33 protein-coding genes and 1 pseudogene are annotated in these 45,285 nt (G+C 43.2%); 24 read left to right on the top strand and 10 right to left on the bottom strand.

Annotated features, from left to right (window positions below; genetic code table 11):
• Window positions 1–303, bottom strand: a 303-nt coding sequence (locus AC1DSE_RS04365; protein ID WP_477527434.1) for a TetR/AcrR family transcriptional regulator, incomplete at its 3' end; no start/stop codon positions are given.
• A 229-nt stretch (window positions 304–532) separates the two neighbouring features.
• Between AC1DSE_RS04365 and AC1DSE_RS04360 the strand changes: the two genes are divergently transcribed.
• Window positions 533–2,032: a DHA2 family efflux MFS transporter permease subunit gene (locus AC1DSE_RS04360; protein ID WP_477509585.1), complete on the top strand. Its 1,500-nt coding sequence runs from the start codon at window positions 533–535 to the stop codon at window positions 2,030–2,032.
• Between the two features lie 99 nt (window positions 2,033–2,131).
• On the opposite strand, the gene AC1DSE_RS04355 is transcribed toward AC1DSE_RS04360, so the two are convergent.
• The gene (locus AC1DSE_RS04355) at window positions 2,132–2,734 is read right to left on the bottom strand and encodes a TetR/AcrR family transcriptional regulator (RefSeq protein ID WP_441878217.1); all 603 of its coding nucleotides are present in this window, start codon (window positions 2,732–2,734) and stop codon (window positions 2,132–2,134) included.
• Window positions 2,735–2,871: 137 nt separating this feature from the next.
• Between AC1DSE_RS04355 and AC1DSE_RS04350 the strand changes: the two genes are divergently transcribed.
• Complete coding sequence (locus AC1DSE_RS04350; protein ID WP_477527433.1) at window positions 2,872–4,134, top strand: MFS transporter; 1,263 nt, start codon at window positions 2,872–2,874, stop codon at window positions 4,132–4,134.
• A gap of 86 nt (window positions 4,135–4,220) precedes the next feature.
• A complete protein-coding gene (locus tag AC1DSE_RS04345; RefSeq protein ID WP_441878222.1) occupies window positions 4,221–4,805 on the top strand; it encodes a Crp/Fnr family transcriptional regulator in 585 nt (194 codons plus the stop codon).
• Window positions 4,806–4,810: 5 nt separating this feature from the next.
• Here the strand turns inward: AC1DSE_RS04345 and AC1DSE_RS04340 are convergent, their stop codons facing one another.
• Complete coding sequence (locus AC1DSE_RS04340; RefSeq protein WP_477509583.1) at window positions 4,811–5,533, bottom strand: DUF4386 domain-containing protein; 723 nt, start codon at window positions 5,531–5,533, stop codon at window positions 4,811–4,813.
• 97 nt (window positions 5,534–5,630) lie between these two features.
• Here AC1DSE_RS04340 and AC1DSE_RS04335 point away from each other — a divergent pair, with 97 nt between their 5' ends.
• Window positions 5,631–6,581: an alpha/beta hydrolase gene (locus AC1DSE_RS04335; RefSeq protein ID WP_477509582.1), complete on the top strand. Its 951-nt coding sequence runs from the start codon at window positions 5,631–5,633 to the stop codon at window positions 6,579–6,581.
• A 69-nt stretch (window positions 6,582–6,650) separates the two neighbouring features.
• Here AC1DSE_RS04335 and AC1DSE_RS04330 read toward each other — a convergent pair whose 3' ends face one another.
• Window positions 6,651–7,541 (bottom strand): diguanylate cyclase domain-containing protein, encoded by an 891-nt coding sequence (locus tag AC1DSE_RS04330; protein WP_441878228.1) that lies wholly within the window; start codon window positions 7,539–7,541, stop codon window positions 6,651–6,653.
• Window positions 7,542–7,821: 280 nt separating this feature from the next.
• On the opposite strand from AC1DSE_RS04330, the gene AC1DSE_RS04325 reads away from it, so the two are divergent.
• The 3 genes from AC1DSE_RS04325 (at window position 7,822) to AC1DSE_RS04315 (ending at window position 9,979) form a co-directional block, all read left to right on the top strand.
• Complete coding sequence (locus AC1DSE_RS04325) at window positions 7,822–8,631, top strand: SDR family NAD(P)-dependent oxidoreductase (RefSeq protein ID WP_477509581.1); 810 nt, start codon at window positions 7,822–7,824, stop codon at window positions 8,629–8,631.
• Between the two features lie 125 nt (window positions 8,632–8,756).
• On the top strand, window positions 8,757–9,491 hold the full coding sequence (locus tag AC1DSE_RS04320; RefSeq protein WP_477509580.1) for an SDR family NAD(P)-dependent oxidoreductase: 735 nt from the start codon (window positions 8,757–8,759) through the stop codon (window positions 9,489–9,491).
• Between the two features lie 68 nt (window positions 9,492–9,559).
• Entirely contained in the window at window positions 9,560–9,979 is a 420-nt protein-coding gene (locus AC1DSE_RS04315; RefSeq protein WP_339205714.1) for a MarR family winged helix-turn-helix transcriptional regulator, read from the top strand.
• Window positions 9,980–10,125: 146 nt separating this feature from the next.
• Here AC1DSE_RS04315 and AC1DSE_RS04310 read toward each other — a convergent pair whose 3' ends face one another.
• Window positions 10,126–12,744, bottom strand: a complete 2,619-nt coding sequence (locus AC1DSE_RS04310) for an S-layer homology domain-containing protein (protein ID WP_477509579.1) — start codon at window positions 12,742–12,744, stop codon at window positions 10,126–10,128.
• 400 nt (window positions 12,745–13,144) lie between these two features.
• Here AC1DSE_RS04310 and AC1DSE_RS04305 point away from each other — a divergent pair, with 400 nt between their 5' ends.
• The 6 genes and pseudogenes from AC1DSE_RS04305 (at window position 13,145) to AC1DSE_RS04280 (ending at window position 23,700) form a co-directional block, all read left to right on the top strand.
• Window positions 13,145–14,044, top strand: coding sequence for a 3-hydroxyacyl-CoA dehydrogenase (locus AC1DSE_RS04305; RefSeq protein WP_477509578.1), 900 nt, complete (start codon window positions 13,145–13,147; stop codon window positions 14,042–14,044).
• A gap of 555 nt (window positions 14,045–14,599) precedes the next feature.
• Window positions 14,600–17,014: an RNA polymerase recycling motor HelD gene (helD, locus tag AC1DSE_RS04300; RefSeq protein ID WP_477509603.1), complete on the top strand. Its 2,415-nt coding sequence runs from the start codon at window positions 14,600–14,602 to the stop codon at window positions 17,012–17,014.
• A gap of 168 nt (window positions 17,015–17,182) precedes the next feature.
• Window positions 17,183–20,254, top strand: a complete 3,072-nt coding sequence (locus AC1DSE_RS04295) for an ATP-binding protein (RefSeq protein WP_477509577.1) — start codon at window positions 17,183–17,185, stop codon at window positions 20,252–20,254.
• A gap of 196 nt (window positions 20,255–20,450) precedes the next feature.
• Window positions 20,451–20,924: pseudogene (locus tag AC1DSE_RS04290) on the top strand (TetR/AcrR family transcriptional regulator); the annotation flags it as partial.
• Between the two features lie 211 nt (window positions 20,925–21,135).
• The gene (locus AC1DSE_RS04285; protein ID WP_441878243.1) at window positions 21,136–22,710 is read left to right on the top strand and encodes a sigma-70 family RNA polymerase sigma factor; all 1,575 of its coding nucleotides are present in this window, start codon (window positions 21,136–21,138) and stop codon (window positions 22,708–22,710) included.
• 45 nt (window positions 22,711–22,755) lie between these two features.
• Window positions 22,756–23,700 (top strand): hypothetical protein, encoded by a 945-nt coding sequence (locus tag AC1DSE_RS04280; RefSeq protein ID WP_477509576.1) that lies wholly within the window; start codon window positions 22,756–22,758, stop codon window positions 23,698–23,700.
• Between the two features lie 316 nt (window positions 23,701–24,016).
• Here AC1DSE_RS04280 and AC1DSE_RS04275 read toward each other — a convergent pair whose 3' ends face one another.
• Window positions 24,017–24,418 (bottom strand): RidA family protein, encoded by a 402-nt coding sequence (locus tag AC1DSE_RS04275; protein WP_441878249.1) that lies wholly within the window; start codon window positions 24,416–24,418, stop codon window positions 24,017–24,019.
• A gap of 465 nt (window positions 24,419–24,883) precedes the next feature.
• Here AC1DSE_RS04275 and AC1DSE_RS04270 point away from each other — a divergent pair, with 465 nt between their 5' ends.
• Window positions 24,884–27,670: a glycoside hydrolase family 3 C-terminal domain-containing protein gene (locus AC1DSE_RS04270; protein WP_477527432.1), complete on the top strand. Its 2,787-nt coding sequence runs from the start codon at window positions 24,884–24,886 to the stop codon at window positions 27,668–27,670.
• 117 nt (window positions 27,671–27,787) lie between these two features.
• Here the strand turns inward: AC1DSE_RS04270 and AC1DSE_RS04265 are convergent, their stop codons facing one another.
• A complete protein-coding gene (locus AC1DSE_RS04265) occupies window positions 27,788–28,849 on the bottom strand; it encodes a phosphatidylglycerol lysyltransferase domain-containing protein (protein ID WP_477509574.1) in 1,062 nt (353 codons plus the stop codon).
• A 150-nt stretch (window positions 28,850–28,999) separates the two neighbouring features.
• On the opposite strand from AC1DSE_RS04265, the gene AC1DSE_RS04260 reads away from it, so the two are divergent.
• Window positions 29,000–29,533 (top strand): isochorismatase family protein, encoded by a 534-nt coding sequence (locus tag AC1DSE_RS04260; protein WP_477509573.1) that lies wholly within the window; start codon window positions 29,000–29,002, stop codon window positions 29,531–29,533.
• Between the two features lie 68 nt (window positions 29,534–29,601).
• Here the strand turns inward: AC1DSE_RS04260 and AC1DSE_RS04255 are convergent, their stop codons facing one another.
• The 3 genes from AC1DSE_RS04255 to AC1DSE_RS04245 are packed head-to-tail and all read right to left on the bottom strand — an operon-like array spanning window position 29,602 to window position 31,110.
• A complete protein-coding gene (locus AC1DSE_RS04255) occupies window positions 29,602–29,844 on the bottom strand; it encodes a hypothetical protein (protein ID WP_441878257.1) in 243 nt (80 codons plus the stop codon).
• Window positions 29,841–30,392 (bottom strand): RNA polymerase sigma factor, encoded by a 552-nt coding sequence (locus AC1DSE_RS04250; protein WP_477509572.1) that lies wholly within the window; start codon window positions 30,390–30,392, stop codon window positions 29,841–29,843. The genes AC1DSE_RS04255 and AC1DSE_RS04250 overlap by 4 nt, the downstream gene beginning before the upstream one ends.
• Before the next feature lie 10 nt (window positions 30,393–30,402).
• A complete protein-coding gene (locus AC1DSE_RS04245; protein ID WP_441878261.1) occupies window positions 30,403–31,110 on the bottom strand; it encodes a hypothetical protein in 708 nt (235 codons plus the stop codon).
• Window positions 31,111–31,275: 165 nt separating this feature from the next.
• Here AC1DSE_RS04245 and AC1DSE_RS04240 point away from each other — a divergent pair, with 165 nt between their 5' ends.
• From AC1DSE_RS04240 to AC1DSE_RS04200, 9 genes are all read left to right on the top strand, one after another.
• Entirely contained in the window at window positions 31,276–31,932 is a 657-nt protein-coding gene (locus tag AC1DSE_RS04240) for a response regulator transcription factor (protein ID WP_477509571.1), read from the top strand.
• Between the two features lie 4 nt (window positions 31,933–31,936).
• Entirely contained in the window at window positions 31,937–33,376 is a 1,440-nt protein-coding gene (locus AC1DSE_RS04235; RefSeq protein ID WP_477509570.1) for a sensor histidine kinase, read from the top strand.
• Entirely contained in the window at window positions 33,373–34,140 is a 768-nt protein-coding gene (locus AC1DSE_RS04230; RefSeq protein WP_477509569.1) for a hypothetical protein, read from the top strand. Before AC1DSE_RS04235 ends, AC1DSE_RS04230 begins: the two co-directional genes overlap by 4 nt.
• Before the next feature lie 284 nt (window positions 34,141–34,424).
• The gene (locus AC1DSE_RS04225; protein ID WP_477509568.1) at window positions 34,425–35,825 is read left to right on the top strand and encodes an ABC transporter substrate-binding protein; all 1,401 of its coding nucleotides are present in this window, start codon (window positions 34,425–34,427) and stop codon (window positions 35,823–35,825) included.
• Window positions 35,818–36,714, top strand: coding sequence for a carbohydrate ABC transporter permease (locus tag AC1DSE_RS04220; RefSeq protein WP_441878269.1), 897 nt, complete (start codon window positions 35,818–35,820; stop codon window positions 36,712–36,714). The genes AC1DSE_RS04225 and AC1DSE_RS04220 overlap by 8 nt, the downstream gene beginning before the upstream one ends.
• A gap of 52 nt (window positions 36,715–36,766) precedes the next feature.
• Window positions 36,767–37,600: a carbohydrate ABC transporter permease gene (locus AC1DSE_RS04215; RefSeq protein ID WP_441878486.1), complete on the top strand. Its 834-nt coding sequence runs from the start codon at window positions 36,767–36,769 to the stop codon at window positions 37,598–37,600.
• 21 nt (window positions 37,601–37,621) lie between these two features.
• Window positions 37,622–38,761: an efflux RND transporter periplasmic adaptor subunit gene (locus AC1DSE_RS04210; RefSeq protein WP_477509566.1), complete on the top strand. Its 1,140-nt coding sequence runs from the start codon at window positions 37,622–37,624 to the stop codon at window positions 38,759–38,761.
• A gap of 341 nt (window positions 38,762–39,102) precedes the next feature.
• Window positions 39,103–41,661, top strand: a complete 2,559-nt coding sequence (locus tag AC1DSE_RS04205; RefSeq protein WP_477509565.1) for a winged helix-turn-helix domain-containing protein — start codon at window positions 39,103–39,105, stop codon at window positions 41,659–41,661.
• Between the two features lie 214 nt (window positions 41,662–41,875).
• Window positions 41,876–45,285, top strand: a 3,410-nt coding sequence (locus AC1DSE_RS04200) for a cadherin-like beta sandwich domain-containing protein (protein WP_477527431.1), incomplete at its 3' end; no start/stop codon positions are given.

Raw genomic sequence — 45,285 nt, 5'->3', positions numbered from 1 at the left:
AATATGCTCGAGCACTTTAAGCAAAATGGACCAATCCAAATCAGTAGAACGAGGCTGATTTCTAATATCATGAAGAATAGTATGTATTTCATTAATCATGTCGTCTGATAATCTCTCAAGCATTTCCGGAATATCTCGGTAATGAAGATAGAAAGTAACACGATTGATGGTCGCGCGTTCCGCAATACGATTCACCGTTATTTTTTCTAGATCCGTCTCCTGCAGCAAATCTACAAAGGCATCTCGAATTAATTGACGCGTGCGAAGTACACGTGGATCCATTCGCGGTGATGTTGTTGACATAGGTACTCATTTCCTTTCCCTACAAATGATTTAAACGACAAGAATAGTTATTTATGTAGTTTATTCTCGGTATAGACGACAGAATCTGATGATCTGTAAACTAATAAACATTTTCAAAAAATCTGTAGTTTGTAAATTAGGCGCGATGTAATTATAATCTTTTACATTGAGTTTATTATACTACAAAGTGTTTATTAAATTCACGAACAATTTGAAGGGATTGAACATCATGAGTACAAGTTTAGCTTTTGACAGTAATTCAATTAAGAAAGGTCCCTTATTGTTTGTCATGATACTGGGTGCGTTCATCGCAGTTCTGAATCAGACGATAATGAGCGTGGCGCTGCCAGAGTTGATGATTGACTTTAGCATTGAGGCTTCTACAGCGCAGTGGCTGACAACCGGATACATGCTGGTTAACGGGGTACTTATTCCAATCACTGCATTCCTCATGCAGCGTTTTACGACCCGTGAGCTGTTTCAGTCTTCCATGATCATTTTTCTCGTCGGTACGATTGTTTCGGCAGTTGCGCCTAACTTCGACATTTTGCTAACTGGCCGCCTTATTCAAGCCGCTGGAGCGGGGATTATTATGCCGCTGTTAATGAATGTTATTCTGACCGTATTTCCTCCAGATAAGCGCGGAGCTGCCATGGGAATGGTTGGATTGTCTATTATTTTTGCTCCTGCAATTGGACCTGCAGTCGCTGGTTATATCATGGAGCATTATTCATGGCGTACGATGTTTTATGGAATGCTTCCAATTGTCGTCCTCATTATTGTAGTTGCTTATATTTTCCTGAAAAATGTAGCTGAACGAACCTATCCTAAAATTGATATTTTCAGCGTCATTCTGTCAACAGTCGGATTTGGTACCGTTCTTTATGGCTTCAGCAGTGCTGGAAGCAAAGGCTGGTCAAGCGCGGAAGTGATTGCATCGATTGTTATTGGTGTGGTTTCCTTGATTTTGTTTACATGGAGACAGCTGATTTCGAAGGATCCGCTTCTTGATCTAAGAGCGTTTAAATACAGCATGTTTTCTCTTACCACCATTATTAATATTGCTGTAACCATGGTCATGTATGCAGATATGATGCTGCTTCCGCTCTATTTGCAGAGTGCACGTGGATACACCGCTTTGGAGTCAGGGCTGCTTATGCTCCCTGGTGCGCTTCTAATGGGACTTATGATGCCGGTAACAGGAAAGCTATTCGACCGGTTTGGGGCAAAATGGCTGTCCATCATCGGTATGGCTATTACGATCATCACAACCATCGGCTTCGTTAATCTGACCGATTCGACTAGCTATACGTATTTAGTGCTGATGTCCACAGGACGACGCTTCGGTATGGCAATGTTCCTGATGCCAATCACTACGGCGGGTCTGAACCAACTGCCAGCAAGACTAAATGCGCACGGTACTGCAATATCTAACACCATCAAGCAGGTAGCTGGCGCAATAGGTACTTCTCTGCTTGTTACGGTTATGGCTAGCCGGACAAAGGCACATCTTCTAGATATGTCTGCAGCAGGCGACGCGGCTAATTTTTCGAAGGAGCATATTATGATGGAGGCTTCTATTCAAGGTATTAACGATGCGTATCTTGTCATCATTGGAATCGGAGTAGTAGGTCTGGTGCTTTCCTTCTTCATTAAGCGTGTAGGGCAAGCCGAGGAAGTAGAAGAAACTAAAATAGCTCTGAACCGAAAAACAGCTGTTGAGGCGTAAGGAATAACGGTAGTCAAGTTTCCTAAATGTTTGCTCATTACAAATTATTAAGAAGAGCCTCGTGACTACTCACGAGGCTCTTTTTTGGCTTGAAATCATCTAACTGGATTCGCGTAAGCATGCTGTTTTTAAATAAGCAGCAAAGCTCTTAATATTCATCCGGATATGCCGATTATTGCCTTCAAGCTTGCTCATCATAATGCCGCCCTGCATGATGGAAAGGGAGAAGGTAGCCAGCGCCTCTATATCAAGGTCTTCTTTGAACTCACCGCTTTGCACACCTTCGGATATAATTTTTCTTTTGGCTTCCAGCGTACCTTGCAATGCTTGCTGGGCTTTCTCGCGTAGGCCTGGATGACTGTCGTCGCTTTCGATAGCAGTGTTGAGGAGGGGGCAGCCCCCGATGAAGGGAGGCGCTTCAACGACTTTCTCGTATATATTTAAATATGCCAGCAGCTTGCCAGAGGCCGTTTCCTGCTGACTGATTGCATGAGCAAGCTGAGCCCCAACAATACGCCCGGCATAACTAAAGGCTTCATATGCAATCTCATCTTTACTGGAAAAATGACGATAAATGCCGCCTTTCTTAATGCCTGTCAACTCTGTTATATCAGATAAGGATGAGCCCGAATATCCCTTTTGGTTAAAAAGTTCAGCGGCTTTCGTTATGATGTAATGGCGTGTCTTTTCACCTTTCTCCATCGTCATCCCCCTCGTACGTAACTGTATTTGTACACGTAGTATATCAAACGAATTTGCACTCTTGCAAAACATAACATCTATGTTATCATAAAAGATACCGAACGGTATCTTTTATGAGCGGCAGGGGTGAAACGATAATGGGCACAACATGGTTTAAGGAATCCAGCTATGCATGGATTGGATTAGGGTCTCTTTGGATTATTGGATTTATTGGTGCATTGACCAGGTTCAGCATGTCTTTTTTTCAGGTGCAAATAGCAATGGATTTACAGATTAGCAGGGGATTTATTTCGATGGCATGGTCGACTAATTTATTAATTACAGCGATATGCGCTCCTTTGGGTGGCTGGCTTGTAGATCGTTACGGTGCAAAAAGGATATTGTTTATAAGTGCAGTCTTGAGTACCTTGGGTACTGGCGTTGTCGTGTTAGGGAACCAGCCTATCTTGTTTTTCATTGGATATGGTGTAATCTCTGGTTTAGCTGGTATTGGGCTGACGACAAGTTATATATTGATGTTTGAATGGTTTAGGCATCATCGTGCTAAAGCAATGGCACTGCTTGGGAGTGCTTCCTCTGTAGGATTAGCGATTATTACGCCAATTTTCGTATCCGCGGGATGGCTGACTTGGAAGGATGCCTTTATGGCTTCTTTTGCCCTAGGAATAGTTGTGACATTACCTGTTATTTGGCTTGGAATTAAGAGCTCTCAACAGCAAAATATAAATAAAGCTCAAACGGATCATCCAGTAGAGGGCGTAGAGCATGATATACCGCTTAAAGTAACAACATCACCTAAGAAATTTGTCTATCTTCCTATCTTTGTCGTTGTCGCTATTGCGCTGTTTACCTGCGGTATTAATATGGGTTCCGTCGAAATGAACTTGGTAGCTATACATCAGTTGGCAGAAGTGTCACCAAGTATGCTCGCCTTATCCATGAGTATACTTGGCATTATGGAAATTACGGGGGCTCTCATTTGCGGCTATTTTCTAGATCGATACAATAAATTAATGATGATGTCCATATTGTATGGCATACGTATTTTGGGTTTTGTTTTCCTCTTTATGCACTTGGGAAGCTCACCCATTGTATTTGCAATCGCGTTCGGAATTACTTACTTAACCGCAGTACCGGGAGGAATCCTTGTCATTAATGAATTTGCAAAAGGAAAAGGAAAACATACGGGAGTCCTTCTTCTATTCCATCAGGGAGGTGGTATAGTGGGGGCTTTAATTGGAGGCTTATCTTTCGATTATTTTGGGAGTTATCAGAACCTGATTGCCGTTGACATTCTAATCTGTATCCTCGTAACGCTGGGGTACTTCATATTATTTACGACCCATAAACGGAAGCTTCGAATCCCCAATAATAAGGTTGCAGCAAGCAAGGCGCTTTGAATTATTTTAAGGGCAGGTGCGCTTTAAAATTGGCTTTCTAGATGATATGCTGAACCGTAAAGCGGTACTGATGAAAGGATAACGAAATGAAAAGCATATTGTTTAAGTATATGACTAAATTCACGTCTCTTAGCGATGAGGAACAACAGGCTATCGTTGATGACATCCTTATCGAGGAATATAAAAAGGGAACAGTACTCCTTAGACAAGGAGATGTTCCCACAAAGTGTTATTTCGTGCTGAAGGGCATTGTCAGACAGCACTTAATAGATGAAGCGGGAAAAGAGGTTACATCGAATTTTTTCACAGAAGAGCAAGCCGTATCGATTTTTAATCGTCATCAGCAAAATAAGCCGTCCGCGTACACCTTAACTTGCCTTGAAGATTGTATATTGGTGGTTGGGGAGCTCGATGATGAAAAAGGCATGTTCAATAAACACTTACAACTCGAATCAATGGTACGCATAATGGTAGAAGAAAATCTGGGTGAGGTGCAAGATGAGTTGACATCATTCATTGCTTCTGCACCTGAAGAACGCTACAAAGCGCTATTACGAAAAAGGCCTCATCTCGTCGATCGTGTACCCCAACATCAATTGGCAAGCTATCTTGGCATAACGCCAGAGTCATTAAGCAGAATCAAGAAACGGGTCAACACCAGCGATAGTTAAGGAAGCTATTTTTCACTTTTGGGAAGTTTTCCTCCTCTGAGCAGCAGCCAAACTCCAAAGCCTAGCTCTCCTGCAATCATTGGCGCCATAAATACGACATTAAGTACATCAATTACCCCATCGTATTGTGAAAGAAACGTTTTGCTAAGGTGAACGACGATATAGCCTATTGAAGCAAGCAGCAATAAAATGCTGATCACTTTAGGAATACGGTTTGATTTTAAAGCCACATAGCCCACAATGAACAAATGCCCGCCAAAAACGATCAAACCAATAGACCAAATCGATTGGAATGCCTCAAGAAATAGCATCATAAGTGATTGCGTTTGTTCGATGTTGAATGAGACCGACTGGTCTGTATTTTTCGAGAGCAGAAATACAAGAATCAAGTTTAAAATGGCAATACCGAGTATTGTCGTATAGGTAAGACGGAGCCATGCACCTAGCAAGGAAAGGCTTTTATTCAATGGCTCTAGGAACACATAAAAAGCCCAGGTGACTAGAATGTCAGAAATCATAATGATGACCCAGCCAAAGATTTCTCCTTTGAAGAGGTTATTTGATGATACGATGTTGTTGAATGTGGTGCTGGCATCGCCCTCCACAATAAGGCTCCCATGGACAAAGCCATAGGAAAAAAATGAGGCAAGAGTCATGATGATGAGTGAAATGCCAGCCGTTAGAGCAGCAGTTCGCTGATTTGATTTTTCTTGTACGGTGATAGTCATAAGATAGCCTCCTATAGATCCTGTATTGTTTTCATTTTAACTAGGAGGAGTATGACTGGTCATTGACTTAAATCAAGGAAGAGGGATTTTTAAATTCATGAATACGCCTCAAACCTATAATCAATCGGTGGATTACTGGAAGCAATATCAGAAGTTTTTTCCTGAAGAAATGCAGATAAATGAAAACGGATTTCCAAAAGAAGAATGGATGACTTGGAACAATGTTCATATTCATCTGGATCGAATGCCTGCTCCGGATGCAAAATTAAAAATTATTTTCATCCATGGCGCTGGCGGGAATGGCAGATTGCTGGCTCCGTATGCACGAATACTGCAAACATACGGTTACGAAGTCGTATCTCCGGATCTGCCGCCTTATGGCTTAAGCTATACAAAATCGACAAAACAATTAGATTATCAACTTTGGATTGACATCCTTACGGCATTGATTGATGAGGAATTGAAGCAAGACGGTAAACCGATTATCTTGCTGGGTACTAGCATAGGAGGCATGTTAGCTTATCACACCGCTGTACAGAGTAAGAAAGTGAAAGGATTAATAGCAACAACTTTTGTTGATACGAGTGATTCCAGCGTTCGTGATCAATTAGCTCCTAACAAACTCATTAGCCGGTTGGGGAAATTTTCGATGGACAGTTTTCCTAAGCTGTTAGATTCCTTACATATCTCTGTTAATCGTGTATCTCGTATGAAATTAATTACGAACAATGTCGATTTGACCAAGCTTATTATGAATGATGCTCATGCCGCAGGAACGAAGATCCCTTTGCGCTTATTAAGAACGTTCTTAAATATGAAACCTGCAATAAAACCTGAGCATTTTGATGTTTGTCCGGTTTTGCTCGTCCATCCTCAATTGGATCCTATGACTCCGTATAGCTTCAGCAAACCATTTTTTGAAAAAATAAAAAGTAAAAAGGAATATGTAGCTTTAGAAGGGGCAGGCCATTTTCCAATTGAACAACCGGGGCTAGAGCAGATGAATGCTGCGGTGCTTTCTTTTTTGAAAACAATAGAGAACGAATAGTAAGTAGAACATCTATTCATATCGACTTAAAAAAGCCCTTTTGCGTAAAGCAAAAGGGCTGATATACGTTCATATGCTGTACGATTCTATCGCGATGGCGTTTGTCCCTATTTTTCTTGCATGGTTAATAACTTCGATGGAGTCTTCGATAATGCTCCGTATATTGGTAACATTTTTGGAATTTGCGACTAATCCACCGATATAGCAGCCCATGTTTTTGTTGCAGCCAATACTTGAAAAATCAAAGTTTATCATATCATCAATAATAGCTTGGGCAGTTTTTTGGATTTCTTCCTTTCCGGCTTTGGCAAATACAACGAATTCATCGCCATGAGCACGGCCAATGGCTGCCTGACTTAAAAAAGCTTTGATATTAGATTCAATGATTTGAAAACAAGCGACAATGACACGATCACCAACATCAAAGCCAAAATCATCATTGACCTGCTTGAAGTGGCTGATGTCAAATCGAAAAACGGCAATATCATCATTTTCTGCGCATAATTCCGTGATACTAGCAGCTGTTTCCAGAAACATTTCCATATTGGGAATGTTCTTTTTGATTTCATGGACGCTCGTTTGTTCGATTTTTAGCAAATGAACTTGTTTATCCATATTAAACCCTTCCTTCTCCAATATTAAGATGAGTCGATCAATTGCGATTTTCTTCTGTATTTGCTCATTTAAAGCAGAGGTAATCTCAATGCGCTTGCGTATCAACTGGTTAATAATTTTTGAGGTTTCGGTAGGTGCGATTAAAGCTTCCTTGATCTCATGCAGAGAGAATCCAAGATTTTTAAGTATGATGATCCAATTTAAATAATGAGCTTGCTCAGGGTCATAGCAGCGATAGCCAGTGAAAGGGTCGATTTTTGATGGTTTTAGAAGCCCTACCTCATCGTAATGTCGAAGCATTTTCGCGGTAACCTTATTTAATTGTGCGAATTCGCTGATTCTCATTTGGAACATCCTTTCATAGAGTACTCCGGCCGGAATAACTTATCATAAACATAAACCTTACCCTAGCAGGAAAGTCAATATTTACTTATAAAAGGACGTTATTCTGCCGAGGAAGGCACTAATATACAACCACACAAGTGCAAATTTACGATACCAAATTGTACCCTTGCACGATAATTATTAATTTGATAATATTTAGACATCAAATAGTTAGACGTCTAAATATAATGCAATCATATTACTTTATCGTGAGTGTCTCTAAGGAAGGGGTTTACGAATAATGGGAAGAATGAACGAGAAAGTGGCGCTTATCACTGGAGGAGCTTCAGGCATAGGCTTGTCCGCAGCTAACTTGATGGCAAAAGAGGGAGCAAAAGTAGTCATTGCCGACTTTAATGCTGAGGGGGCCAAAGAAGCTGCCGAAAATATTAAAATCCAAGGCGACGAAGCCGTAAGCGTATTTCTTGATGCCGGGGACGAAGTGTCCATTAAGGAAGCAGTTGAATTTACGGTACAACAATATGGTAAAATCACGAGCCTGTTCAACAATGTCGGCTCGACAAACCTGAAGAAGGATATAGATGTTGTTAACGTTGATCTGGATGAGTGGGATCGGCTTATGAATGTTAATTTAAAGAGTGTCTTACTCGGCTGCAGATTCGCTATCCCTCATATGATCCATGCTGGTGGAGGCTCGATTATCAATACAGCTTCTATGGCGGGTTTTCATGGAGATCAAGTTCGGGTTGCATACGGAGCTTCGAAGGCAGGCGTTATAAATCTTACCAAATATATCGCTACCCAATATGGGAAGAATAACATTCGTTGTAATGCAGTAGCATCTGGATTGATTTTGACGCCAGCTGCTAAAAATAATATGCCCTCGGAGGTATTGGATATCTTCGCTAAATATAACGCACTGCCTTATCACGGAGAACCGGATGATATTGGACATACCGTCCTGTTCCTGGCTTCAGATGAATCCAGATTTATTACGGGACAGACGATTCAGGTTGAGGGAGGGCATTATATTGCAAACCCATCCGTCCCTGATTTCGAGCAATATATGAAACTGGCACAGCATCCATGACAGCTGAAGATTGCGACTGAAGCGGCCAGCCAAAATATGCTGACATGAATTATAGAAATTCGCTATGCGGTTTTAATGATAGGAACAAATAGCAGATCAATCAAATTAAGTTAGGAGAATGCGATATGGGGAAATTGGATAATAAAGTAGCAATTATTACTGGCGGGGCATCGGGTATAGGCGAACACATGGTTAATCTGTTTGCACAAGAAGGAGCTATCGTTATTGCCGCAGACATTAATGAGGCAGCTCTTGAACAAGCAAGTCAAAAACAGAATGTTTACGGAATGAAATTGAATGTTGCCTCTGATGATGATTGGCATGCGCTGGCAAAGGATGTTCATGATCGTTTTGGTAAAATTGATATTCTCGTCAACAACGCTGGCATTTCTTCTGAAAAACCATACGAGCAAATCAATATCGAGGATTGGCAGAAAATGCTCTCCATTAATGGGTTTGGCCCATTTGCCGGGATGAAGCATGTCACTCCCTATATGGCAGCCCAAAAGAAAGGCTCCATCGTTAATATTTCTTCGTACACGGCTTTGATCGGCCAAGGCTTTAATCACTATTCAGCCTCTAAGGGTGCAGTTCGCGCGATCTCTAAAGCGGCGGCTACAGCTTTTGGCCGTCAAGGCATCCGGGTAAACGCACTATTTCCTGGGATTATTGAAACACCAATGACACAAGCTTTGAGTACCTCAAAGGACCTGTTAGACCGCTTAATCCAGGCCACACCTCTACAGCGTTTAGGCCAACCTGACGATATTGCTCAAGCAGCGTTGTTCTTAGCTTCTGATGATTCTTCGTATATTACAGGATCTGAGTTAGTAATTGATGGTGGATACTCAGCTCAATAATGTGTAATATGATGACAGCCCTTAATTTTAATTAAGGGCTGTCATTTATGTGCACCAAGGAGGTCTTTATGGAAGAGCAAACCATCTTCAATCTCATACATAACATGGATAAATTCACCAATAAAATGATTATTCAGTGGAACAAGTCATTCAATGAGGACTTAGGTGTTTCTCATGTGCTTGTGCTCGGCCATCTTAAACAAAACGGAAAGAGCAGGCCATCGGACATTGCAAAAATATTAGGGCTTACCCCGCCTACGCTTAGTTATTTATCGGAAAAACTTGTCGCCAAGAAATTAGTCGTCAGATTAATGGATGAGTCTGATCGTCGAATTATTTATTTGGGCATTACCGACAAAGGTGCAGATATTCTTAAAAGAGCACAGCTGGAGGGGCAACGGCTGCGTACAAATCTATTAGACAAATTGACTGAGCAGGAGCGGGAGCAGCTAGCCAACCTGTATAGTAAGCTGAATAAAGAGGACTAGATTTTCTGTATACGCAAGATTGTGGTTGCGGTGAATAGTACTGGTGTTTGTTAAAAAGAGGATAGGTAAAGCTTTGTAGCTACCTATTATTTAAAATATGCCTAAGACTGTCCAAAGGACGGTCTTAGGCATGTTCTTGTTTATGCTTATTTCTTTAATTGTAGCAAATTGATAATGATAGTTACTGCTTCGGCTCTTGTTGCCGTATCGTTGGGCACAAATAGGTTGCCGCTGCGTCCGCTTATGATTCCCAATTCCTTCACTGCGGCTACTGAACCTTTTGCCCATGCTGGAATTTGGCTATCATCAGCAAAATTTGTCACTGTAGCAGCTGTTGTATCTGCTTTAGCAGCTCTAGCCATCATAACCGCTAATTCTGACCGAGATATGCTCGCTGCTGGACGGAAGCTGCCGTCTTCATAGCCATTTACAATCTTCGCTTCGGATGCTTGCGCAATGGTCTTCTGAGCCCATTCTGCAATAGGATCTGTGAAGCTCAGTTTTGTATCATTATCGGCAGGTTTTAGCGCATTCATCAGCATAACTGCAAATTCAGCGCGTGTTACTGTAGCATTTGGTTTAAACGTTCCGTCGCTATAACCTTTGACGATCCCTTTGCTTACCGCTTGTTTAATCTGAGCTTCCGCCCAATGTCCTGTAGTATCACTAAAGTTGGACGAGTCTGATACTGGCAATCCCGTTGCTTGGTCTACAACGAGTACAGCATACTTCGTAAAGTGATCAACCTCTACAGCAATATGGCTGCCGTTAATTTTGCCGCCATTAACCTTCACCCATTCCTTCTTCACTTCATCAAAGTAGAAGATTGCGACCGTTTGATTACTGTTCAGTTTGGCTGAATCGAATGCAAACGTCAAAGTAACGGGTTTATTGAAGTTTTCAGGGAAGTTTTTTAGAACCTCATAGATCGAGCTCGCGAGAATCTCATGTTTGCTAAGCAGATTTTGAGAATTTAATACTTTCTCAATTGTTAATTTTAGCTCCTTGTTACTAGCACTGGCTGGAATGGTTATAATGAGCTCATTGTCCAATCTAACCTCGCCGGCTCTTCCAATAGGAAGCGTTAGGCTCCCATTCGTGGAGATGACTGGTTCGGAGCTGTTGCTTGAACCACCGCCGTTATTTCCATTGTCTACTGTACCATTGTCTTGAGCAGCTCTTGTTATCGTTGCTGTATATTTAGTTCCAGTGCCGTCCTGAGCAATGACGAATAGTTCAATCCGATTGCTGCCTACATTAAGGGGAAGCTCACTGCTTGTTTCTCCATTTGCTAAGCTAATCGGACCTGCTACAAGTACATTGGCACTATTGTATACACTTGCTGTCACAGTGCCATACGTTGAATCACTGACCGTAGCTGATATGGTAATGTTGGACAAAGAGTTAGGCACATTGCCCGTATAGGCGTATACATTTTCGCTTACCGTTTGATCTAATGTCACATTGCTTAAGGTTAATGTTTTCAAGCTTGCACTAGAGCTCAATGTTCTAAAATCAACCTCATTACCATAGCTTACTCCAATTTCATTTATCACATATGCACGTGCATAATAGATTGTAGCGGATTGAAGTCCTGTGAGATGAACAGAAAAGGCTTCTGTCCCATCTAATTCAGCTGCGGATTTTCCATCTATTACAGTAGGATTCGGATGAGTGGAGTATACGATTCCCCGTTCGGCAACCTCGCCGCCACCATCTGAAGTTACTGTTCCTCCTGCGACAGCCGACATAGAGTTGATTTGACTTACCTCTAGGTCCGTTTCAACAGTTGCAGGCTGAATAGAGGAAGCTACAAAACGGTAAGTATTGGAGTAAGTTGTATAACCATCGTCATTCATAGCTTCAACTTTCCAATAATAGGTTGTTCCTTCTTTTAACTCTATTTCGAATTCCTTCATATCTAAGTTGTTTTCTGCGATATGTTCAATACTCCACCCAGAATTAAATTCAGGATCATTACCTAAAATGAATTCATACGAAACGGCATTGGCAGCAGTCTCCCACTGGAAAGTTGGAGATAGGGAAGCGAATGTACCATCTGCTGGACCTATGAGGTGGGTATAACCCGGAAACAGTTCATTATTCAATAAAATCGGCTCATACTGAGCATGACGAATCATTGTATAGCTGCCTTGATCATCCGGAATAAATTGAATGGCTTGCTTCTCAGTCAGGCTCTTCTCTCTCAGAGAATACGTTACATAGTCGCCAATGTCACTTTCTTGTATTCCGATTAAGGCACTTGAACCAAATGATTTATTAGCTAAACTGATTCTGATTTCTTTATCGTCTGAATTGGTGGCCATAAGATTAGGGTATTGCAGTTGAATAACATTAGTAGATTCATATAAGATGACTTGGAAGGTTCCGAAGGGGTTCATATTAGAGTTGCAACAAAAGCGCATATTCGTATATTGTAATACAAATTTCCGATTTGGTGCTTCTCCAATCGTTTTGTAGAGGACTGTACCATCCAGCTCTAGCGAAAGATCAGCCAAAAAAGCTGTAATATAATGATTGGGACTCTCCAAAGGCAGTTCTTCTAAGCTTTCAGGTGTTCCGAAATCATTGGTAGGATTGTTGAACATGAGGAGGCCGTTGGTATTAGCATAAACCTGTTCATTTTTTGTCCCGTAGAAATCAAACGAAAATCCAATAGGAATAGCTCCGGACACACCATCATCCCAATCATCAAAGTCTATCTTGGTTGCATCCTCATAAATGGACTCAATAGGTTGATTCACAGGTAATACACTAGCAGCGTAAGCTTCTGAAGAATGTAGGGTAGACCCCCAACTTACCATAACCACAAAAGCTAAACCTAGCAATAAACCTTTACGTATGTTCTTGACTATCCGCACGTTTTACTTCCCCTTTTCCCATTTCAAAATGATTGGCGGCTCTAAACTTACGCAGTTCTCCCGCATCATTTAACGCCACTATCAAATATAAATTATTATTCAAGTTACAAATAGTGTGCGTTGTCACCAGTTTTGTCATATGACAAGTTTATTTATAGAAGGCAATATGACCTTTCAGGGTTAGGGTCGAGGCTTTATTTGCATGTGCTTCCTGAGTTAGGGAATATTAAAGATCGATTAAGCATGTGCAAATATGACCTATAACAAATGAAGGAGAAGTGTTATGAATTACAGGAATATCACCGTTGCCGGCAGCGGCGTATTAGGAAGCCAAATCGCGTACCAAACTGCTTTCAAAGGGTTTAATGTATCTGTATATGACATTAACGATGAGGCTCTAGAGCGTGCCAAAGAAAGAATTGTAAATTTGAAGCCGCGGTATCAAGAAGATCTTGGGGCTACGAGTGAAGCGGTAAATGCAGCTTATGACCGTATCTCGTTCAGCTCTGATTTATCACAAGCTGTTGCAGATGCTGATCTTGTCATTGAAGCCATTCCTGAGGTCGTACAAATGAAAATTGATTTTTACAAGAAGTTGGGAGAGGCAGCTCCTGCCAAAACGATTTTTGCAACAAACTCTTCAACTTTATTGCCAAGCATATTTGCGCATGCAACAGCTCGTCCGGAAAAGTTTCTAGCGCTGCATTTTGCAAATGAGATTTGGAAAAACAATACGGCGGAAATCATGAGGCATCCGGGAACAGATATGAAGGTATTCGATGAAGTTATTGCGTTTGCGAAAGCCATCGGAATGGTTGCTTTGCCTTTACATAAAGAACAGCCAGGTTATATTTTGAATTCTTTATTAGTTCCTCTATTGGAAGCTGCGCAGCTGCTCCTAGTCAAAGAAGTTGCTGATGTAGAAACGATTGATAAAACATGGATGGTAGCCACAGGAGCGCCACTAGGCCCGTTTGCCATCTTGGACGTTGTAGGCATCAATACCGCTTACAATATCGGACTTGCAAAAGCGCAGGCTACAGGTGATCAAAATTTTGAGAAAGTGGCTGCGCTATTGAAGTCAGAGTACGTAGATAAAGGAAAGCTTGGAAGAGCCACCGGAGAAGGATTTTATAAATACCCGAATCCTAATTTCATTAAACCGGATTTTTTGAAAAGTTAGTTCTTTATCGTTGCAAAAGAAAAGGAGCTGTCCCAAGTAGATTTATCTACGATTGGAGTAGCTCCTATTTTTTTATGAAGCTTAGGCAGAATGATTTCCTCCCCTTAGCATATTTACAGCTTACGAACCTAGCAGGTCTTATTTTAACCATTTGTAGTGGATTAAAATTGTAACGAACCCCAGAATCGTTATTTCGAGAAAAGCAGCTCATAACACGTTACAAAGCATGCAATAACGTTAATAAGATTCGTTAAAATGGAACAGAAGCCGTTTTCTGCATAATAAGCATCATACAGTTCGTTAGAGAAATGGCCTTGGGATGTTATGAGCTAAATTAAAAAGACCCCGGCAGACGCTGCCGAGGTCAACTATATAAATAAATTGCGCACAAAGAAGGACTATGTTAATATTAATGAACCACTGAATAGTTTTTGTAAAGTTCACAGATTTATTACATCTTATCTACACTCTTATCTTATCACATGGATTTACAGTTTGTCAAATGTTCTTTTTCTTCTCCAGACCAAACTAACAAGGAGCGTGTTCAGGAGGATGATGAATGCAAAAGATTGGCAGCAAGAGCAGGAACGGTTGGATATGGTTACGAAACTGCTGCAAACAAGTATCGCTGAGCTAGAGCCTGAAGTGGATCAGCTTCGCGATCAGGCGGCGGACATCCGCAAACGATTTTGGGAAGAGGTTACGGTCGATACGAGCACAGACGAAGATTTTGAAGAGACCTTCTTAACGATTAAGCAGCAGTCTGCGGTGTTGTCCGAACGGGAACGAAGCCACGCGCAGCTGAAGAGGCAGTGGAAGAGTATGAACCGCTTGCTGCCTTCTCCCTATTTTGGGCGTATCGACTTTCATGAGGATGGTCTTGAATCCAAGGAGCAAGTGTATATCGGCGTATCGTCCTTCGTCGATGCAGATGGTATGAGCTTCCTAGTGTATGACTGGCGTACACCTATAGCGAGTGTATACTACGACTATTCGCCAGGGGCGGTCGCTTTTGAAACACCCGGAGGGCATGTCGCTGGGAAGATGGAACTGAAAAGGCAATACCAGATTCGAGGCGGGCAGATTCAGAATTTGTTCGACTCGAGCTTAACTATAGGTGACGAACTGCTTCAGCAGGTGCTTGGCAAAGGCGCAGATGCACAGATGAAAAGTATCGTTGCAACTATTCAAAAGGAGCAAAATGAGATTATTCGCAATGATAATAGCCGAATGCTCATTGTGCAAGGAGCCGCGGGAAGCGGGAAAACCTCTGCGGCACTGCAGCGTGTGGCGTACTTGCTGTACAAACACCGCGAGAGGCTGAAAGCGGACCAAATCGTGCTTTTCTCGCCCAATCCGATGTTTAACAGCTATGTCTCTACCGTTCTTCCCGAGCTTGGCGAGGAAAATATGCAGCAGACGACCTTTCAGGAATATCTGGAATATTGGCTTGGACGGACATTTCGTCTGGAGGACCCGTTCGATCAGCTCGAATATGTGCTGACGGAAGAATCCGATCCGGGGTACGAGGCGAGAATGAAGGGGATTCAATATAAGTCGTCGGAAGTTTTCCTTCAAGCTCTCCGAAACTATGCCTTATGGCTCGGCCAGAAAGGCATGCGATTTCAGGCGATTCAGTTCCGAGATCGTGAACTAATTACCGCGGAGCAAATGAAATCGCAATTTTACAGCTACGACCCCTCCATCCGCTTGGTCAATCGTGTCGTTTTACTGCAGGAGTGGATAATGCGTGAGCTGGTCATGCTGGAGCGTAAGGAGCGGGACGAAAGCTGGGTGGAGGAGGAACTTAACTACCTCGATAATGATCAATATGCGGCAGCCTATCAGTTTTTGCGTAAAGACAAAGGGATCTTCGAGTTTGCAGAGCAATATGTCGAAGCCTATAACATCATGAACAATAAACACCAGCAAGAGGACGATGTATTTGATTTTGCCCAGCAGGAGGAAGAGCTGCTGCGCCGAATGGTTGTGAAAGAAAACTTTAAACCACTGAGGCAAAATGTGAGACGGTTGTTATTTATAGATATGGTTGGTATTTATGATCAGTTGTTTAGTGATAATAACGCCTATCAGGAAATGACGAATGAAACCGTAGTGCCTAGTGATTGGACAGAAATATGCAAGCAAACGAAAGAGAAGCTGAGCAAGCTCGAATTGTTTTATGAGGATGCGACACCATACTTGTATTTAAAAGAACTCATTGAGGGTATTCGGACCAATACGGAGGTTCGGCATGTATTTGTTGATGAGGGCCAGGATTACTCGATGTTTCAGTATGAATTTCTCAAAAAGCTGTTTCCCCGTGCTCAAATGACGGTGCTCGGTGATTTCGACCAGGCGATCTTTACGCAGGCGACGAACTTGCACGAGATGGATTCGCCGCTTATACGGCTTTATGGCGAAGGAGAAACGAGACGCTTCTTTCTAGTTCGCAGTTATCGCTCCACCCGAGAAATTGTTGGATTTACGAGGTTGTTGCTGCCATACGGGGAGGCGATCGTGCCCTTCGAAAGAGGTGGCAAGAAGCCGCTTCTCTTTAAGGCGGATAGCAGTGAGAAAAGAGTGGAAAGAATCGCGGCAGATCTTGCTGCCCTTCAAGCTGAAGGCTTCGAATCTATCGCCGTCATTACGAAGACAGCGACCGAGAGCTGTGATGCCTACGAAGCGTTGACAGACGTGGGCTGTCAGACGCTTCGGCTCATTACGAAGAAGACGCCTACCTTCGAGAATGGAGTGCATGTCATTCCTGCGTATCTTGCCAAGGGAGTGGAATTCGATGCCGTACTGATCTACGATGCTTCTTCGCAGACCTATCATCGGGAAAGCGAACGCAAGCTTTTCTATACGGCATGTACACGTGCGATGCACCAGCTTATCCTCTACACGACAGGAGATTGGACACCTTATATTCAAGCCGTGGATCGTTTCTTGTATGATTTGGAGCAATAAGAAATTGATGCACGTTTATTAGATAATTATTTATGGTCCGATCGCTACTTTTGGGAAATAAGCTTGAGATATAAAAATTTTGAAATCATTAGGCTTATGTTCCATTTTTCGCGATTTAATATTTAAAATCAAAGGAATTACTTTGGTTTTGTCGAAATAGGTTGGATTATGATGACAAAAAGAAAAGCGGTCCTTGTTACAGGGTCATTCTTTATCACCTTATTGCTAATTCGAATCATCTGGGCTTTTCTTCAGGCGTCACCAGAGCACCCTCGTGCGGTTCGGGGCGAGTTGGATTTGCGCGGCTTCGACTTCACCAAGGATCGCACGGTTACAGTAGACGGAGATTGGGAGTTCTATCCCGGCAAGTTTGTGATGCAAAGCGAGTCGAACACAATCTCATCCGAAGAGGGAAGAATGTTCATTCATGTTCCCGGAACGTGGAACCTGTCTTTATCCGAGAACAACTCGCCATACGGCTATGGCTCCTATCGTCTGCGCGTCAAGGTCAACCCGGATAATGATCTAACCTATGGCATTCGCGTTTCGAACGTGCGTACTTCGTCTGAACTATATGTGAATGATCGTTTTTTGGCGAGAGAGGGGCAGCCGGCAAAGATCAAACAGCAGTATACAGCCCGAAGCATGCCTTATACCGCTACTTTCAAGGCCGATACAGGCGAAATCGATATTGTCATACAAGTTGCGAATTATGACAACAGTATACGAGGCGGTGTGGTAGGATCAATCAAGTTAGGCAGTGAACTTGCGGTGGACAAAGAAGTAGGGTTTTCCATCAACATGCAGTTAGTCGTATGTGTCGTTCTGATGATTCAGGCCTTGTATACGCTTATTCTGTATGTGATCGGCACCCGACAAAAAGCTTTGATCTACTTCTTTATGCTTGTTGTTAGTGCCGTTGTCATGACACTGCTCGACGATGATAAGCTTTTGCTAGTTTGGCTGCCGGCCATCAACTATGAGTGGTCCATTAAACTCGTTCTTCTGTCCTTTATTGGAGTAGGAGCCTTCCTACTGCAGTTTGCCAAAAGTCTCTTGCCAGAGCATGCGGAAAACAGAGTGTTCCGCTGGTTCCCCTTGCTTTGTTTGATTGCCACACTGCTGATTGTGTTTTTGCCAGCCAGGTACGCACTGAGCGCATTAGCTGTATACTACACCATAGATTTGCTCGCTTGCTTGTACTGTCTGATGTTCTCGCTGCGTACGGCCCTGAAGAGCGATAAGAACGCCATTTATTTGGTTGTTGGTCTAACCTCTGTTTTGACTAATATTATTGGAGGGTACCTCAAGAGTCTGCTAGATATGGGCTATTATCCGATCGACCTGATCGTTGCGTTCCTCGCTTTTGCGTCTTTCTGGTTCAAACGTTATTCCGATACTTTCGCCCAAACGGCGAAGCTCGCCGAGAAGCTTCAGAAAGCGGACAAGCTGAAAGACGATTTCCTGGCCAACACATCCCATGAATTGCGGAATCCGCTGCATGGCATCCTTAACATCGCCCAAACCGTTCTGGATAACGGTATTAGAGATCAGGACGACAAAAACAAAGAGAACATGAAGCTGCTTATTTCCGTAGGCAAGCGAATGTCATACATGCTTAACGATCTGCTGGACATGACGCGGCTTCAGGAGAATGGCATCCGCTTGCATATAGGGAGTGTCCACGTTCAGGGAGTCGCCTCCGGTGTAACCGATATGCTTCGTTTTATGACGGAAGGCAAGTCGATTCGCATCGTCAGCGACATTCCCGACAACTTTCCTAGTGTCATGGCCGATGAAAACCGGCTTACACAAATTTTGTTCAACCTGCTTCACAATGCGGTGAAATATACTGATCAAGGACATATTATAATAAAGGGCGAGGTCAAGGACGGTAAGGCGAGCATTGTCGTCGCCGACACCGGCATCGGGATAGATCTAGAGACACAGCAAAGGATGTTTGCTCCCTACGAGCAGGGGGACCCTGGCATAACGGCAATTGGAGGCGGGCTCGGGCTCGGGTTAAGTATATGCAAGCAGTTGGTGGAGTTGCACGGAAGCACGTTGGAGGTTAACTCCATTCCGGGCCATGGTTCGGTATTCAGCTTTACCTTGCAGTTATCCGATTCATCCATCCGACATTACGAGAAGGCTATGATTGCTCCGGTATCGGGTGTTTATGCAGAAGCGGTGGTTTCCGCTTCCTTTGGACTTCGCGGTGACATTTCCAAACTGGAATCGGCGACCGGTTCAGACCGGCCAAACATTCTGGTCATAGACGACGATGCTGTCAATTTAAGTATATTGAGCAACCTCCTTACTTCGGAAAAGTATAAAGTCGTCACGGCTGCAAACGGGCGTGACGCACTTGCCATACTGAATACGAGAGAATGGGATTTGATCATTACCGACATCATGATGCCACGCATGTCCGGATACGAATTGTCCCGTATCATTCGTGAGCGCTTTTCCGTCACGGAGCTACCCATTCTGCTCTTGACCGCCCGCAGTCGACCGGAAGATATAGATACCGGATTCCTGTCGGGAGCCAACGATTACTTGAGGAAACCGGTAGATGCGCTGGAACTGAAATCCAGGGTACGGGCATTGACTGAATTGAGGCAATCGGTGCGCGAAAGACTGCGCATGGAAGCGGCTTGGCTTCAGGCGCAAATTCAACCGCATTTTCTGTTCAATACGCTTAATTCGATAGCCGCACTCAGCGAAATCGATAATGAGAAAATGAGAGCGTTGCTTGAAGAATTCGGCCATTACTTGCGGGCAAGCTTTGACTTTCGGAATTTGGAACGACTCGTTCCGCTTGAGAATGAGCTTGGTCTTGTCCGCTCATATCTGTATATCGAAAAGGAACGTTTTGAGGACAGAATAAACATTCGCTGGGATGTGGATGCAAGAATTCATTTGCAAGTTCCACCGCTCTGCATCCAACCTCTTGTCGAGAACGCAATACGACACGGCCTGCTAAGCCGTGTTGAAGGCGGAGAAATTCATATCCGAATTACCGCAAAAGAACATGAGGCGGAAATTTCGGTCACAGATAATGGTATAGGGATGGATGAGGAAACTGTACGGCGCGTCTTGGACAGCCGCTTGGACGTAAAGGCGGGAATCGGCTTGTACAATACGGATCGGCGATTGAAACAACTATACGGCAAGGGATTGCAAATCCGGAGTGTTCCGAATCAAGGCACTATTGTCAGTTTTGTCGTGTCAAAATGAGGGAAGAGAAGAGCATTAATTAAGATCTTAAGATTCTAGTGGATTAATTCTCTCTGCGATTCGTTCACCGAAAGATGGCAATGTGAACGTAAGACGGATTGACGGCAGGAACCGTTAATAGCGAGTATGACGCATGCCGAATTTACGGCATTAATCGTAAGATTGCTCAAAGCGGCCATTCTGATTAATAAGTAAAAAAGAACAGCTCTATGCCGATACATTGATGGACTGGATGGACAAGCAGTTGGTGGTGTATGACAACATTCTTGATTCGGAACTGTCTTTTCCTGAAAAAACTAAAGAAATCATGCTGTTGGAGGCCAAAAATTCAAACATGTTAGCGGATGAATTTCCAAAGGCCCCATCCTCTGAGTTGAGTGGATTGATGCAAATGATGGAGAGCTATAGCGAGCAGAAGGTCGTGCACTTTTTTGAGAAGTTTGTCGCGCTTGGCAAGCAAGAGGGTTATATCCATAAAGGCCAAACAGAAGAGATGTCGATGCGTTACTTCACTATGTTTAAGAATGAAATTGGTCGTCATTGGGAGTCATCGAATCAAGAACACATAACTAGGAGTATGGATCAATTGATGGAGTTGTTCTTTTATGGGTTAGTGGGACAGGTGCAGAAGCAGAAACATGCCAAGGAGCAAAATGGATCTACCTTTTAAAGAGCCCATAAAGCTGGACCTTATCACACAAATCGAGTGAAAACGATAGTTCGCATGATTCATGTTTACAAAGAGAGGGCCGTCCTGCAAAGGAAGGCCTTTTTCTCTCCTTCTCATAATGTCATATGTATTTTATTGTTTTGACCTTTACCTGTAACCTTTCCATAGATAGTAGGCACTTCTATATCATACGGAAGAAAGGAGCGGGAGCATGCTTCAGTATATTGAAGACGCAAAACAAGGGGATCGGCAAGCTTTTGAATCTATTGTCCGGCACTATACAGCAATGGCAAACGCGGTTGCGTACGAGAAGCTGCACGATTTTCAACTAGCGGAAGATGCAGTGCAAGAAGCATTCACTGAAGCCTTTCTGCATTTAAATAAACTGCGAGTAGGAGAAGCATTTCCGGGATGGTTCAAAGCTATTGTGATACGGCAATGTTATCGTATGACGCGTAGAAAGCATCATCCCATCGTGCCTTACGAGGAAGTAGCGCAATCGGCAGAGGCTCAAATTAGTGTCTCTGATATTATTGAGAAAAGAGAGCTGCAGCAGTCCGTTCATGATTCTATAGCTTTATTAACACCGAAAATGAGAATTGCGGTTCAATTGTTTTATATTCAAGGGTATTCTCTTCAAGAAATTTCGAGCTTTGTGGGCACTTCGGTTCCGATATTAAAGAAACGGCTCTTTGATGCTCGTCGTAAATTGAAGGGTGCTCTGCCAGTAGCCGATTTGATCTCCGTATATAATCATTTGTATGTAGGAGGAAAAGGTGTGCTTCATATTGTAAACGGAGATTCAGTAGCAGAGAAGCTGCGGCAAGGCATCGTGCAGGGTGAGATTTTAGTATGGCGGGAAGTGTACCCTCATGGTCCTGTATTTTTAGATTCTGCTGCAGTAGACCATCGTTCTAGACGATCACAATATTTGGAACAAACAATGGGAATCCCTCGCTCTGAGTTTGTTCAGGGTAGTGAAGCGCAGGAGAAAGTGTTGGCTGATTTTCATAAATATGAGGAGATTGTGCTTTGGTTTGAGCATGATTTGTTCGATCAGACGATGCTGTGCTATTTGCTCCATTCGTTCTCAGGGCAGCCTTTGCTGAAAACAAAGCTGAGCTTATTGTGCATCGGGGAATATCCAGGAATTGAACTGTTTCGCGGGTTGGGACAGCTTTCTCGGGAGCAAATGGAGACGTTATCGGGAACTTGGAAATTGATTGGGGCAGAGGAGCTGGACTTAGGCAGAGCGTTTTGGCAAGCCTATACGTCACAGAATCCACAACAGTTGCAGCAATTGTTAAGTCAAGATACGTCCGTGCTGCCATTTGCGCATGATGCCTTCCAATTTCATTTATCACGGTTCCCGTCTACCCACAATGGGCTTGGTATCGTAGAGCAGATAACGCTTGCGATGATCCAGGGGGGAATAAACAGTCCGTATGAATTATTTCAGCATGTTGGAAACAAACTCAACGCCTTGGGTATGGGTGATCTGCAATACTGGCATATTTTAAAGGAAATGTCTCGAGATCCGTATCCATTAATACAAATCGGCGGATTACAGACGATCCCTTCTTATCTCGATTCATCGATATCATTCCGCGATTGTATCGTTACGTTAACCGAATTCGGAAAAAAGGTGTTGGATGGAAAAGAGGACTGGATTGCGAATAAAGGAATAGATGAGTGGTATGGCGGAGTGCATTTGCAGGGATATTTTCCGCGGTGGCGCTGGAATACAATCGAACAAAAGATCATTGAGATAGGCGCAGAAACGTGACCTTATTTAAAAGATAAAGTTTATGCTTAAAGGTGGGGTGGGGAGATGGACAATCGCATCTTAGAAAGAGGCCTATCGATCATATCGCAGTGCAAGGGTCGAACGGGTGATATATGGGAGGCGCATTTTGGGGCGGCAGCAATCGCAAGCTATTTTTTCGTAAAAGAAAACCTGATGCCAGCCGAGACGTCAGCTCGAATTGCAGCAGAATCAGGCGTGATGCTTCGCAGTCGAGCATACGAGCATATCGCTCGCAGCAGAGGAGAGCTGGATGCCGAAATAGCCGAAAAACAAATTCTAGCAGCTCTACTGCCTACAATGGATGGGCTCCACTGGGTCGGACACAATGTTATCTATGCAGCTATCAGTTTGATGGCGATCAGAGAACTTGACGGTTGGGGGCATGCGGATGATATTGAAGGCATTACGAGCTTGATTGCATCTTTTAATAAAACCATTCCCGGAAGGTCATGGCTAGGGTATTCGGCATCGGACGTGAAGCGGCTTGAAGTAGCAGAGAGCGATCGGTTTCCTGCTATTCAAAATGCAGAGCAGCTATCCGAATTTATCATAAATGAACTTTCGTCTTTTCAAACCATTTACAGATCAGAGGCTCACCATGATCTAATTGGACATATGCTAACTTTTTCGCAAGCATTAACAATTTTGCATGAGCTTGGTCATGTCGAATATTTTCTGAAAGGCATTTCCTCTCTTCAAAAGCTGGTTAAAGTTCTTCGTACCAGTCATCACATAAATCCGGAGCAGCCGCCAAAATTGTTCTCTTCAGTAGACCGTTGGCCTCTTACACTGGCATGTCGATCAGAGTGGCTGCCTATTGAAGATGAATATTGGCTGCAAGGCTTTCAACATACGGATTGGGATTTTGGTCACACATTTAAATTCCCGTACAGCTTTTATAATCATATTAACCGGCTCGACACACCTAACCTTCAAGCAGTGGAAAACTTCCGATACATTATCGGGTAATCACGAGCGCATTAGCGACCGTTGCGATTCCGATGCATTACAGTACGAAGGCGTTAGGGATTTTAGGAAGATCTGTTTTCGCCAAGGCGGATATGTTCATTAAGGCTGTAGGACAGCGAACGACAGAAGTGAATACATTAGAAGTTACAAAGGAAAACGTGTCCCAATTTGCCGGCGTCGTCACGATGCAGTATGAATAATAGAAGAGAAACTCTATGTTATTAAGGGTTAGAGTGTAAAAAAAAATGGCTCCGCGAGATGATCATGTCATCTGCGGAGCCTCTTTTAGCTTGATTTATGTGCAAAGAGTCTGGCTCTAGCCCGCTGCCCAAACGTCTAATTCAATTTTTAATTCGGGCAAACCTAATCCTTTAATATAAGCAACCGTCATGGAGGGAGGCGTTTGGCCAAACACTTTATCCCAAATGGAATAGAAATGATCCCAATCTATTTCTTCCGTAGCCCAAATGTTGATTTTAATGACATGATCAGGAGTTAATTGTTGGGAAGAGAGGATATCAACAATATTACTCATTGTATTGGTTACTTGTTGATTAAAATCGGTAGGAATATTGTTGTTCTGATCAATGCCAATTTGGCCGGAAAACACGTACATCTCCGCATTTCTGCTTATTTTCGTTACATGACTATAGCTGCCAACCGGCTTCGCTATATTTTCCGGATTATATCTATGAACAACATGATTATTTAAATTCATCGTTTGTAACGTCTCCTTATAAATGGAAAATAAATAACTATGAATAGGTTATCTATTTCACTGTATTTTAACTTTTTATGATTGTAGACAGAGCTATCCCGTCTTGATCAATTTTAGAAAAAAACAGCAGTAGAATACCCGATTCCAACAGATAATGATTTAATCGATCTCTTCTTCATCAAGTATCCCTCCTTCATTTATAAGTAAAATAACTTACTGTAGAATAATAACATTGTTGAAGTGAAAAGAATAGCAAGGTTGTTGCATGATCACCAATGAGGTAAAAACTGTTGACTTTGCTTTTTTAGAAGCTGTGCTTGTATATTGTTAGTATATCTTTTATTTTTTAAAGGATTTTATAGGGAACATGCATGGGTTCGTGAAAACTAGAAATGTAGAAAGAGAATAAATACTTTTCTATCGAACCAGCCATATGTGTGGAATAGACAACCGGGAGGAAACAAAATGAGTACACAGAGTCTGGGAGTTCCATTAGAAGGTTTTGCTGAATTTAGTCGAACCGTAGCTGCAGAAGGCGCGGTACTGTTAAAAAATGAAGGACAGGTGCTTCCGCTTCGAGATGGCGAAAACGTTGCTGTTTTTGGCAGAACCCAAGTGAATTACTACCGCAGCGGTACAGGATCAGGCGGGAGCGTCCATGTTTCTTATACAACGAATTTATTAGATGGTCTTCGCGGTAAAAAGAACCTGACAGTCAATGAAGAGCTTGCGGCTGTCTACGAAATGTGGATTGAGCAAAATCCATTCGATAATGGCGGCGGCGGCTGGGCTGCTGAGCCGTGGCACCAGAAGGAAATGCCGTTAACTGATGAACTAGTGTCGAGCGCAAGAGCTAAATCGAGCAAGGCGATCATTGTGATCGGACGTACAGCGGGAGAAGATCAGGATAATGCCGATGCACCGGGAAGCTATCAGCTGACCTCGGACGAAAAAGCGATGCTGAAGCAGGTAACCGCCTACTTCGAGCAAACCATTGTAGTGCTGAATGTATCGAACATTATTGATATGAGCTGGATGAACGATGAAAGTTATGTCCACCCCATTTCAAGTGCGATCTACTCTTGGCAGGGCGGCATGGAAGGCGGCAACGCCATTGCCGATGTTCTGGCCGGAGAAGTGACTCCGAGCGGTAAATTGACGGATACCATTGCTTATTCCATCGATGATTATCCATCCACTCGAAACTACGGCAATGAATTTAAAAACTTTTATCAAGAAGATATCTATGTAGGCTATCGTTATTTTGAAACATTTTGCCCAGAGAAGGTTCAATATGAATTTGGATACGGGATTTCGTATACCTCATTTAAAGTCGATGCTGAGCAAGCAATATTGACCACTAAAGATGGGAAAAAATACGTTGAAATTGACGTAACGGTTGCCAATTCAGGAGCTGACTACGCGGGTAAAGAGGTCGTGCAGGTTTATTATGAAGCACCGCAAGGGAAATTGGGACAACCGGCTAAAACTTTGGCTGCATTCGGCAAAACCAAAGTGCTTCAAGCAGGTGAATCAGAGCGCCTTACAGTGAGTTTTCCTGTAGATACAATGGCATCTTATGATGACGCTGGTGTGACAGGGCATGCTTCCGCTTATGTTCTAGAAGCGGGAACGTATCGCTTTTATGTAGGAACAAGCGTTAAAAACCTTATTGCAATAAGCGTACAAGGTAAAGACGGTTACGTTGTGGAAGCTCTTGAGGTCGTAGAGCAGCTGCAAGAGGCGCTTGCACCAATAGAGGGCTTTAGCAGAATGAAGCCGGGCGCTCGGAAGGAAGACGGTTCATATGAGCTGATTACGGAAGAAGTACCCACTCGCAGCGTTTCCTTAGCAGAACGAATTGAGAAGAATCTTCCTGCAACACTTAAGCAAACTGGAAACAAAGGATTTAAATTAAGAGATGTTTATGAGCAGAAGGTTGGCATGGAAGCCTTTATCGCTCAGCTTAGCGATCAAGATTTGGCTGCCATTGTCAGAGGAGAGGGCATGAGCAGCCCGCTTGTTACGCCGGGTACAGCTTCGGCTTTTGGCGGAGTAAGCGACAGCTTATTTAATTACGGAATTCCGGTTGCTTGTACAGCAGATGGCCCGTCAGGTATTCGCATGGATAGTGGCCAGAAAGCGACCCAGGTTGCTATTGGCACTTTACTTGCGGCAACTTGGAATGCTGAGCTGGTCGAAGAGCTCTACGTTATGGAAGGGCAAGAATTGTTAAGCAACAACGTGGATGCTCTGCTTGGGCCTGGCCTCAATATTCGCCGCAGCCCGCTGAATGGCCGCAACTTTGAATATTTCTCAGAAGATCCGCTCATTTCCGGCGTATTTGCAGCAGCATGTACTCGAGGAATTATGAAAGGCGGCTCTAATGCTACGCTAAAGCATTTTGCCTGCAACAACCAAGAAAAGCATCGCAGTAAAGTAGACGCTATCGTATCAGAGCGAGCTCTTCGTGAAATTTATTTGAAAGGCTTTGAAATTGCGGTAAAAGAGGGCGGCGCGAATTCAATTATGACCTCCTATAATCCAATTAACGGACATTGGGCGGCTTCTAATTATGATATGAACACTACCGTGCTTCGCGGCGAATGGGGCTTTAAAGGTATTGTCATGACTGACTGGTGGGCCATCATGAACGATGTCGTCAATGGAGGAGCAGCGGATCGTAAATATACGAACTGGATGGTTCGTGCACAAAATGATCTGTATATGGTTGTTCCTAACTATGGCGCGGAAATCAATGGGTGGGATGACAATACGATTGAATCGCTGGAGAATGGAACGTTAACAAGGGGCGAGCTTCAACGCTCTGCGATGAACATATGTGAGTTCATTATGCATGCTCCTGTATTCTCGAGAAAACAAGTCATTGAAGAGAAGGTCGATACATTCAAAGCGAATGCATCTCTATCTTCGGAGCAAGCACAAGCACTTTCCGAAAATGCACAAGTTAAACCGGCAGCAGCAGGATCAAGCTTTATGAAAGTGGATCAAGCTGGCCAATACCGGATTATTGTCAGCATTATGTCTCCTGAGCCTGAACTGGCTCAAAGTGCTTGCAACGTGACGCTGAACGATCAATTGATGACGACTATTCAGACGAATGGGACGGAAGGCAAATGGATCAAGCAGAAGCTTGTGAAAGTCGAGCTGGAAGCAGGTTTTTATGAACTGAAGCTAGAATTCATCAAACCAGGCTTGCAAATTGAATGGATCGAATTTAAAAAAGTGTAATGCAGAATAGCTGTGTGTCATACTTACCAGAAAGAACGAGGGCACCCGCAAGGGTGCCTTTATTTTTGAATGCTTATGAATTCGGTATAGTAATGCTGTGACTTCATTGCTCTACTGCTAAGCCCTTTTCTTTGAAGACAGCACTTTATGTATGAAATGCTTAGGCGGAATTTGGCCGGGTGATTGTTTATTGGAATCGTTAGAATGAATGATTAATGCCAGTAGTGCAACGTTTATGGAAGTAGCTGCAGCCTGCGAAACGAGGTAGACATTTTCCCAGTTCGGAGCAAATTTATTTTTATATTCATAAAGCCCCTTAAAGTTATACAGCTTGTTCCCATACTTATAGAGAAGCTTGATGATGTGCGAATCAGTAACGTTAGCAAGCGGAGCCATGCCTAAGCTGCAAACGCCGTAGGCTTGTTCTTTGGCCCAAAGGAATAGGGAAACAAATAGAACATCCATTGTGCCATGCGGGCATGCTTTTGTATAACGCATGAGATCAACCGTTAATCGCCGACAAACAGATTCTTCTTCCATTGTTTTAATAAATGGCTGATGATCCCCTGCAATGGAGACAAACGCTTCGTAATTTCCATCAGGCCCAACGAGCACCGCGACTGGAAAACGCATGACATACTCCTTTGCGAAAGAGCCTACAGAAAAGCTTTTTTCTTTCCGATTACCCAGCCATTCATCTGAAATGTCTTGAAGACGATGGAGGAAGGAGTCGGAATATGGCGGGTGCAGAACCTCGAAGGTAAACCCGGAACGTCCAAATTTACTCATGCGATTTCGCAGCTTAAGCCATTGCTTACCATTCAGTTGAAAGGTAGATAAGTCGACCTGAGCTTCTTCTCCGATTTTGGAGCAGCGCAGCCCAAGCTTCTCATACAGCGATAGAAATGAGGATTTTGCTTGATAGAACACGGGTATTTGCTTATTCTCATTGCAGTCTGCTACAAACTGCTCAATAACGCGCCTAGTAAACCGGGGGTTTCCAACAGGGTCGCCAAGTACAATTCTTCTATTTAAGGCTGTGCGGTACACGATCAAAGCCTCGTAATCGGAATCCCAGAACCATTCTTTATCACCAAGGTAGTATAAATGCGTGTGTGAGTTATTGCCGTATCTTTCAAGCAGTTTTGTCAGACGTTCTTCAGAATGGATATCAATCATGGTGAAGCCTCCAAGTAAGCAGTCTCTGGGAGCCAGCTGAAATAATATTTGTCTTCCTATTAAACAGAGATTATAGTTAAAAATTATACCAGTAATACCTATGTTTTAGGTTTTTTTCTTGCGAATATAACGAATGTGGAGGAAGTTTTCATGAAAAAAGCATTGGTCGTAATCGATGTACAGGAAGCCTTTTTTTCGTTGCCGGAAAATTATCTTCACAAAAAAGAAGAGTTGGTAGCGCGGATCAATGAGTGGATTACGGCCGCGCGGGAGGGTAAGGTCCCAATCGTTTTTATCCAGCATACGGATTATGACAACGCAGATGATGAATTTTATGTAGATTCATCGGATTGGAAGCTGCATCATGGACTCGACATAAGGGCTGAAGACACAGTGATTCGCAAAACAAGCTGGGATTCGTTCTATGATACCGAACTGGCATCTACGTTGGAGGAAATGTCGATAGAGCAGCTTATTTTTGCTGGAGCACAAACGGAGTTTTGTTTGGACACCACCATTCGGGCAGCGTACAGCCGTGGTTACAAGAACAATATTTTAGCAAAAAACAGCCATAGTACATTAGATAACACCGTCCTGACTGCACCAAAAATCATCGAACATCATGAGAAGGTTTGGAATAGAAGATTTGTTACTATTCTTGATGTGAATGAAGTGACATTTTAGGAGTTTAGGCTTGCAGGACAGCAAGAAAGGGACCGCTCAAGGCGGTCCCTTTCCATTTGTTAAGACGATTATCCAGAGCGTTTATATAAATAGGGTGAAACGATAAATGATTTATTATGAAATGGAAATTGATTAAATAATGAATGCCACCATTCGCAGCCTAGATCGTTCGAAACCGTAAATAGTTGTGTGTTGATTTCATCTGTTTGCTGTGAAGAAAGCTGGACATGATGAGCCCAGGTATCCAGCAATTCATCCAGCATTAGCTCGACATCCGAAGGCAGCTTCAAATCTGACTCGTAATCGCTCATCCATTTCCCTTCCTTCCTACAGCCTTTTCTTTGGGCAGCATACCAAGCGCTTCGGCAAGCTGACGGCGTGCCAGCAGTATTTTATAGCGAACGGTGCCTGAAGGCAGCCCAAGCGCTGCGCCAATTTCACCGCTTTTCATGCCGCCAACAGCCTTCATGAGCAGTATAGAACGAAGCTCCTCGGGCAATTCTCGGATGGCTGACTCAAGCTCGTGAAACTGCTCACGGCCAGCCAACAATTGTGATAGGTCACCATTCGGACTTGGAAAGCTATACAGCTGGATTTTGGATACAGCTTGTTTATAGCTCTGCGATTTCCGATAATAATCCTTTACCCGATTGGCAGCAATCGAAAATATCCAATACAAATGCTGATCCTCGGGTATACTTTCGACGACATCTTTGCGGTTCCAGATTTTCATGAATACGTCCTGCAGCAGGTCGGAGGCCGTTTCTTTACTTTCTGTTCGTCCGAGCAGATAAGAATAGATTTGCCTTGAATGTGTACGATACAATTGCTGAAACAAAGCCTCTGCGTTTATCGGCATAGCTTGTTTCTCATTCATCATCTCTTGTTTTGATCGTTCCTGTTTTTGAAATGGCAAGGTACTGGAGTAGAGGCACAATAGCCTTCGAAGCTGTTATATCGCCAATGACTACAATCTCGGAAACTTTACTTTTAATTAATTCAAGTTGCACATCATCATCCATTTCGAAATTTCCAATCAGCACCATACACATTTTTTCCTCGACAAATTCAAAGAAGCTGTTGGAGAACGTGTCATCTCCTAGAAATAACCGCACATTGGAGGATGTATTGGAATAATAAATGATTTGACCGAGCATGCGCGATATGGAGCTTCCTAATACGACTTCGCTCCCCTTAGGCAGGATCAGCTGTCCAGCTAAAATGACATCTTGAAACCCGATCTTCTCCACCGGCGAAGTGATGACCGCTTGCCCCGCAATGACGACGATATCCTCGGGAGCGCCATTGCTGTTGGCAAAAAACTCGCCTCCCAATGAAACTTGCCCGGACAAGATTTTCACTTTGCCTGCCGTAGAAGGGACTAAACAAACGCAGCCAATATTTTGCTGGGGTATGCGATTCAAAGCACTAGATAGCGATTCTGGGGCAATTATAATACCAATGTTGCTAATGGAGGTTACATTAGCTAGATCCTCAGCTTTCACTCCAGTCAAATCGAGAAGACCCATATTCTCCAAAGCTCTTTCTTGAACATTAGCTTGCTGTACGTTTTCCATACGCTTCACGCTCCCATCATTTTCTAATTACACTAAATATAACGTATGACATTTAAAAGTGTTGGGAGAAAACAAAATAAGTTAATTCATTGCATCTTTAACGTTGCTTCGTTATCGTAGCATTAAGAGCGGTACATTAATGATACGTGTTAGGAGATTCGGGAAATGAAAAAAAAGATCTTGATTGTTGAAGATGATATTCATATATCCAAAATTATTAAAATGAATCTCAACCTTGTGAACTACGATACGGCGGAGGTTTATGACGGCTTGGCGGCGCTGGAGCTGCTTCAGCGGGAAAAGGTTGATCTTATATTGCTGGATGTGATGATCCCGCATTTGGATGGATTTGCGCTGATGGAACGAATTAAGCCGTATCAGATACCGGTTATTTTTTTGACGGCCAAAAACTCTGTCTACGATAAAGTGGATGGATTAAAACTGGGAGCCGATGATTACATGGTTAAGCCTTTTGAGGCCATCGAGCTGCTTGCCCGCATAGAGACGGTATTGCGAAGATACGGCAAAGAAGAAAGTGTATTACAATTTCAATCTATTGCAGTCAATATGGATAAACGAGAGGTAACCAGTCAAGGGGAAGTTGTCGAGCTGACGCCGAAGGAATATGAACTGCTTGTTGTTTTGCTGAAAAATAAGAACATTGCCCTCTCGAGAGAGCAGTTTATTAGTAAGGTATGGGGCGGCGACTATTATGGCGAGACGAGAACGGTCGATATGCATATTAAATCACTGCGCAAGAAGCTAGAGCTGCAGGATCACATCAAGACGATTTATAAACTCGGTTATCGGCTGGAGGATTAAGAGAATGAAATTTTGGCAAAAAATTTATGTCTTCTCTATTCTGGTCTTCATTATTATTTTTAACGCTGCCTCTATTATGGTGATCGAGCGGAGCCATAATCGAATGCTTAAGCAGGAAATCAACAACGCTTTAAGCCAGAACATGAGCATTCATTCCAGCGTCGATGCGATTGTACCCATCCTTCGAATCTATGACTCCATTGATTACGAAAAAACGGTATTAACGAGAATTGCTAATGAATTTGTTGGTAAAAATAATGAGCAGCTCGTTTATTTGGAGATTAGGGACGAGCAAAATCGGTCAGTCTTTAACAATACCGATTTCCAAATCCCAAAGCAGCGTGAGGAACTGGACAAGCTGGCCGTAGACAAAATTAGTTATATTTTGCGGGATATCGATCAGCGAACGATACTGTTCACATCAAATATTGCGAATATAAACCATAAGAGCTATGTGTTCACCTATATGATCGATGTTACTTCTGTGTACCAGGACCGCGTAGATCAATATCAGTTTTTTGCAAAAGTAGATGTGGCAGCCTGCATCCTCTATATGCTGATTATGTTTTTTGTAAGCCGAGGGCTGACGAGGTCAATTGATCGCCTTAGCCAGACCGCGCAGGTTATTTCACAAGGCGATTTCTCGGAGCGCGTCCGGATAAAATCAAAGGATGAAATCGGCATGCTGGCTCAAAATTTTAACGAAATGGCTGCTGTTGTTGAGGATAAAATTACGATTCTCGAACGAAATAATGAAGAGAAACAGCGGTTCATTAACAATTTTACACATGAATTGAAGACGCCTTTGACTTCCATTATTGCCTACGCCAATTTTATGAGGACAACCAAATATAACGAGGAAATGTTCATGGATAGTTTGAATGTCATTTATTCGGAAGGAAAGCGTCTAGAGTCGTTGTCATTGAAGCTCATGAACCTGATTTTGCTGCAGGAGGACGATTTCCAGATGGAGCTGCACGATTTAGGGGCGATTTTTGCTGAAATAAAGCCGACGCTTCGTGTGATGGCGAGCGAGAAGCATGTGGGAATGATCGTGGAATGCGAACCGTGCGAGCTGCTGGTGGAGAAGGATTTGATAAAGGTGTTGATCTTCAATCTTGTAGATAATGCGCTGAAAGCTTCAGCTCCGCAGCAAACCATCATCCTGCGCGCTCTGTGGCGCGGAGATCAATATATTTTGCAGGTACAGGACGAGGGCATTGGGATTGCCAAAGAACATCAGGATAAAATATTTGAACCTTTTTATATGGCGGACAAGTCTAGAACAAGAAGCAGCAACGGAGCAGGTCTAGGGCTTGCGATATGTCAAAGTATTGCAGGCGTACATCATGCTGCAATCCATATTGCAAGCAATGAAAACCAGGGCACAACCGTAGAAGTTGTGTTCACTCCGGGTCATCCGAAAGGCGGGATTAAGGAATGAACAAGCTCATTCTGGTTATGGTGCTCGCAGCGCTTGCAATCATTTCGACGGGGTGTGGCAACGTATTGGATAGGACCCCCAAAAACACGGTAATGGTTAAAAAAATAACGAAAGAAACGGGCAGCAACGATGTGGAATACGAGGGTGTTCTGTCCCAAGAGGCGGTGAAGACGCTTAGTTTGAATGCAGTCAACAAGTATTTGGAAAAGAGTCTATCGATCGATGAGCTGCAATTCGAGCTGATGGCTATTGACCAGCATAAATTTAGAGAGCTGCTAAATGAAGCGGAGTATGGAGTTGACCCCAGACCGGAAAGGGCGCAGGTAATTGAACAGGGCGCTGAGGACAAGCTGGATTATCAAACCGAACTGGATGACATTTCTGGCGGCTTGTATTATATAACGCTCACTAGATTGTCTGATCCTAATGAAGTGTATGACATCGTGCTGAACGCCAAAGACGGTGATGTGATTAAACTTTCCGAGGTAGGCGTCGTGCGGGCCCCTTCCTCCAGCAGTCAAAGTGAACAAGAGAAAATCATTGCTCTCGCAAATGCGTTTATCGATAAAAAAGGAAGCTACCCCTTATCTGAATTGTCGCTGAATGAGGACATTACCCGCTGGGACAGCGTTGTGGAATTGTATTATACGAGCAAGGATGATAAGAAGTTGAAATATTGTGTCACGGTGAATGTGAGGCAAAATAAGGTTGTCGGGTTTAGCAAGGACGTTATGGCATTGTTAAGCTACTATTCCAGACTGTAAATAGAATGAGACGAAGAGAGCCAATTGCATGTGCAATTGGCTTTTTTGAAATATAAGAATTTATAAGTTTGTTAGCTTATAAAGGGCTTATATTTCACCGTCAAAGCTACTTCAGCGTCTAAAGGACGCCGAAGGCGTTTTTGCTTGCATTTTTATATTTTACAACTTCAATACAACTCTATCTCACTTATCATATATCCAGTCACTATACTGATGAAGTAATGCCTCGGAACGATAGAAGTGCAAGCAGTAGACAATGATAGCAATTGAAAGGAAGAGAACCTATGAAAAAAGCATTGTTCATTTTGTTGACGATAATGATGATGGTAGTATCGGCATGCAGCTCTGCTGCAGGCGGAAATTCAGGAGGTACGCAGACAAAGAGCGAGGGGCAGACCAGTACAAATCCGCCTAAGGAAGAAACGGTTGAACCGAAAAACAGCAATGAGAAAAAAACAATTGTGTTCTCGACTTTTTTTCAGAACGATTTTTTTGTAGAAGCCAAAAAGAAATATGAAGACAAGCATCCCAATATCACCATTGATCTCAAATACATCGATACAGAGGATGCGGATTTAGAGGTCAATTTGGAGAAGTTTATCAAAACGACAGGTACGGCTTTGTTGTCCGGTAAAGGGCCTGACCTGATTGAGATGGACCAGCTGCCATCAGGGGATTATATAAAAAAACAGCTTTTGGTTAATATGAGTGAGCTGATCGATAAGGATCCAACTTTTAAGAAGGAACAGTATTTCGGCAATATTTTGGACGGAATGAAAGTGAACGGAGGATTATATGGGATGCCGCTTGGCTTCTTTATTTATGGTCTATTCGGCAATAATACGTTGATCGAGAAAAGCGGCGTTAAGATTGACGACAGCCATTGGAACTGGACTCAGTTTATAGAAACGGCTAGAGAACTCGTCAAGCATACAGATGAGAATCAATCGGTATTAGGCACAACTGAGCCAGAATATATGATTACGCAGCTGGTTAATGATCAATATGGGACGTTTGTGGATAAAGAGAGCGGAAAGGCTAATTTTGACTCTGCTGCCTTTACTGATTTGCTGAAAGAAGTAAAATCCGTGTTCGATGACAAAATCATGAGTGGAGATAAAGGTTTTCCTATATTTAGAGACACCCAAATTAACTCGCCTGACGATTATATTCGTGAGGTAAAACAAAGCGAGTTTTTGACAGGGGGTCTATCCCACAAGACAAAACTATACTTAAAGCCGATCGCAAGCGGTCAGCAGGCAGGCGGCTCCTTCAGAACGTATCAAACGCTGGGCATAAACGCAAAGTCTTCTGTAAAAGAGGAGGCATGGGATTTCTTGAAATTTATGCACTCTGATGAAATGCAGCATCGAGCAGGCAGTGCCGGCTTCCCACTCAGTAAAGCTTCATACAGCAGGGTCGTCCAGGACGTTTTAAAAAAAGGGACGGTTGAGTCTATTCAACCGATCGGACCGATGAAGGGCAAAGTGTTTGAAATTACCCAAAAGGATATTGACGATCTAGATAAATTCCTTACTGGGGCCAAATATTCGGTTCAGTTCAACAATACTCATATTGATGACATTGTAAGAGAAGAGTCCTTAGCTTACTTCACCGGACAAAAAACGCTTGAAGCCGTGGCAAAGCTAATTCAAAATAGAGTGACGACTGTTTTAAATGAATAGGAAAAGCATCAAAAGTGTTCTGATCAGGCTGCTGCGCAAGGATGGTGCTGCGGCAGCCTGCTTTTTGGCACCGAGCCTGATTGGTTTTTCCTTATTTTATCTTGTCCCGTTTGCCATGGGATTTGTATATTCATTTCAGGATAGTACCGTTAACGGTTCATTTGTTGGTTTGGACAATTACAAGGATTTGCAGGCCAGCGCATCCTTTCGGAAAGCGGCAGCCAATACATTTCTGTTCACTGGCGTTAGTGTACCGCTCATTATCGCTTTGTCTTTGTTGTTTGCGCATTTGCTGAATCAAAAGCTGTTTATTCGAAATTGGCTGCAGACCGCCTTTGTACTGCCGCTTGTCGTGCCTGTCGCCTCTATTGTGATGATATGGCAAATCATGTTCGACTGGAATGGGACATTGAATGCTTGGATGCAGAGCTTGCATCTGGATCGAATAGATTGGATGAAGTCGGAGTGGTCAATCGGTGTGCTCGCCATCGTATATACGTGGAAAAACATCGGGTATAACATCATATTATTTTTGGCGGGGCTTCAAAGCATCCCTAAAGACTATTATGAGACGGCGGATATTGAGGGAGCGGGCATTTTTCATAAATGGATTCATATTACGCTCGTTTATTTGACTCCGACCCTGTTTTTTGTCGTCCTTATCTCTATTATTAATTCGTTTAAAGTGTTTCGTGAAACGTATCTGATCGCAGGCAATTATCCTCATGACCGCATCTATATGCTGCAGCATTACATGAATAATATGTTTTTATCCCTTGATGTACAGAAGCTGACAGCCGCTGCAGTTCTAATGGTAGGCTGTATTCTTGCTTTTGTAATGGTCATGCTTTCCATCGAAAAGCGTTTTCGGAATTCCATGGATGGGTGAAAAGGTGGTGAAAGGATTGCCATTATTAAAGAAGCTTGTGTTGTCAGTTATCATGGGGGGGCTTGCTGCGGCAATGCTATTCCCCATTGTTGTTACATTTTCCAACTCATTCATGACAGAGACCGAAATTGACTATAACTATAATCTCATTGGCAAGATGGTTAATATTGCGGCAGGGGAAAAAGACGGATATATCAATCTAAAGCTGATCCCAGATTGGGTATCATTCGGTCAATATGCGGAGGTATTGGTTCATAAACCGATGTTTCTCCATATGTTTTGGAATTCCGTGTTTTTGGTCGTACCCATTATTGTACTGCAAGTGATAATCGCGTCTCTAGCCGCTTATGCATTTGCCAAGCTGCGGTTTTGGGGGAGGGATAAGCTGTTTGTCGTATATTTGATGACTATGCTTATGCCGTTTCAAGTGACGTTAGTGCCCAATTATATTATTGCGGATAAGCTGGGGCTGATGAATACAGCTTCCGCTATTATACTGCCGGGGATTTTCAGCGCTTTTGGCGTGTTTATGCTTAGGCAGTTCATGATGCATATTCCATATACGTATGTTGAAGCCGCCAAAATAGATGGGGCAGGGCATGCAACTATTTTTTATCAAATTATTGTACCGCTCGTCAAGCCGGGAATCGCCGCTTTAATTGTTTTGTTATTTGTTGATAATTGGAACATGGTTGAGCAGCCGCTTATATTTCTTGAGGACACATTCAAGCAGCCGTTGTCACTCTATTTATCGCGTATTAGCGAGGGTGCAAGGGGCGTTGCTTTTGCTGCCTCCGTTTTGTATATGACTCCGATGGTGCTGTTATTTTTATATGCAGAGTCTTACTTTGTTGAGGGTGTTCAGCTATCGGGAATTAAAGGTTAGCCCATTCACGGAGGGATTTTAATGGAATTACAACTAGCTGGCCAAGCAGTGCCTGGACGCAAAAGAAAAATTCGCCTTCTGTTTGGCTTGTTTATGGGGCTGTTAATCGGATTTACGCTGTTTAGCAATACGCTAATGTCCTTAACTTTACCCAATGTCGTGTTAGTTACGCCAAACCGTGGTGAACTTAATCATACCTTTCAAGGCAGCGGTATTGTGAAATGGCGGGTGCAAACGGCTTTGTCGGGTGAGCCCGGTATGAGGGTAAACAAAGTGAATGTTAAGGAAGGGGAGCCTGTTAAGAAAGGGCTGGTATTGATTGTTTATGATCAGAAGGCTGCAAAAAATCAAATACTAGACGAGCAGGCCGCTCTTAGTAAGCTGCAGCTCCTCAATAAAGAGCTGGAGCAAAGCTATGTCGAAGCCTCCCAAAGCGGAGATGAGAAGAGCGTCGAAAGCGCCAAACATGCGCTGAAGGTAAACGAGATAGATAGGGATATGCAGCAGCGGAGAATTCAGAAGCTGCAGGAGAATTTGGCAGAAACGAGCACATTGGTTGCGCCTTTTGACGGGATTGTAACCAAGGTTGGCGCGGTCGAGGGTGTGGCTTCATCCGAAGGAGGACCTGCTGTTATGATTGCCAATACGAGCCTTGGCTTTGAATTTGAATTACTAGTTCCCGAGGCTGCAGCGGCTCCTCTGGAAAAAGGAGCGAAGCTCGATGTTCAATTGAGCGGCACTCAGGCTAGACAAATCGAGGGCAGCCTAGTGGAAATTCAAGACACTGATGCTCTTAGCCCAGCAGGTGAAGGCGGGAGCACAGCCTCACATACGGCAATGAAGAAATTGCTTGTTGCGATAAAGGATAATCAATTGCAGGGAGGAGAGCGTGCCGAGGTTATGCTGACTCAGAAGACAGATGATGTCATTCTGGTACCGAATAAAGCGATTCACGATGAGGGTGACAAAAAATATGTGTTTGCCATGGAGGAGAGGAGTGGACCATTAGGCAACGCCTTTTACGTTCGCAAAGCGTACATTACAGTCGTTGATTCAAATGATACACAATCTGCCGTTACGGATGGGCTGTTCGAACAGCAGACCATTGTATTCGAGAGCGGAGATCCGCTTCAGGATGGTGACAAGGTTCGCGTTCACTAGGGTCGTATCCTATAAATGTTATAAGGTTTGCCCGCTGTAGCTCTCTGGCTTGGTCAGTAAAACCAATACGTTGAAGTTTGCTAGTGCAAAGCTATATCAATACATTAAGCAGGAGCTTTACTCCATGTAAAAAGGGGTAAGGTTCTTTTTTTAGGTTCAAATTCATCCTTCCATATTTTAATACCGAGTTAACTGATATACTATTCCTATTAGATAAGACTCCTAAAATGGTAATTAAATGTAAATTCATGATGTGATTTTTCTATTATAAACAGCAGGTTCGCTGCGATATTTAAAAATTATGTTCTACCAATCGCAACAGGTATACGGAGGAACTTTCATTGATTGTAAGTACAAAAATTCACATCCCCCATGTCCGTAACTCTTTAGTATCAAGGCCACGGCTAATACAAATGCTTAATGCGGGAATGGAAGCCAAGTTGACGCTTGTTTCTGCGCAGGCTGGATACGGGAAAACGACAGCTTTAAGTGAATGGGTGCGGCAGTGCAATAGAGCTGTTGCCTGGATTTCACTGGACAAGCAGGATAATGACTGGATTCAGTTTTGGAGATATGTCACAGCTTCTATTCAGGAGAGAATTCCCGGCTTTGGCTCCACAGTTGGGGTGCTGCTCGAAAAAGGTTCATCGACTTCGATGGAGCTTGCCATTATAGCGCTGCTTAATGAGCTCAGTCAATTAACCAGCGAGCTTGTCATCATTCTCGACGATTATCATGTTATTGAACTTCCCTCTATAAACCATTCCATGGCCTATTTGCTCGAGCATTTACCTTCTCAAATTCATCTCTATATCGCAAGCCGTACCGATTTGACGATACCTACCGCCAGACTGCTGGCAAAAGGTGATTTACACCGAATCGTCATAGACGATTTACGTTTTAAGCTGGAGGAAGGCGTTCTTTTTTTTCGGGATACGACTGATTTATCATTGTCTAAAGAACAAGTGACGGAGCTGTTCCATCAGACAGAAGGGTGGATCAGCGGCTTGCAGCTTGCAGCAATCTCTCTGAAGCGAAGTGATAACATAGCTGCGACCATTCAACAATTTAAGGGTCAGCAGCATCATATATCCGATTATTTATTGGAAGAAGTATTTCAGCATCAATCGGCATCCATACGCACTTTTTTATTGGAAACCTCTATTTTAAGTCGGATGAATCATTCATTGTGCGAGGCTGTAACGGGCCACCCGAATAGTCAGGAGCAATTGGAGAGATTAGTACAGCTGAATTTGTTTGTTATCCCGTTGGATGATCAGAGAAATTGGTATAGGTACCATCATCTGCTTTCAGATTTTTTGCAGCAAATATTGTTTCGAACAGACCCGGAAAAGTGGATGCAAGTACATATTCATGCTGCTGCTTGGCTGGAGCATCATGGCTTTGACGAAGAAGCAGTAGACCATTACTTAGAGGGAAAGCAGATAGAGGACGCTGTCCGTTTGATTGAGAAAAATTTGCATAAGTTAGTGCATTCGAAAACTGTTTTGTTAGTTAAATGGGTATCGCTTTTGCCGGAAAACGCTTTTGCTGAGAAACCTATGATCGATCTATTGTATATTTCGGTCTTACTAGGAATCGGAGAATGGCAAGCCGCCTTCATAAGAATTGGGGAAGTAGAAACTCGCCTACAAGCGCTGCAGGGAAAGATGAGCGAAGTGGAATGGCGCCAGGTCATGGGCAATATCTACTTTTTTTATTCTATTTCCTCGTATCTTCAAAAGGACGTGGAGCGACTGTCGACTTATCTCGAGTTGGTAGAGAAATATGTGCCGGAAGGCAGCTTTTTTCAAACGATGGGGCGTAACAGACATCAAGCTTATGATATATTTGATGATCATTTGGCGCATATCAATGATCTTCATGCCGTAGACACATTCCTCTTGGAATGGATTAAAGTTTGGGAGAATAAAAAAGAATATCCCTTTATCGGTTTTTTATACGCTTCCTATAGCAAATTGCTATACGAGTGGAATCGATTGGACGAGGCAGAGCTATATGTAAATAAGGCTATTGAGCGTAGGGACATCGTGCCATATGCCCGGATTATGATTCCGAATTATATAAGTGCTTCGAGAATTCAGCAAGCCAAAGGAAATCCAATCCGTGCATCAGAGCTGCTCACTCAGTTGACACGCCAAATTGACTCACCTGATTATGAATTATTTATGTTGGGCATAGAAGCGGAACAAGCTTATTTATCACTGCAGCAAGGTTCGCCCCAAGCTGCTTTTGATTGGATGCAAAGATGTGGTCTGGCGCATACGGATGAGGTTCCATTGTCTCGTATGGCAGAGTATGTATCTTTGGCCAGAGTGCTTGCAGCGTGTGAGCGGATAGAAGAAGCGCTTTTCTTATTGGAACAGATGTATCGTATATTAGAGAAGAAGGATCGTCTCCGAGATCAAATTAAAATTTTAATTATGCAAAGCGTGATGCATCAACGTTTGGGTCATACTGAGGCTGCCAGGAAACAGTTGGAGAAGGCATTACACTTAGGGCAACCAGAGGGGTATGTACGCAGCTTTATCGATGAAGGACCTATAGTAGCTGTACTGCTGACTGCTTATATGAAGGGAAAGCAAGAAAAAGTTTTATCCGCTCCTCCCATGGTTTCACTGGAGTATGTTAGACAGTTGCTTCAAGCATTTACTGTCATACAGGTAGAGGACAAATCGCACAAAGTCCTGCTAACCGAACAAGAGACAAAGGTTTTAATGTGGATTGCGGGCGGATTGTCAAACAAGGAAATCGCTAATCGCCTGAACATAACGGCTGAAACTGTAAAGTTTCATATAAAAAATGTGTACAGAAAGTTTGGAGTAAACAATCGGGTGCAGGCGTTGCAGCATGCCAAACAATTAATGCTAATCGTATAATAGCCCCTTTTTCTTACGCATACCTCCCCATTCGGGGAGTTTTTTTTTTGAAAATATAGTCTTATAGTTAGAAGGATCATTAGGAGATTCGACATAAAAAGATAATCTACAACAATAATTTAGTATAAAAGGGGGATAAAGGCTATAAGTCTAAAATGAATAAAGCAGAAATCGGGAAAAACTAAAGTCTATCCATAGGAGAGTTAAAAAAGCGATGTTTAAAAAAAGAATATCAGGCTCGACGCGAGTATTGTTAAAAGGTTATATGGTTCGTTTACTATTGGGTTTAATGGTTTTTTCATTGTTTTCGTCGTCTCTTGCGTTGCCTGCATTTGCAGATGCGCCAAGCGTTGGCCCAGACGGCAGTGCGGGTTGGACATATTGTGCGGATGAGCGTACTATGTGCAGCTTTGAAGGAACAAAAGAAGTACGATACTGGGGTGATGGTGGTAGTTATAGCTTTAATACAAAAATTGCAACTAACAGTATAGCTTGTTCAAATGACGTATTCGATGATCCTGCTGCAGGAACTCCCAAAAAGTGTTACTACCGTAACCTTCAGCTTGATTCTGGGGAAATGACCAAAGCCGTTAGTAATTACAATAAGACATTTACGGTTACGTTTAACGTATATGCGATACAAGCTGGCACTTTAGAGGATTTGAAAAGCAAGATTACCATTAAAAAAACAAGTAACGGCAACTTTACAGCTCTTGATGCAGACGATACCGTTACGAACGCAACATATACAGCTACATCTAGCACGCTTCAAATCAATTTTAAAGACAATCTAGTTGGTGCGGCAAACGCCATAAAGATTGATGCAGGGGCTTTTTTGGATAGCGATAACACGCCTTACGGTTTGCCGTTAGAAATTACGGCTATCACGTTCACCCCGCCCACAGTTATAGCGGACACGACGGATAACAATAATGCGAATGATATTGAGCTTACGTTCGCTGACGATTCGGAGTGGCGCCAAGCAATCACGGCGGTGAAGGATGGATCTGCCACACTCGCTATGGGAACGGAATATACGGTCAATAACGGGAAAATCACGATAAAAGCCGGCATCCTGGCAAAAGGCAATCATAATATCAACATATCCGCGTCTGGCTATCCAGACGTAGGGGTAAGCCAGCTTGTTAGAAAGCTGTATCCAGGAGCAGGAGCGGGAACAATAAGTGATCCATATCTCATAGAAACCTCTGATCATCTTAATGAGGTTAGAAATAATATGGATAGCGGCACTTATTACAAGCTCATAGCAAACATTAATTTAAACGGTTTCGCAAACTGGGAGCCGATAGGAAATGGTATTGAGCCGTTTAAAGGATATATAGACGGCAGCGGATATCCAATTTCAAATTTAAAAATCGATACTAATTACGCTGCAAACATAGGATTATTTGGTTCTGTGAATGCAGAGGGCACCCTTACAAATATGGTGTTGGAAGATGTTAATATAATTGGACAAAGCAGCAACGTAGGAGGGCTGGCTGGTACTAATTATGGAAAAATTAGCAACAGCAGCGTTACAGGAACGGTACAAGGTTCTACCTCTGTAGGAGGCTTGGTTGGCTATAGTGAAAATGGAACCATACAAAACAGCATGGCGGCGGTAAATGCAAGCGGGATCTTTTATATTGGCGGATTGGTTGGTTTTCGTCAATACGGATCCATTAGCAACAGCTACGCGACAGGTAGTGTGAGCGGAGTAAGTTATGTTGGCGGTTTGATTGGTGTCGCTCAATTTGGTTCAATAAGCAATAGCTACGCAACAGGAGCTGTGTCGGGGAGTTCTTTAGTAGGTGGCTTGAACGGTAATATAGCTTATGATTCAATCAATAACAGCTACTACGACAGTCAAACCACTCACCAAGGAGATACAGGAAGAGGTACTGGGAAATTAACCGCTGAAATGCAAATGAAATCCCATTTTAACAGCTGGAATTTCATTACTGAGTGGTATATTCTCCCGGAAAAATATCCTCAATTATGGGCGTTTGTAGCCTTGGCTCAAGGAACGGACAGCGGTTCAACCAAATTAATCCACGTAACAGAGGGGATGGAATATTCACTTGACGGCAGCACTTATATTCCAATTACCGGTATGGAAGTGGATAACCTTATTGCAGATGCGGGAGATAAAGTCTTTATTCGTGCAGCAGCAGATATATTGAGCACAAAAACATTGACGGTTTCACTAGCGAATATTAAGTCGGGTACTGCACCTACAACGTCGGCATTGACCGCTGGGACAAGTGCGGGAACAACAAAGCTAACTGGCGTGACGAGTGCAATGGAATATAAAGTAGGCTCTGGATCGTACTCGGCAATAACGGGTACAAGCATGGACAATATTGCTGTCAATGCAGGAGAAAAGATTTCCGTTCGATTAGCGGCTGTGACGACACAACCTGCATCACTTGACCAAACGTTAACGGTAACACGCGAGAACATCAAGTCTGCGGCGGCACCGACAACGGGCACTTTGGAACCAGGAACGATTGGTGAGACAACCAAGTTAAACGGTGTTACCTCAGCGATGGAGTATAGAGTCAACAATAATTTGTATGAGAGAATTTCTGAAACAAGCATCGATAATATTGCTGTTAAGGAAAATGATACAATCTCCGTTCGTATAGCGGCAACAGCTCTGCAACCGGAGTCTGAGCCGCAAATACTGACCGTGCAGTCGAATGTAAGAAATCCGAAGAGTGCAGATGCATCGCTTAGCGAGCTTACGTTAGGCGGAGTGACGCTTAGTCCAACGTTTGATAGTGAAACAATGGAATATACATCAAATGTAGCTAACAACGTGACGAGCACGTCAGTTACGGCAATCAAGGGAACTGCAACAGCTACGATTATAGCAGCTGATTTAGGTGTGAAACAGTTATCGGTAGGAGAGAATGTGATTACAGTGCATGTAACAGCGGAAGACGGCATTACGAAAAATGAGTATACCGTCACCGTAACGCGTGCTAAAAGCCCAGATGCAACGCTAAGTGCATTGACGTTAAGCGGCGTGACACTCAGTCCGGCATTTGCTAGCGGTACATTAACGTACACGGCAAATGTGGCTAATGACGTGACGAGTACGACAGTTGCAGCAAGCAAGAGCGATGCAACAGCAACGATTACAGCATCCGATCTAGGTTTGAAACAGTTATCGGTAGGAGAGAATGTGATCACCGTTCATGCAACAGCAGAAGACGGCAGCACACAATACTATACGGTAACCGTAACGCGTGCTAAAAGCCCAGATGCAACGCTAAGTGCATTGACGTTAAGCGGCGTGACACTCAGTCCGGCATTTGCCAGCGGCACATTAACGTACACCGCAAATGTAGCTAACGACGTGACGAGCACGACAGTTGCGGCAAGCAAGAGTACTGCAACAGCTGCGATTACAGCAGCCGATCTAGGTTTGAAACAGTTATCGGTAGGAGAGAATGTGATCACCGTTCATGTAACAGCAGAAGACGGTAGCACAAAAGATTATACGGTCACCGTAACGCGTGCCAAAAATTCAGATGCAACGCTAAGTGCATTGACGTTAAGCGGCGTGACACTCAGTCCGGCATTTGCCAGCGGCACATTAACGTACACCGCAAATGT

The sequence above is a fragment of the Paenibacillus sp. 01L418 genome, assembly GCF_056400045.1.
This window is presented reverse-complemented; position numbering and strand designations above follow the sequence as displayed.

Bases quoted from the DNA above. Each gene is read 5' to 3' on its own strand.
- AC1DSE_RS04360 (WP_477509585.1), top strand. From the start codon at position 533: ATGAGTACAAGTTTAGCTTTTGACAGTAATTCAATTAAGAAAGGTCCC.
- AC1DSE_RS04355 (WP_441878217.1), bottom strand. From the start codon at position 2,734: ATGGAGAAAGGTGAAAAGACACGCCATTACATCATAACGAAAGCCGCT.
- AC1DSE_RS04350 (WP_477527433.1), top strand. From the start codon at position 2,872: ATGGGCACAACATGGTTTAAGGAATCCAGCTATGCATGGATTGGATTA.
- AC1DSE_RS04345 (WP_441878222.1), top strand. From the start codon at position 4,221: ATGAAAAGCATATTGTTTAAGTATATGACTAAATTCACGTCTCTTAGC.
- AC1DSE_RS04340 (WP_477509583.1), bottom strand. From the start codon at position 5,533: ATGACTATCACCGTACAAGAAAAATCAAATCAGCGAACTGCTGCTCTA.
- AC1DSE_RS04335 (WP_477509582.1), top strand. From the start codon at position 5,631: ATGAATACGCCTCAAACCTATAATCAATCGGTGGATTACTGGAAGCAA.
- AC1DSE_RS04330 (WP_441878228.1), bottom strand. From the start codon at position 7,541: ATGAGAATCAGCGAATTCGCACAATTAAATAAGGTTACCGCGAAAATG.
- AC1DSE_RS04325 (WP_477509581.1), top strand. From the start codon at position 7,822: ATGGGAAGAATGAACGAGAAAGTGGCGCTTATCACTGGAGGAGCTTCA.
- AC1DSE_RS04320 (WP_477509580.1), top strand. From the start codon at position 8,757: ATGGGGAAATTGGATAATAAAGTAGCAATTATTACTGGCGGGGCATCG.
- AC1DSE_RS04315 (WP_339205714.1), top strand. From the start codon at position 9,560: ATGGAAGAGCAAACCATCTTCAATCTCATACATAACATGGATAAATTC.
- AC1DSE_RS04305 (WP_477509578.1), top strand. From the start codon at position 13,145: ATGAATTACAGGAATATCACCGTTGCCGGCAGCGGCGTATTAGGAAGC.
- helD (WP_477509603.1), top strand. From the start codon at position 14,600: ATGAATGCAAAAGATTGGCAGCAAGAGCAGGAACGGTTGGATATGGTT.
- AC1DSE_RS04295 (WP_477509577.1), top strand. From the start codon at position 17,183: ATGATGACAAAAAGAAAAGCGGTCCTTGTTACAGGGTCATTCTTTATC.
- AC1DSE_RS04285 (WP_441878243.1), top strand. From the start codon at position 21,136: ATGCTTCAGTATATTGAAGACGCAAAACAAGGGGATCGGCAAGCTTTT.
- AC1DSE_RS04280 (WP_477509576.1), top strand. From the start codon at position 22,756: ATGGACAATCGCATCTTAGAAAGAGGCCTATCGATCATATCGCAGTGC.
- AC1DSE_RS04275 (WP_441878249.1), bottom strand. From the start codon at position 24,418: ATGAATTTAAATAATCATGTTGTTCATAGATATAATCCGGAAAATATA.
- AC1DSE_RS04270 (WP_477527432.1), top strand. From the start codon at position 24,884: ATGAGTACACAGAGTCTGGGAGTTCCATTAGAAGGTTTTGCTGAATTT.
- AC1DSE_RS04265 (WP_477509574.1), bottom strand. From the start codon at position 28,849: ATGATTGATATCCATTCTGAAGAACGTCTGACAAAACTGCTTGAAAGA.
- AC1DSE_RS04260 (WP_477509573.1), top strand. From the start codon at position 29,000: ATGAAAAAAGCATTGGTCGTAATCGATGTACAGGAAGCCTTTTTTTCG.
- AC1DSE_RS04255 (WP_441878257.1), bottom strand. From the start codon at position 29,844: ATGAGCGATTACGAGTCAGATTTGAAGCTGCCTTCGGATGTCGAGCTA.
- AC1DSE_RS04250 (WP_477509572.1), bottom strand. From the start codon at position 30,392: ATGCCGATAAACGCAGAGGCTTTGTTTCAGCAATTGTATCGTACACAT.
- AC1DSE_RS04245 (WP_441878261.1), bottom strand. From the start codon at position 31,110: ATGGAAAACGTACAGCAAGCTAATGTTCAAGAAAGAGCTTTGGAGAAT.
- AC1DSE_RS04240 (WP_477509571.1), top strand. From the start codon at position 31,276: ATGAAAAAAAAGATCTTGATTGTTGAAGATGATATTCATATATCCAAA.
- AC1DSE_RS04235 (WP_477509570.1), top strand. From the start codon at position 31,937: ATGAAATTTTGGCAAAAAATTTATGTCTTCTCTATTCTGGTCTTCATT.
- AC1DSE_RS04230 (WP_477509569.1), top strand. From the start codon at position 33,373: ATGAACAAGCTCATTCTGGTTATGGTGCTCGCAGCGCTTGCAATCATT.
- AC1DSE_RS04225 (WP_477509568.1), top strand. From the start codon at position 34,425: ATGAAAAAAGCATTGTTCATTTTGTTGACGATAATGATGATGGTAGTA.
- AC1DSE_RS04220 (WP_441878269.1), top strand. From the start codon at position 35,818: ATGAATAGGAAAAGCATCAAAAGTGTTCTGATCAGGCTGCTGCGCAAG.
- AC1DSE_RS04215 (WP_441878486.1), top strand. From the start codon at position 36,767: ATGGGGGGGCTTGCTGCGGCAATGCTATTCCCCATTGTTGTTACATTT.
- AC1DSE_RS04210 (WP_477509566.1), top strand. From the start codon at position 37,622: ATGGAATTACAACTAGCTGGCCAAGCAGTGCCTGGACGCAAAAGAAAA.